Annotated in this window: 61 protein-coding genes, 2 tRNA genes and 1 riboswitch (2 of these 64 only partly in view); of the genes, 28 read left to right on the top strand and 35 right to left on the bottom strand. The window is 60.9% G+C overall.

The features are described from left to right. Together B472_RS02425 and B472_RS02420 are read left to right on the top strand one after the other, a co-directional pair. Positions 1–489, top strand: partial view of an FAD-dependent monooxygenase gene (locus B472_RS02425; RefSeq protein ID WP_019428245.1) — the 3' end only. 708 nt of this gene lie to the left of the window's left edge; only the last 489 of its 1197 coding nucleotides appear in the window; its start codon lies off the left edge, out of view; its stop codon occupies positions 487–489. After that, on the top strand, positions 486–2159 hold the full coding sequence (locus B472_RS02420) for an FAD-dependent oxidoreductase (protein ID WP_019428244.1): 1674 nt from the start codon (positions 486–488) through the stop codon (positions 2157–2159). The genes B472_RS02425 and B472_RS02420 overlap by 4 nt, the downstream gene beginning before the upstream one ends. On the opposite strand, the gene B472_RS02415 is transcribed toward B472_RS02420, so the two are convergent. Further along, complete coding sequence (locus tag B472_RS02415; RefSeq protein ID WP_019428243.1) at positions 2146–3105, bottom strand: tripartite tricarboxylate transporter substrate binding protein; 960 nt, start codon at positions 3103–3105, stop codon at positions 2146–2148. The two genes, B472_RS02420 and B472_RS02415, sit on opposite strands and share 14 nt — an antisense overlap. 30 nt (positions 3106–3135) lie before the next feature. Next, positions 3136–4086 (bottom strand): 4-hydroxythreonine-4-phosphate dehydrogenase PdxA, encoded by a 951-nt coding sequence (locus tag B472_RS02410; protein WP_019428242.1) that lies wholly within the window; start codon positions 4084–4086, stop codon positions 3136–3138. A 122-nt stretch (positions 4087–4208) separates the two neighbouring features. Here B472_RS02410 and B472_RS02405 point away from each other — a divergent pair, with 122 nt between their 5' ends. Both B472_RS02405 and B472_RS02400 read left to right on the top strand, forming a co-directional pair. Beyond that, positions 4209–4871 carry a GntR family transcriptional regulator gene (locus B472_RS02405; protein ID WP_019428241.1) on the top strand — a complete coding sequence of 221 codons (663 nt, stop codon included), beginning with the start codon at positions 4209–4211 and terminating at the stop codon, positions 4869–4871. Between the two features lie 40 nt (positions 4872–4911). Beyond that, positions 4912–6159, top strand: coding sequence for an MFS transporter (locus tag B472_RS02400; RefSeq protein ID WP_019428240.1), 1248 nt, complete (start codon positions 4912–4914; stop codon positions 6157–6159). A gap of 4 nt (positions 6160–6163) precedes the next feature. Here B472_RS02400 and B472_RS02395 read toward each other — a convergent pair whose 3' ends face one another. Beyond that, entirely contained in the window at positions 6164–7684 is a 1521-nt protein-coding gene (locus tag B472_RS02395) for a M81 family metallopeptidase (RefSeq protein WP_019428239.1), read from the bottom strand. Positions 7685–7836: 152 nt separating this feature from the next. Here B472_RS02395 and B472_RS02390 point away from each other — a divergent pair, with 152 nt between their 5' ends. Then, the gene (locus B472_RS02390; RefSeq protein ID WP_050995477.1) at positions 7837–9063 is read left to right on the top strand and encodes a C45 family peptidase; all 1227 of its coding nucleotides are present in this window, start codon (positions 7837–7839) and stop codon (positions 9061–9063) included. Here B472_RS02390 and B472_RS17065 read toward each other — a convergent pair. The 3 genes from B472_RS17065 to B472_RS02380 form a co-directional block, all read right to left on the bottom strand. After that, positions 9029–9823 (bottom strand): dienelactone hydrolase family protein, encoded by a 795-nt coding sequence (locus B472_RS17065; protein WP_157951952.1) that lies wholly within the window; start codon positions 9821–9823, stop codon positions 9029–9031. The two genes, B472_RS02390 and B472_RS17065, sit on opposite strands and share 35 nt — an antisense overlap. Positions 9824–9921: 98 nt before the next feature. Further along, the gene (locus B472_RS17060; protein ID WP_019428236.1) at positions 9922–10296 is read right to left on the bottom strand and encodes a hypothetical protein; all 375 of its coding nucleotides are present in this window, start codon (positions 10294–10296) and stop codon (positions 9922–9924) included. After that, entirely contained in the window at positions 10296–10973 is a 678-nt protein-coding gene (locus tag B472_RS02380; protein WP_019428235.1) for a transglutaminase family protein, read from the bottom strand. Before B472_RS02380 ends, B472_RS17060 begins: the two co-directional genes overlap by 1 nt. A gap of 83 nt (positions 10974–11056) precedes the next feature. Between B472_RS02380 and B472_RS02375 the strand changes: the two genes are divergently transcribed. The 5 genes from B472_RS02375 to B472_RS02355 all read left to right on the top strand — a co-directional run bounded on the left by B472_RS02375 (position 11057) and on the right by B472_RS02355 (position 14887). After that, entirely contained in the window at positions 11057–11950 is an 894-nt protein-coding gene (locus B472_RS02375; protein ID WP_019428234.1) for an MBL fold metallo-hydrolase, read from the top strand. A 20-nt stretch (positions 11951–11970) separates the two neighbouring features. Then, on the top strand, positions 11971–12786 hold the full coding sequence (locus tag B472_RS02370) for a 2-keto-4-pentenoate hydratase (RefSeq protein WP_019428233.1): 816 nt from the start codon (positions 11971–11973) through the stop codon (positions 12784–12786). A 164-nt stretch (positions 12787–12950) separates the two neighbouring features. Then, positions 12951–13382, top strand: a complete 432-nt coding sequence (locus B472_RS02365; RefSeq protein WP_019428232.1) for a LexA family transcriptional regulator — start codon at positions 12951–12953, stop codon at positions 13380–13382. 21 nt (positions 13383–13403) lie between these two features. Then, entirely contained in the window at positions 13404–14279 is an 876-nt protein-coding gene (gene cho / locus B472_RS02360) for an excinuclease Cho (RefSeq protein WP_019428231.1), read from the top strand. 32 nt (positions 14280–14311) lie between these two features. Continuing rightward, positions 14312–14887, top strand: coding sequence for a pyridoxamine 5'-phosphate oxidase family protein (locus tag B472_RS02355; RefSeq protein ID WP_019428230.1), 576 nt, complete (start codon positions 14312–14314; stop codon positions 14885–14887). A gap of 6 nt (positions 14888–14893) precedes the next feature. On the opposite strand, the gene B472_RS02350 is transcribed toward B472_RS02355, so the two are convergent. Then, positions 14894–15250, bottom strand: a complete 357-nt coding sequence (locus tag B472_RS02350) for an HNH endonuclease signature motif containing protein (RefSeq protein WP_238147359.1) — start codon at positions 15248–15250, stop codon at positions 14894–14896. Between the two features lie 95 nt (positions 15251–15345). Beyond that, entirely contained in the window at positions 15346–15873 is a 528-nt protein-coding gene (locus B472_RS02345) for a heme-binding protein (protein WP_040506096.1), read from the bottom strand. Between the two features lie 227 nt (positions 15874–16100). Here B472_RS02345 and B472_RS02340 point away from each other — a divergent pair, with 227 nt between their 5' ends. Together B472_RS02340 and B472_RS02335 are read left to right on the top strand one after the other, a co-directional pair. Beyond that, on the top strand, positions 16101–17462 hold the full coding sequence (locus B472_RS02340) for a Y-family DNA polymerase (protein WP_019428227.1): 1362 nt from the start codon (positions 16101–16103) through the stop codon (positions 17460–17462). A 58-nt stretch (positions 17463–17520) separates the two neighbouring features. After that, positions 17521–18699 (top strand): stealth family protein, encoded by a 1179-nt coding sequence (locus B472_RS02335; RefSeq protein WP_019428226.1) that lies wholly within the window; start codon positions 17521–17523, stop codon positions 18697–18699. On the opposite strand, the gene B472_RS02330 is transcribed toward B472_RS02335, so the two are convergent. From B472_RS02330 to B472_RS02315, 4 genes are all read right to left on the bottom strand, one after another. Continuing rightward, positions 18676–19491, bottom strand: a complete 816-nt coding sequence (locus B472_RS02330) for a B12-binding domain-containing protein (RefSeq protein WP_019428225.1) — start codon at positions 19489–19491, stop codon at positions 18676–18678. The genes B472_RS02335 and B472_RS02330 overlap by 24 nt on opposite strands. Positions 19492–19714: 223 nt before the next feature. Continuing rightward, a complete protein-coding gene (locus tag B472_RS02325) occupies positions 19715–20050 on the bottom strand; it encodes a TIGR03643 family protein (RefSeq protein WP_019428224.1) in 336 nt (111 codons plus the stop codon). A 24-nt stretch (positions 20051–20074) separates the two neighbouring features. Continuing rightward, positions 20075–21073, bottom strand: coding sequence for a S1C family serine protease (locus B472_RS02320; protein WP_192877837.1), 999 nt, complete (start codon positions 21071–21073; stop codon positions 20075–20077). Positions 21074–21199: 126 nt separating this feature from the next. Further along, on the bottom strand, positions 21200–21835 hold the full coding sequence (locus B472_RS02315; RefSeq protein WP_019428222.1) for a flavin reductase family protein: 636 nt from the start codon (positions 21833–21835) through the stop codon (positions 21200–21202). Positions 21836–21924: 89 nt separating this feature from the next. Here B472_RS02315 and B472_RS02310 point away from each other — a divergent pair, with 89 nt between their 5' ends. Both B472_RS02310 and B472_RS02305 read left to right on the top strand, forming a co-directional pair. Then, positions 21925–22293 carry a glutaredoxin domain-containing protein gene (locus B472_RS02310; RefSeq protein WP_019428221.1) on the top strand — a complete coding sequence of 123 codons (369 nt, stop codon included), beginning with the start codon at positions 21925–21927 and terminating at the stop codon, positions 22291–22293. Between the two features lie 5 nt (positions 22294–22298). After that, positions 22299–22658 (top strand): hypothetical protein, encoded by a 360-nt coding sequence (locus B472_RS02305; protein WP_019428220.1) that lies wholly within the window; start codon positions 22299–22301, stop codon positions 22656–22658. Here B472_RS02305 and B472_RS02300 read toward each other — a convergent pair. From B472_RS02300 to B472_RS02270, 7 genes are read right to left on the bottom strand one after another with little or no spacing between them, the layout of a single operon-like run. Further along, positions 22655–23824 carry an FAD-binding oxidoreductase gene (locus B472_RS02300; protein WP_019428219.1) on the bottom strand — a complete coding sequence of 390 codons (1170 nt, stop codon included), beginning with the start codon at positions 23822–23824 and terminating at the stop codon, positions 22655–22657. The genes B472_RS02305 and B472_RS02300 overlap by 4 nt on opposite strands. Next, on the bottom strand, positions 23821–24744 hold the full coding sequence (locus B472_RS02295; protein WP_019428218.1) for an ornithine cyclodeaminase family protein: 924 nt from the start codon (positions 24742–24744) through the stop codon (positions 23821–23823). Before B472_RS02295 ends, B472_RS02300 begins: the two co-directional genes overlap by 4 nt. A gap of 22 nt (positions 24745–24766) precedes the next feature. After that, positions 24767–25432, bottom strand: a complete 666-nt coding sequence (gene leuD, locus B472_RS02290; protein ID WP_019428217.1) for a 3-isopropylmalate dehydratase small subunit — start codon at positions 25430–25432, stop codon at positions 24767–24769. Between the two features lie 10 nt (positions 25433–25442). Then, positions 25443–26867 (bottom strand): 3-isopropylmalate dehydratase large subunit, encoded by a 1425-nt coding sequence (gene leuC, locus B472_RS02285; protein WP_019428216.1) that lies wholly within the window; start codon positions 26865–26867, stop codon positions 25443–25445. Then, the gene (gene rraA, locus B472_RS02280; RefSeq protein WP_019428215.1) at positions 26864–27457 is read right to left on the bottom strand and encodes a ribonuclease E activity regulator RraA; all 594 of its coding nucleotides are present in this window, start codon (positions 27455–27457) and stop codon (positions 26864–26866) included. Before rraA ends, leuC begins: the two co-directional genes overlap by 4 nt. A 3-nt stretch (positions 27458–27460) precedes the next feature. After that, a complete protein-coding gene (locus B472_RS02275) occupies positions 27461–28441 on the bottom strand; it encodes a tripartite tricarboxylate transporter substrate binding protein (protein WP_019428214.1) in 981 nt (326 codons plus the stop codon). Between the two features lie 20 nt (positions 28442–28461). Continuing rightward, on the bottom strand, positions 28462–29430 hold the full coding sequence (locus B472_RS02270) for a tripartite tricarboxylate transporter substrate binding protein (protein WP_019428213.1): 969 nt from the start codon (positions 29428–29430) through the stop codon (positions 28462–28464). 28 nt (positions 29431–29458) lie between these two features. Here B472_RS02270 and B472_RS02265 point away from each other — a divergent pair, with 28 nt between their 5' ends. Genes B472_RS02265 through B472_RS02255 form a run of 3 tightly spaced genes read left to right on the top strand, consistent with a single transcriptional unit; the run spans position 29459 to position 31421 of the window. Further along, the gene (locus B472_RS02265) at positions 29459–30367 is read left to right on the top strand and encodes a TauD/TfdA family dioxygenase (protein WP_238147358.1); all 909 of its coding nucleotides are present in this window, start codon (positions 29459–29461) and stop codon (positions 30365–30367) included. 40 nt (positions 30368–30407) lie between these two features. Next, on the top strand, positions 30408–30986 hold the full coding sequence (locus B472_RS02260) for a restriction endonuclease (protein ID WP_019428211.1): 579 nt from the start codon (positions 30408–30410) through the stop codon (positions 30984–30986). A gap of 12 nt (positions 30987–30998) precedes the next feature. Next, on the top strand, positions 30999–31421 hold the full coding sequence (locus B472_RS02255) for a hypothetical protein (RefSeq protein WP_019428210.1): 423 nt from the start codon (positions 30999–31001) through the stop codon (positions 31419–31421). Positions 31422–31438: 17 nt separating this feature from the next. On the opposite strand, the gene B472_RS02250 is transcribed toward B472_RS02255, so the two are convergent. The 9 genes from B472_RS02250 to B472_RS02210 all read right to left on the bottom strand — a co-directional run bounded on the left by B472_RS02250 (position 31439) and on the right by B472_RS02210 (position 38724). Beyond that, positions 31439–32407 (bottom strand): tripartite tricarboxylate transporter substrate binding protein, encoded by a 969-nt coding sequence (locus tag B472_RS02250; protein WP_019428209.1) that lies wholly within the window; start codon positions 32405–32407, stop codon positions 31439–31441. Between the two features lie 107 nt (positions 32408–32514). Then, positions 32515–33576 carry a cyclase family protein gene (locus B472_RS02245; protein WP_026039783.1) on the bottom strand — a complete coding sequence of 354 codons (1062 nt, stop codon included), beginning with the start codon at positions 33574–33576 and terminating at the stop codon, positions 32515–32517. A gap of 34 nt (positions 33577–33610) precedes the next feature. Continuing rightward, positions 33611–34513 (bottom strand): DMT family transporter, encoded by a 903-nt coding sequence (locus B472_RS02240; protein WP_019428207.1) that lies wholly within the window; start codon positions 34511–34513, stop codon positions 33611–33613. Between the two features lie 40 nt (positions 34514–34553). Beyond that, positions 34554–35321, bottom strand: a complete 768-nt coding sequence (locus tag B472_RS02235; RefSeq protein ID WP_019428206.1) for an SDR family oxidoreductase — start codon at positions 35319–35321, stop codon at positions 34554–34556. Positions 35322–35573: 252 nt separating this feature from the next. Then, positions 35574–35649: transfer RNA gene (locus tag B472_RS02230), tRNA-Asn, on the bottom strand. Between the two features lie 11 nt (positions 35650–35660). Further along, positions 35661–36611 carry a thiamine phosphate synthase gene (gene thiE, locus B472_RS02225; RefSeq protein WP_019428205.1) on the bottom strand — a complete coding sequence of 317 codons (951 nt, stop codon included), beginning with the start codon at positions 36609–36611 and terminating at the stop codon, positions 35661–35663. Continuing rightward, positions 36608–37414, bottom strand: a complete 807-nt coding sequence (locus B472_RS02220) for a thiazole synthase (protein WP_019428204.1) — start codon at positions 37412–37414, stop codon at positions 36608–36610. Before B472_RS02220 ends, thiE begins: the two co-directional genes overlap by 4 nt. Positions 37415–37433: 19 nt before the next feature. After that, positions 37434–37646, bottom strand: coding sequence for a sulfur carrier protein ThiS (gene thiS / locus B472_RS02215; protein ID WP_019428203.1), 213 nt, complete (start codon positions 37644–37646; stop codon positions 37434–37436). Beyond that, positions 37639–38724, bottom strand: coding sequence for an FAD-dependent oxidoreductase (locus tag B472_RS02210; protein ID WP_019428202.1), 1086 nt, complete (start codon positions 38722–38724; stop codon positions 37639–37641). Before B472_RS02210 ends, thiS begins: the two co-directional genes overlap by 8 nt. Positions 38725–38762: 38 nt before the next feature. Here B472_RS02210 and thiD point away from each other — a divergent pair, with 38 nt between their 5' ends. Continuing rightward, positions 38763–39629 (top strand): bifunctional hydroxymethylpyrimidine kinase/phosphomethylpyrimidine kinase, encoded by an 867-nt coding sequence (gene thiD / locus B472_RS02205; protein WP_019428201.1) that lies wholly within the window; start codon positions 38763–38765, stop codon positions 39627–39629. Positions 39630–39756: 127 nt separating this feature from the next. Next, a riboswitch (TPP riboswitch) is annotated at positions 39757–39859 on the bottom strand. 22 nt (positions 39860–39881) lie between these two features. On the opposite strand, the gene B472_RS02200 is transcribed toward thiD, so the two are convergent. From B472_RS02200 to B472_RS02170, 7 genes are all read right to left on the bottom strand, one after another. Beyond that, positions 39882–40919 carry an NAD(P)/FAD-dependent oxidoreductase gene (locus B472_RS02200; RefSeq protein ID WP_019428200.1) on the bottom strand — a complete coding sequence of 346 codons (1038 nt, stop codon included), beginning with the start codon at positions 40917–40919 and terminating at the stop codon, positions 39882–39884. Between the two features lie 8 nt (positions 40920–40927). Continuing rightward, complete coding sequence (gene fdxA / locus B472_RS02195; RefSeq protein WP_026039781.1) at positions 40928–41257, bottom strand: ferredoxin FdxA; 330 nt, start codon at positions 41255–41257, stop codon at positions 40928–40930. Between the two features lie 62 nt (positions 41258–41319). After that, complete coding sequence (locus tag B472_RS02190; protein WP_019428198.1) at positions 41320–42582, bottom strand: sulfate adenylyltransferase subunit 1; 1263 nt, start codon at positions 42580–42582, stop codon at positions 41320–41322. Continuing rightward, positions 42582–43511, bottom strand: coding sequence for a sulfate adenylyltransferase subunit CysD (cysD, locus tag B472_RS02185; RefSeq protein WP_019428197.1), 930 nt, complete (start codon positions 43509–43511; stop codon positions 42582–42584). Before cysD ends, B472_RS02190 begins: the two co-directional genes overlap by 1 nt. A gap of 20 nt (positions 43512–43531) precedes the next feature. Beyond that, positions 43532–44317 carry a phosphoadenylyl-sulfate reductase gene (locus B472_RS02180; RefSeq protein WP_026039780.1) on the bottom strand — a complete coding sequence of 262 codons (786 nt, stop codon included), beginning with the start codon at positions 44315–44317 and terminating at the stop codon, positions 43532–43534. Between the two features lie 36 nt (positions 44318–44353). Next, complete coding sequence (locus tag B472_RS02175) at positions 44354–44731, bottom strand: DUF934 domain-containing protein (protein ID WP_019428195.1); 378 nt, start codon at positions 44729–44731, stop codon at positions 44354–44356. An 85-nt stretch (positions 44732–44816) separates the two neighbouring features. Then, the gene (locus tag B472_RS02170) at positions 44817–46622 is read right to left on the bottom strand and encodes a nitrite/sulfite reductase (RefSeq protein WP_019428194.1); all 1806 of its coding nucleotides are present in this window, start codon (positions 46620–46622) and stop codon (positions 44817–44819) included. Between the two features lie 381 nt (positions 46623–47003). Here B472_RS02170 and rpsO point away from each other — a divergent pair, with 381 nt between their 5' ends. From rpsO to B472_RS02120, 10 genes are all read left to right on the top strand, one after another. Continuing rightward, on the top strand, positions 47004–47270 hold the full coding sequence (rpsO, locus tag B472_RS02165; protein ID WP_019428565.1) for a 30S ribosomal protein S15: 267 nt from the start codon (positions 47004–47006) through the stop codon (positions 47268–47270). Positions 47271–47489: 219 nt separating this feature from the next. Beyond that, the gene (gene pnp, locus B472_RS02160; protein WP_019428192.1) at positions 47490–49595 is read left to right on the top strand and encodes a polyribonucleotide nucleotidyltransferase; all 2106 of its coding nucleotides are present in this window, start codon (positions 47490–47492) and stop codon (positions 49593–49595) included. A 54-nt stretch (positions 49596–49649) separates the two neighbouring features. Beyond that, positions 49650–50660 carry an NAD(P)H-quinone oxidoreductase gene (locus B472_RS02155; protein WP_019428191.1) on the top strand — a complete coding sequence of 337 codons (1011 nt, stop codon included), beginning with the start codon at positions 49650–49652 and terminating at the stop codon, positions 50658–50660. Beyond that, on the top strand, positions 50660–51412 hold the full coding sequence (gene tpiA, locus B472_RS02150; protein ID WP_019428190.1) for a triose-phosphate isomerase: 753 nt from the start codon (positions 50660–50662) through the stop codon (positions 51410–51412). Before B472_RS02155 ends, tpiA begins: the two co-directional genes overlap by 1 nt. A gap of 39 nt (positions 51413–51451) precedes the next feature. After that, the gene (secG, locus tag B472_RS02145; RefSeq protein ID WP_019428189.1) at positions 51452–51838 is read left to right on the top strand and encodes a preprotein translocase subunit SecG; all 387 of its coding nucleotides are present in this window, start codon (positions 51452–51454) and stop codon (positions 51836–51838) included. Positions 51839–51993: 155 nt separating this feature from the next. Beyond that, a tRNA-Leu gene (locus B472_RS02140) sits at positions 51994–52078 on the top strand. Positions 52079–52144: 66 nt separating this feature from the next. Continuing rightward, complete coding sequence (locus B472_RS02135) at positions 52145–52504, top strand: NADH-quinone oxidoreductase subunit A (RefSeq protein ID WP_019428188.1); 360 nt, start codon at positions 52145–52147, stop codon at positions 52502–52504. A gap of 42 nt (positions 52505–52546) precedes the next feature. Beyond that, positions 52547–53026 carry an NADH-quinone oxidoreductase subunit B family protein gene (locus tag B472_RS02130; RefSeq protein ID WP_019428187.1) on the top strand — a complete coding sequence of 160 codons (480 nt, stop codon included), beginning with the start codon at positions 52547–52549 and terminating at the stop codon, positions 53024–53026. Between the two features lie 11 nt (positions 53027–53037). Then, positions 53038–53646, top strand: coding sequence for an NADH-quinone oxidoreductase subunit C (locus tag B472_RS02125; RefSeq protein WP_019428186.1), 609 nt, complete (start codon positions 53038–53040; stop codon positions 53644–53646). 1 nt (position 53647) lies between these two features. Then, positions 53648–54063: the 5' end (the start) of an NADH-quinone oxidoreductase subunit D gene (locus tag B472_RS02120; RefSeq protein WP_019428185.1), read on the top strand. Its footprint extends 838 nt past the window's final position; the window shows 416 of its 1254 coding nt (coding positions 1–416); the start codon lies at positions 53648–53650; the stop codon falls past the right edge of the window.

Here is a 54063-nt window from a genome sequence, read left to right as displayed (position 1 = left end):
CGCAGCGAGTCCTGGACCGAGCGCGGTACCCACGCCGAGCTGCTGCAAGACTTTGGCCACTGGCATGCCGATGTGTGCGAGTTGATGTCGGCCATCGAGCAACCTTTCAAATGGGCCTTGTTGGGCCGCGCCCCGCAAACCGGCTGGGCACAAGGCCGGGTCTGTTTGCTGGGGGATGCCGCGCACCCCACTTTGCCGTTTTTGGCGCAAGGGGCCAACATGGCTATCGAAGACGCTGCGGTCATGGCCCGCTGCCTGGCCTTAGACGCCTCGCCTGCCCAAGCTTTTGTGCGCTTTGAAAAATTGCGCTGGCAACGCACAGCCGACATCGTCAACCGTTCCCGGGACAACGCCCAGCGGTTTCACAACCCGCAACTGTCAGACCCTGACAAAGCGGTGGATTACGTCAGCAGCGAATGGGAACCCGAAAAAGTCCGTCGCCGCTATGACTGGATGTTTGAATACGACCCCTTGAAAGTCCCGCTATGAGTCTGAATGCCCCTGTGTTGGTGGTGGGCGCAGGCCCCGTGGGGATGACCATGGCCCTGTGTTTGGCGCGTCGCGGCATAGCTTGCACCTTGGTCGAGATGCGACCGGCCGATGCGCTGCCTGACGTCAAATGCAACCACATCTCGGCCCGCAGCATGGAGCTGTTTCGCGCTTTGGGCGTGTCGGCCGATTTGCGCGCGGGTGGCTTGCCGGATGATTACCCGCACGCCGTGTCTTACCGCACCAGCACGCTGGGTCAAGAAATTGCTCGCATCCACATTCCAGGGCGCAGCACCCGCCTGACGGACCACAGCGGCCCGGACGGCCATTGGCCAACGCCCGAGCCACCGCACCGCATCAACCAGCGCTACATTGAACCGATCTTGGCAGCGCATGTGGCCCAGCAGGGTTTGATCACCACTTTGTACCGGCACCAAGTGCTGGACTTTGAGCAAACTGATGATGGTGTGAATGTGCGGATTCAAAACCTGGAGACGCCTGACGCGCCGCCGCTGTCCGTGCAAGCGGCCTACCTGGTGGGTTGCGACGGAGGTCGCTCGGCAGTGCGCAAAGCCATTGGGGCCAAACTGGTGGGCGACGAGGTGGTGCAGCGCGTGCAAAGCACCTGCATTCGAGCGCCTGATTTGATGGCGCGCTTGCAAGCGCCAGCGGCTTGGGCCATGTTCACTGTCAACCCCCGGCGCAGCGGCAACATCTACGCCATTGATGGCAAAGAGGTCTGGTTGATTCACAACTACTTGCGTGACCATGAGCTCGACTTTGACGCGGTGGACCGCGATTGGGCGATCCGCACCATCTTGGGGGTGGGCGATGATTTTGAGTACGAACACATGAGCCGCGAAGACTGGATTGGCCGTCGATTGGTCAGCGACAAGTTGCGAGCAGGCCGGGTGTTTCTGGCCGGTGACGCCGCCCACCTGTGGGTGCCCTACGCCGGGTACGGCATGAATGCGGGCTTGGCCGATGCGGCCAATCTGGCTTGGCACCTGTCGGCGCAAATCGAAGGCTGGGCTGCCCCCGAGGCCTTGGACGCTTACGAACGAGAGCGCCACCCGATCACCGAACAAGTCTCACGCTTTGCCATGGACCATGCGCACGCCATGGGCCAGCGCCGCCGTGAAATTCCGCTGAATCTTGAAGACGACACGCCTGAAGGGCAGGCTGCGCGCGAGGCCTTTGGCCAAAATTTGTACGACTTGAACGTCCAGCAATATTGCTGTGCCGGCCTGAACTTTGGTTATTACTACGACCAGTCGCCTGTCATGGTGTACGACGGTGAAAAAGCGCCCGACTACAGCATGGGCAGCTTTACGGCATCGACAGTGCCGGGCTGCCGTGCGCCGCACTTTTGGCTGGGTGAGGGGCAGTCGGTCTATGACGCGTTGGGCCCGGCTTACACCCTGCTGTGTTTGCGCTCAGACCAAGGAGATGCGGTGGAGGCTTTGCAGGCAGCCGCAGAGCAATCGGGGATGCCGCTGCGTGTGCTGGATGTGTCCGGCGTGAAGGACTTGCCGACCGAATACCAACACCCATTGCTCATGGTGCGGGCGGATGCCCATACGGTGTGGCGTGGGCAGTGTTTGAATGAGGAAACGGCCACCGCCTTGGTGGCCCGTTTGTGTGGCCGCGCAGACCTCACTCCAGCTTGATGTTGGCTTTTTTGATCAAGTCGCCAAAACGCTCGAATTCCTGACGGTTCATTTGCGCAAACTGCTCGGGCGTGAGGTTGCTGGGTTCGCCGCCCAGGCCTTTGAGCTTGGTCTGAATGTCGGGCATCCGCACAATTTTGGCCAATTCACTTTGCAGCCGGGCAATCACGTCGGGGGGCGTGCCCGTGGTCACGAACATGCCGTACCACGTGCTCATTTCAAAACCGCGCACACCGGCTTCGGCCAAGGTCGGCACTTGGGGTAACTCGCTGCTGCGGGTGGCTGTGGTCAGGGCCAGGGGTTTGAATTTGCCCGCCTTGATCTGGCCCATGGCCGATGAAGTGGTGTCAAACATGATCTGCACGTTGCCGCCGATGATGTCCAGATGCGCTTGGCTGCTGCCCCGGTAGGGCACATGGATGCTCTTGACACCGGCGGCCAGGTTGAAGCCCTCGCCAGCAATGTGCTGGGTGCTGCCCACGCCAGAAGACGCGTACTTGAATTCGTTGGGCTTGGCTTTCATCAAGGCCACCAATTCGGCCACGTTGTTGGCCGGCACGGTGGTCCCCACCACGAGCACGTTGGGCACGGTCACGATCAGGCCCACGGGCGTCAGGTCTTTGATCGGGTCGTAACTGAGCTTGATCAGGTGTGGCGCAATGGCTTGTCCGGTGTTGGTAGCCACCAGCAGCGTGTGGCCGTCGGCGGGTGCTTTGGCGGTCAGGTCGGCGGCAATCGTGTTGGAGGCGCCAGGTTTGTTGTCGACCACGAACGAGCCTTTGAAGGCCTCGCCCATTTTTTCGGCCAACATGCGCGCAATGATGTCGGTGCCGCCGCCTGCGTTGGCTCCCACCATGATGCGAACAGGTTTGTTGGGGTAGTTTTGCGCCAAGCCCAGCAAGGGCGTGGCCAGCAGGGCAGCGAGCAAAATTTTCTTCAGCTTCATGTCAAGGTCTCCTCTGTGGTGGTTGCGTCGTTATGCGGTGGCGATTTGGCGGTGGGCCGTGGCCATGCGTGCGGCCAGTTCAAAGGCATTGGCCATGGCCTGCGGGTTGGCCGCGCCTTGGCCTGCAATGTCATACGCTGTGCCGTGGGCCGGCGTGGTGATGGGGCAGGGCAGGCCGCCGTGCACCGTCACGCCTTGCTCAAACCCCATGAGCTTCATGGCGATCTGGCCTTGGTCGTGGTACATGGTCACCACACCGTCATAGCCTCCAGGCACGCGAACAGCCCGCACAAACGCGGTATCGGCCGGGAAAGGGCCGTCGGCTGCAAAACCCATGTCGGCCGCCTGCTGCACGCCCGGGGCGATGATGCGAGCCTCCTCGTCGCCATAGTTGCCGTTGTCGCCGTTGTGCGGGTTCAAGCCGCAAACGGCGATGCGGGGACGGGTCACGCCGGAGGCTTGCAGAGCCTGCGAAATCATGCGGATCGCATCGGCCACTTTGTCGGGGGTGAGCAGGGACGAGACTTCTTTCAGGGGCACATGCGATGTCACACGCGCCGTCCACAGGTTTTTCAGCACATTGAGTTCGCCGCACACGCCGCGGTAGTGCATGTGTTCGGCAAACCAACGCAGTTCGTCCTCTTGCGTCATGCCGCCTTGGCGCAAGGCCGATTTGTTCAAGGGGGCAAAACAAAAGGCATCGGCTTGGCCTGCCATGACCAGATCTACCCCGGCCGCCAAGGCCTCGACCATGTAGCGGCCGTTGAGGGCGGTGGCCTGACCGCACTCAAAAGTGGGGGCTCGGTAGCCAGACCAGTCGTGCCAGCGCACATCTTGGGGTACGCTGATCGTGTCCTTTTGACCGATCAAGATGACCCGTGCTTGTTGTCTCCAAGTGGCGTTTTGCAGCATTTTCTCGACCAACTCAGGGCCGATGCCTGCCGGATCGCCGGTGAAAAGAGCCAAGGTGGGCAGAGACATGTTGGGCGCCTTTGATGAATGGACGTTGATGGGGTAAGGGGTTCGTAATCCGTAATTACGGATAATGCTAGGCAGGTGTACAGGGCCGGTCAAGCTCTGGTTTTCCCCCATACTTGGACACTATGCTTTCACAAGATTCCTCCAATTTGATTGAGCGCGTGCCGCTTCATGAAGAAGTCACCAACCGTTTGCGCGACATGATCGTGTCTTTGCGCCTGCGCCCGGGTGAGCGCATCCAAGAGCTGGAAGTGGCCCAGTTGTTGGGTGTTTCCAGAACCCCAGTGCGCGAAGCCATCAAGGTGCTGACGGCCGAGGGGCTGGTCGAACTCTTGCCATTGCGCGGGGCCATCGTGAAGGCTTTTTCGGCCAAAGACGCCCGTGACATGCTGGATGTGATCGCGCTGGTGGAGTCTTATGCCGGGGAGCGAGCCTGTCAGGCCAGTCAAGAGAAAATCGATGAAATTCTGGCCTTGCACCAGCAAATGCAGGTGTTTTTTGAAGCCCAACAAAGGCCCGAGTATTTCGCTTTGAACCAGCGCATTCACGATGCGCTGATTGCCTTGGCCGACAACGAGACCTTGAGCATGACCCATGCGACTTTGAGCAAACGCATGCGCAGCCTGCGCTACAGCGGCAACGCAACGCCCGAAAACTGGCGTGCCGCCATGGCCGAGCACGCGCAAATGATGGTGGCTTTGGCCGCCCGCGATGGCCAAGCCCTGTCCCGCATCATGGGTGAGCACATCCGCAACACCTGGCCGCGCATCAAAGACGTGGTGAACTGAAGCGACAAGTCCGCTGTCCGCTGCCTGTTAATCTGAAGACATGAGCACATCGACCGCTGCCGCTGAACATCTGATCGACTCGGCCTATGCCGCACGCCGCCTGTTGGTCACCTTGGCGCTGATGACGCTGGGTGGCTCCAGCATGTACGTGGTGGCCGTGGTGTTGCCAGCGGTTCAAGCCGAGTTTGGCGTCAGCCGCGCCGATGCGTCTTTGCCCTACACCTTGATGATGATCGGCTTTGGTGTGGGCGGCCTGTTCATGGGCCGTTGGGCCGACCGCGCGGGGGTGCATGTGCCCTTGATGTTGGGTGGTTTTGGCACGGGCTTGGGGTTCATTGCCGCCAGTTTGTCGGGCAATATTTGGTGGTTTGCGTTGGCGCATGGGGTGCTGATGGGCTTGCTGGGCAGTTCCACCACCTTTGCGCCTTTGTTGGCCGACACCTCGCTGTGGTGGAACAAGCGCCGGGGCATTGCCGTGGCGGTGTGCGCCAGTGGCAACTATGTGGCGGGTGCGATTTGGCCGCCTTTGGCACAGTACGGCATTGAAACCATGGGCTGGCGCAGCACCTATGTGGCGCTGGGTTTGTTTTGCGGCATTGGCATGGTGCTGCTCAGCTTGCTCATGCGCCAAAGGCCACCGCTCGTGCAAAGCCCGGCGGTGGGCAGCGTGCAGGCCCAGCAGGCCTCGCAGTCGCAACGCCCTTTTGGTTTGAGCCTGAACAAAGCGCAGTTCTTGTTGTGCGTGGCCGGCGTGGCTTGCTGTGTGGCCATGGCCATGCCGCAGGTGCACATCGTGGCGTATTGCACCGACTTGGGTTTTGGCGCGGCACGCGGTGCCGAAATGCTCTCGCTCATGTTGGCCTGCGGCATTGCCAGCCGTTTGATTTCGGGGGCCATTTGTGACCGCATTGGCGGCCTGCGCACGCTGGTGCTGGGCTCGGTCTTGCAAGGCGTGGCTTTGCTTTTGTTCTTGCCCTTCGATGGCTTGGTGTCACTCTACGTGATTTCGGCCATGTTCGGCCTGTTTCAGGGCGGCATCGTGCCCGCTTACGCGATCATCGTGCGCGAGTACTTTCCGGCCAAGGAGGCCGGTTCGCGGGTGGGTGCGGTCATCATGGCCACGCTGCTGGGCATGGCCTTGGGTGGCTGGATGTCGGGCAAGGTGTTTGACCTCACCGGTTCCTACCATGCGGCATTCATGAACGGGGTGCTGTGGAACGCACTCAACCTGAGCATTGCCTTGTGGTTGTTGTGGCGCGTCAAACGGGCGGCGACTCAGCCGGTTTGAACCCTCAACCTGGCGTGGCCTGGGCTCCGCCTTCGGGCGTCCAGCTGACCGATGGTTCCAGCGGGTAAATCGGGCGGCGCAGCTTTTTGAACTGCAGTTCGCTGTAGTCTGAGGTGCAAGCGCCAGCCCCAGCGCATTCCACCGTGGCGCGGGCCAAGTGGCCCAAGCCTGCACGCCAGTGCACACGGCTCTTGAGCAGCACAAACTGTTTTTGTGTCGGGTCGATGCCCAGGCACAGCAGGGCGTTCACATCAAAAGGCTCGACATGCCGTGAGATCAGCACCACCTCGACATCGCCCGTGTCGATGACCACCGTTCGTCCCATGTTTTGCCGGGCCCCCTGACTCATCGGGCCTTTGTTGCGGTATTGGCCGTTCGAGATCAGCTTGACCACGCCGCTCAACTCAATCGGTGCGCTGCGGTGCGGCATCAGCGGCATGGCCATCTTGCCGCCCACTTGCAATCGCACCTGCGCGCCAATGCCCGCTGCAATGGCTTCTTGCACCGCCTGCGGGTCAAAAATCGCAAACACCGCCACGTTGCGCAAACCTTGGCGCAGCACTTCGGCCAGCACGGCGGTGGTGTCCATGGTGCCGCCCGAAGCGGCGTTGTCGTAATGGTCCAGCAACATGACTGGAAACTCGGTCAGGGTTTTGGCGCGAGACACCGAGGCGGCCAGTGGCTCCAACCCGTAAACCCATTGCGCCCGGCTGTTCCAAGCCATCTGCATCAGTTCGTCGCGCAGGCGCTGCGCCAGCGCGGGGTCGTTGTCGGTGACCACCACGACCGACATGCCCGCGTTTTGGATGTCGGCATGCGGGAACCCTGTGAACACGCTCGCGCACAAAGCGCCTTCTTTTTCCATCTGTTGGGCGCGTGCTTGAAGGGCGCGGTTGGGCTCGTCCAGCGAGCTTTGTCGCATGATGTGCGGAATCATCGGCAAGCGGCCCCAGGCTGTGGTGGGCTTGGCCTGGCCCTGTAGCAGCTTGAGCAAGGCTGAGCCCGCCCGCACGCCGGTGCCATGCATGTCCACATGCGGATAGGTTTGGTAACCCGCCACGGTTTGCGCCAGCTCCACCATGTCGGCGTAGACGTTGGCGTGCATGTCATAGGCCACGCCGATGGGCGTTTGGGGGTCGATGGCGCGGATGCGGCGCAGCAACTCGCCTTCACCGTCTTCGTGGCTTTGGCTGACCATGGCGCCGTGCAAGTCCAACAAGATGCCGTCAAATCCACCTCGCGCCACGGCTTGCAAAATCGCTGCACTCATGGACTCGTAGGCTTCGTCGTGCACCAGTCCACTGGGCGCGGCGTGTGCGGCCAGGGCCACTTCATATTCGGCACCCGCCTTCTCTGCCAGGTCGATGAAAGCGCCTGTGGCCGTGCCTGTTCCGCGAAATGCGGCAATGGCTGCATCGCCTCGCGGCGGAACTTCACCGGGGCCGAGCGCAAAGCGCTGCAAGTCGGTGGGCACCGGCGAGAAGGTGTTGGTCTCGTGCATCATCATCGCGATCAGCAAACGCATAGGGCCTCCAGTCGATAGAGCCACCATGATGGCCTCGGTGCACGGCTGTGCACAGTCACCGACGTGCCAGTGGAGGCCTTGTTGCACGGCGAATCTGCTTGACAGGCCATGCTGCCGGTTTGAGACTGGTGGCCCCCTCCGGAGGTTTTGGCATGTTCCCTTGCATCCACACTTTGCACGCCACATCGGCCCATGAGCGAGGCCAAATTTATGGCCAAGCAGCGAAAGAACAGATCCAGCACAGCGTGGTCACCTATGCCCGTTTGTTTGCAGCTTGCGGCATCGACTGGGCCAATGCTTGCGACCGTGCCATGCGTTTTGAAGGCGTGATCGCGCAGGTCGACGCTGACTTGATGGCCGAGCTGAACGGTGTGGCCCATGGCAGTGGCCAGCGTTTGGGCAGCTTGATGGCGCTGAATTGCCGGACAGAAATTTTGCCCGCGACCTTTTTCAGCGACGAACCCCAGTTGGCCCATGCCGCCATGGCCGCCAACCGCGCCGCAGGCCTGCCCGACTGGCTGGCCGACGCGCCCTGGGATCTGGCTTTGAAAGACGGTGAATGCACCGCCATGGGTGTGACGGCAGCTGCCAGTCGCACAGGCCAAGCCTGGCTGGCGCAAAACTGGGACTGGATGGGCCGCCAGCGGCAAGCGCTGGTGGTGCTGCACACCCAAGGCCCGAGCGGCCAAAGCATCACCACCCTGACCGAAGCGGGCATGCTGGCCAAGATCGGTATCAACCAATCTGGCTTTGCGCTGGGTTTGAACATCTTGCGGTCCAAACGCGACGGCAGCCGCTTGGGTGTGCCGGTGCATGTGCTGCTGCGCCATTTGCTCGATTGCCGCTCGGTGGCGCATGCGCGTGAGCGTCTGCAGGCCCTGCAAACCGATCTGGGGCTGGGCTTTGGCGCGGCGTCGAACGTGCCGTGCGCTGATGCCCAGGGACAGACTGCTTGCTTTGAAGTCTCGCCCGCAGGCTGGGCCGAAGTCACGCCCACCCGCGGCGTGGTGGTGCACACCAACCACTTCGTGTGCGAATCGCTGTTGGCCGAACAAGCGACCATAGGACCAGTTTTGTCGAGCCACCAGCGCCTAGAGACCGCCAGCCAGCACGCGCTGAAAACGCCGATCGGTCAGGCCGAGCTGGAGCGCTTTTTGCGGGACGAATCCGATGGCTTTTTGTCCATCTGCCGCAGCCCCGACCCCAGCGTGCCGCCCGAAAGCCGCGTCGAAAGCGTGGCCGGTATCGTCATGCACACCCAGCCGCCCGCCATGTGGCTGGCCTGCGACGTGCCCAGCCGCGTGGCGTTTGAACCGGTGCCGCTGGCTGCTTCGGCCAACCCCATCAAGGAGAGACAGGATCAGGCCATCGTTGCTTGAGCAAGTCCAGCACATCCTGCCAGGCTTGCGGGCCCGTCACAGGGTTGCGACCGGCATGAACGCCCAGACCCGGATGTTGGCCATTGGGCACGCGCGGCAAATGCTGGACTTGCCCTACCGGGTTGTCAAAACCATGGTGGCTGTCCGGGTACAGCTTGAAGCTCATGCCCGCTTGCTCGGCTAAAGCCACACAGGGGGCCGCAGGGGTCCAGTCGTCTGCCGCTCCCAGCAGCATGTGCACCGGCCAACTCGGCTGATCAGCCTGACGCAGTGCATCTGTGCAGCCCGGGTAAAAGGCGATGGCGATATTTGGCGTCACACCGGGTTGAGGACTTTTTTGCCGGCTGTCCGAACTGGCCAACACGGTGCTGCCGCCATGGGACCAGCCCAATAAGGCCACGCGTTGCTGATCCGTCCAGGCTTGTTGGGCAAGCCAAGCCAATGTGGCGTGAACGTCGCTGCGCCGATGGCTTTGCCTGACTTGGCGTGACGCCATGGGTTGTTCGCACAAACTGGTCTCTTGTCGGGGTGTGAGGCTGTCGGGCCACACCACGCTGTAGCCTTGTGCCAGTAACAAATCGGTCATGCCTTGATGGCGTGCACTGAGCTGGCCTTTGCGCGCGCCAACGGTGGCATAAATGCCGCCGCACCCGTGCAAAGCGATCACCACTGGGCGTGGTGTGTCATGGGTCTTTTGTGGCGGGTGAAAAACCCAAGTCTTCAGTGCTATACCGTTGACACCCGGCACAAGCTCAGACACGGGTTGAGCATGTGCCGATGGCCCCAGTCCCAAACTCAAGAGCAGCCAAAGATGGCAGCGGCGCAAATACGCAAGTGGGCGCACAGCAGAGACCGTATTCAGGGTTGAGCCAGGTGCCGCACCGCGTCTGAAACGCGCATGCCCAGCTGCAGGCCATGCGCCAGAGCCAGCGCGTTCAAGCCGTTGACCACACCGTTGTCCAGCCCGTCTTGCGCTTCGCCAATTCGCGCCGAGGTGTGGGCGTACAACATCGCCAATACGCCCACCGTCTGCAGCTCGCGCAGCGCCACGCGACCGGCATCGTCTTTGCCGCCCCCCGCATCGTTGAAGGCCACGGCGAAAGGCTTGTGGGTTTGTGCGGTCACAAAATGCGAGGCTGACAAGCCCCCGTGTGAGCCCGACACGATCACTGCGCCTGCATGGCTGGCGTTGACCAGCGCAATCGAATCCAGCAAAAACAGTGCGCGCTGCATCACCGCGTTTCCTTGGCCACATCCTGCTCGAAGCTGGCTTCCTTCAAGGGGGCTTTTTCGGCCATCCAGCCGCTGTAGACGGTTTGGAAGTCGGCCACGATTTGCGCCAGCGGCATGTCGTCGAAGGTGCCGCGCTGGTTCACGTACTCCATATGACGGTTGCCCGATTTGTCGAACGGGTGGTAGATCGAATCGTTTCGACCATCAAATTCCAGCGGCAGCAGGCCGAATTTGTCGCACAGTTCGATGTTGAAGGCGGGCGTGGCCTTGACCCATTGGCCGTCGAGCCAGATGTCGGCGTAGCCGTGCCAGATGAACACATCGGTCTGCATGGTCTGGCGCAAGCGCTCGGTGCTCAGGTGGTTGCGCACATCGGCGTAACCCAGACGGGCATGCAGACCTGCGGCGCGGCAAGCCGCCGCCATCAAGGCCGCCTTGGGCACGCACCAGCCCGAGCCCTGCGCAATCACCGAGCTGGCGCGCATGCCTTCGGTGGACAGCTCGATGCGGTAGGGGTCGTAACGGAATTGGTCGCGCACCGCCAGGTACAGCGACACAGCGCGTTCGCGGTCGGTGGCGCCTTGCGCGTGCTGGCGCGCCAGGGCGATCACGTCGGGGTGATCGCTGTCGATCAAGGCCGTGGCGGCCAGCGTGGCAGGGGAGGGCAGGTCGGGCATGCTGTTCACTGTAGCGCGCGCGGCAGCACATGGCTGTCACGCTGGCTATAGTGCCTTGCAGGGCAACACAAGGAGACACGGGCATGGCCTCGGTTTTGAATTTCGGTGCGGTGCGGGTGCACCTGGGCGAGAAGTCCGGCAAATACCCCGACGGGAACCAGTTGATCGTGCAGGGGGCTGACATGCGCGTGGCCTTTGACACGCCCGAGGTGGCCAACCGCATCGGCCCCGAGTTGGACACGGTGGACTTGGTCATCCTGGGCCATGTGCATGAAGACCACATGGCGGGGCTGCACCGCCTGCCGCACGCCCCTGTGCAGGTGCATGAGGCCGATTTGGCCGCCGCCCAATCGTGGGACGGCCTGTGCCAGCACTACGGTTACCCCACCGACGTGCTGGAGGCCATGCACGCCATCGTGCAAAAGGATTTCCATTACCAGCCCCGGCCCGATGCCACCGGCTACAGCGATGGCGCGCTGTGGGACCTGGGCGGCGGCGTGCGGGTACGGGCGCACCACTTGCCGGGCCACACGGCGGGGCACTGCGCCCTGGTGGTTGAAAGCGAAGGGCTGGCCTTCATTGGCGACATCGACCTGAGCGGCTTTGGCCCGTACTACGGCGACGCCACCTCCAACCTGAGCGACTTTCGGCGCACCCTGAAAAAAGTCGCCGAGTTGGACGTCCGCATCTGGGCCACCTCGCACCACAAAGCGGTGATCACCGATCGGGCGCAGTTTTTGACCGATTTGGCGCGCTTTGCCGGCAAGATCGACGAGCGCAGCGCGCAACTGCTGGCTTATTTGCAGACCCCGCACAGCCTGGACGAGCTGGTGGACCGCCGCCTGCTGTACCCGCAAGGCTATGACGTGCCCTTTGTGCCTTGCGCCGAGCGCTACACCATTGGCATGCACCTGGCCGAGCTGCAGTCACAAGGGCAAATCCAGGCGCTGGACGATGGCCGCTTTTGGGCGGTTTGATTTTTAACAGGAGACCGCACATGACCCCCGAACAACTCTTGCAGCACCACGACCAAGCCCGTTTGTGGGGCCAGCCCCCTGGCGTGGTGGGTGGCCCCGACACGGCCGCCGCCTACCAAAAAGCCTTGGCCGTGCGCCAGTTGCGCCAGCAGCGCGGCGAAGTGCCCAAGGGCTACAAGATTGGCTTCACCAACCGCACGCTGTGGCAACGCTATGAGGTGTTTGGCCCCATGTGGGGCACGGTGTGGAACACAGGCCTCAGCTTTGCCGAGCCCGCTGCATCGGAGGCTGCCGAAGGCCGCATCGACTTGACCCGGACCTGCCAGCCCCGACTGGAGCCCGAAATCGTCTTCGGCATGAAGGCCACACCCCCAGCCAACGCCAGCATGCAGCAGCTGTTTGAAGCCATCGACTGGATCGCGCCGGGTTTTGAAGTCGTGCAGTCGCACTGCCTGGACTGGAAATTCACCGCCACCGACACCATGGCCGACAGCGGCTTGCACGCCCGCCTGTTGGTGGGCCAACGCCTGCCCATCCAGCAACTGGCGGCCGATGCGCAGGCCCTGCACACCCTGCTGGCACAGGCCCAAGTGACGCTGTTCAAAAACGGCCAGGCGGTGGAGCAGGGCGCCGGCACCAACGTGCTCGACAGCCCGCTCAACGCCTTGCACCACTTTTTGAAAGAACTGCGCCAATGCCCCGGCGCGGTCGATCTGCAAGCGGGCGACGTGATCACCACCGGCACCTGGACGGACGCCTGGCCGCTGCAAGCGGGCGAGCGCTGGCGCGCCGAGTTTTCTGCACCCTTGGGCAGTCTGAGCGCCCACATGTGCTGATTTCGGGCACATGGCAGGCCGAAAAAAAGCCCCGGGCTGCAAAACCCGGGGCTTGAATCAACAAAATTGTCAGGCAACTGCAGGAAGCATGACAAGCTCAGTATACTGTAAATATAAACAGTATTTTGAGTTGAAAATGCCGAAACCACAGACCCACCCTGGCCATGCACGCCCCTGACACCCCCCAAGCCCTGCCCCCCGGAAACTGGTGGCTGCAGGCCTTGCCCGCCAGCATTGCGGCAGGCTTTCCCTCGCCCGCCGAAGACCACCAGGTCGAGCGCATCGACCTGATGCAGCAGCTGGTCAAGCACCCGCAGGCCACGTTTTACATCCGCGTGCGCGGGGAAAGCATGCGCGACGCGGGCATCCTGGACGGTTCGGTGGTGTTGGTGGACCGCGCCATCACCCCGGCCGATGGGCAAATTGTGTTGGCGGTGATCGACGGCGACTTCACCTGCAAAATCCTGCGTTTGCAAGGGGAGGGCATCCGATTGCAAGCGGCCCACCCCGATTACCCGGATATCGTGCCCAAAGACGGCCAAAGCGTGGACGTCTGGGGCGTGGTGGTCGCGACCATTCACCAGCACCAAACCTGACTCGCCTCCAACACCTTTGACATGGCCACCATCTCCCCACGCCACCGCCGCGACGACTTTGAGGCCGAGCGCGTCTACGAATACCCCCAGCACCTGCGCGAAGCCATTGAAGACGCGCCCACCGGGGCGGGTGTTTACATCTTCCACGGCCAAGAAGGTGACTTGCCGCTTTACATCGGCAAAAGCATCAACATCCGTGCCCGATTGTTGTCGCACCTGCGCACGCCCGACGAGGCCCGCATGCTGCGCCAAACCCAACGCATCAGCCACATCCGCACGGCGGGCGAGATTGGCGCGCTGCTGCTGGAAGCCCAAATGATCAAGGCGCAGCACCCCTTGTTCAACCAAAAACTGCGCCGCAACCAACAATTGTGCAGCTTGCAACTGACGGGCGAAGTGCCGCAAGTCGTGTATGCCCGCGACATCGACTTTGCCAGCCAGCCCGAGCTGTATGGCCTGTACGCCAGCCGCCATGCGGCGCTGAATGCGCTGCGGGCCGTGGCCGACCAACACAAACTTTGCTACGGGCCGCTGGGCCTGGAAAAAGGGCCCCCTGGCAAAGCCTGCTTCAGGGCTGCCATCCGCCAGTGCGCGGGTGTGTGCCGGGGTGACGAAACGCCTGAGGTGCACCGCGAGCGCTTGTTCAGCAGCCTGCTGGCGCTGCGCGTGGAATGCTGGCCTTACCCGGGCGCGGTGGGATTGGTCGAGCGCGATGCCGAACTCACGCAAATCCACGTCGTGAAGCACTGGTGCTATTTGGGCAGCGCCCCCACCCCCGAGGCCGCCCGCCAACTGAGCCAGTCGGCCAGCCAAGTGGCTGCCCACTTTGACGCCGACGGCTACAAAATTTTGTGCCGCCCGGTGCTCACGCAAAGTGTGGACATTGTGTTGTTGTGAGCCCTCACCCAACGCACCCCAAGCCCATCATCATGAAAATCCACCTGCAAACGCCTGAGGACATACGCCCGCAAATCTGGAAGGAGCTGGGCCGGGCAAGTCTGGATCGGCACCACGAATGGCGCACGCCGGTGCTGGCTTCTACCGACGCAGGCGGCTTGCCCGATGCCCGCACCGTGGTGCTGCGGCAGGTGGACGCAGTGGCCGGGCAACTGACTTTTTACACCGACAGCCGCAGCCCCAAAGTGGCGCAGCTGCAGGCTCAAGGTGCAGCGATGCTGGTGTTTTGGAGTGCGCGTTTGAGTTGGCAATTGCGGGTGCGTGTGGCCTGCACGGCCATCACCTCTGGCCCAGAGGTCGAGGCGCTTTGGCAAGGGGTCAAGCAGTCGGCGGCTGCGGGTGATTATGTGTCGCCACGGCCGCCGGGTGCTGTGTTGGCGCAAGACAGTACGACCGCCAGCGCAGAAACGACCGATGCCCCTAGGCCCGCGCACAGTTTTGCCTTGCTGCGTGCGCAAGTGCTTCAGATGGACTGGTTGGAGTTGTCGCGCGCCGGGCACCGCCGGGCGCAGCTGAGTGCCAACACCTGGGAGTGGCTCACGCCCTGAATGCTTTCAGCGCCTGCTTTTGAGCCGCTGACTCTTGCGGCTTTTTTCAAAAAATGCGTCCGGTTTGGTTTGCACCCACTGGATAAAGCGGGCCATCTCTTCGGGCTGCTTCAAGGCTTCGACCGTGGCGTAGGTGCGGGCCAATTCGGTCTCGGTGAACAGCGCATGGATCTGGCGGTGGCAAATGCGGTGCAGCACCACGGTGTGCGCACCGCCGTGCGACTTGGGCACCAGGTGGTGCGCATCTTGTTGGCTGGGCGGAATGGCGCGGTTGCACAGTGGGCACAGCACGTCGTCAGCGCGCGGTGCGGGCAGGGCTTCAAGCTGGGCTTGAATCAGTTTTTTGCGGATGCGCCCTGTCACGGCTGCAAGACTGTGTTGACCATCGCCCAAGGCTACAACAGACCACCCTCGGCGCAGGCCGCACCGGGCGATTGAGCCCAGCGCCTTTCAGGACATCAGGGCAGCAGATCGATCAAGATTTCGTTGCGCCGGTTCCACGGCAAGGTGAACGGATCGTCGTAGCGGGCCACTTGGGCCGTGGGGTTGAGCTTGAGATTTTTGGTTTTGGCCCAAGCCTTCAGCCGCTCGGTTTGCTCTGCAACGCTGGCCTGCGTCGTGAAACCGTTAAAACGCACCGACGCCACCTCATGCTCGACCACGGTGCGCAGCTGAACCTGGGGGTTCAGGGGCTTGGGCAGGGTCTGCAGGCTCTCGGCAGACGGCATCACAAAGTGCACCCGCCAGCCTTCGGAATCGGGGGCGACGGTGACGGGCGCCGTCATCGAGATCTTGCGCTGAGCGCCCACCTCGGCCTGGACGTTGTCACCAAAAATATAAGACGCAATGCGCCGAAAGCCGTTGCGACTTGCGGCGTCAAAGTCGCCACTGATTTGGGTTTGCGCCACGGTGAAGGCCGCGTAGCGGCGCACCTCAAAAGGGGGCTCAGAGACCAGCACGGTGTAACGCGGTTCTTCAACGGCCATGGCGGCTCCACAAAAAAGAAACAAAACAGAAAAAAACCAAGGCATAAAAGCTCGCTTGCAAAAGGGGTCTGGTCAGACATTAAAGCAAATGGGTGGCAGGCCAGCGGTCCGCTGGCGCACGCTTGCGCGATCTGGGGGGCACATCGCGAGCACCACCCCCTTGGCCCCTGGCTTCTTTGACCTCCGTATACTGTGCATTTGTACAGTATTTGGCCATGCCCCTCCCCATGCTCGCCCTCATCGACGGCAACAACTTTTACGTGTCTTGCGAACGCGTCTTCCAGCCCTGGCTGCAAGGCCGGCCGGTGGTCGTGCTGTCCAACAACGACGGCTGCGCCATCGCCCGCAGTGACGAAGCCAAAGCCCTGGGCATCAAGATGGGCGCGCCGTACTTTCAGCTGCGCGAGCTCGAGCGCGACGCCGGACTGATCGCCCTGTCGGCCAACTTTGCACTGTACGGCGACATGAGCGACCGCATGATGAGCCTGGCCGCAGGCCTGGGCCACACGCAAGAGGTCTATTCCATCGATGAAAGCTTTGTGGACCTGAGCGGCATCCCCGGCGACTTGGTGCGCCGCGCCCGCACCATCCGCAGGCGCATTCACCAATGGATCGGCATTCCGACCTGCATCGGCATCGGCCCCACCAAGACGCTTGCAAAACTGGCCAATGCCATCGCCAAAAGCGCCGAGCGCAAGCCCGGCAGCTACCCGGCTCACCACGCGCAGATCTGCCACCTGGGGGCGTGCAACGCGCAAGAACTCCAAGCCCTGCTCCAAGCCACCGAAGTGGGCGAGGTGTGGGGCGTGGGCCCCCGCATCGGCGCACAACTGCGCGCCCAAGGCATCCACACCGCGCTCGACCTGCAACGCATGGACCCGGCCGCCGCCAAAGCCGGCTGGTCGGTCGTGCTCGAAAAAACCGTGCGCGAACTGGGTGGCACGCCTTGCATCGAATTTGAAGACGAGCCCCCAGCCAAGCAACAGATTGCCTGCACCCGCAGCTTTGGCCGCTCGGTGACCGAGCTGGCCGATTTGCAGCAGGCCGTGACCGAATTCGCCTGCCGCGCTGCTGAAAAACTGCGCAAGCAAAAGGGCCATGCGGCGCAGGTGATGGTCTACATCCGCACCAGCCCGTTCAAAAAGCAAGACGCGCAGTACAGCCGCAGCGCTTGCCTGCCGCTGCCCGTGCCCACCAGCGACAGCGCGCACATCACGCAGGCGGCAGTGGCTTTGCTGGGCAGCATTTACCAGCCGGGGTTTTTGTATGCCAAGGCGGGCGTGATGCTGATGGGTTTGCAACCGGCCACGCGCCAACAGATGACGCTCGATTTGTCGCGCCACGCAGGTGATGCCCAGCCTGCCAACCGCACACGCTTGATGCAGGCCATCGACCTGATCAACCAGCGCCACGGCCGGGGCAGCCTGAAGCTGGGCAGCGCGGGCACAGGGCAGGCGGCGCAAATTTGGCACATGAAGCAAGACTTCAAAACCCCGGCCTACACGACCGACTGGCGGGGCTTGTTGACGGTGCAAAACGACGCAGTGCGAGCGGTCGATCAGTGGCCCTCAGCCCCCGGCGGGTATTGAAAAGCCGATGGACCCCACTGGTAGACTCAGGGCTCAAAAAAATTCTGCTTCCTTTGTTTTGCCTCTGACTCCCAAGACCGCTGCACATCCGCCAGCCCACAGCGCTGATGCGCCCATCGACGTGGTGTACCTGTGGGTGGATGGCAATGACGCCATTTGGCGGGCCAAGCGCGAAGCGGCTTTGGCGCAATTGCCCCAAGACACGGGTGCGGCCATGGCGCGTTACAGCAACGTGGAAGGGCGTTATCGTGACAACCACGAGCTGCGCTACAGCTTGCGCGCCCTGGAGAAGTTTTTCCCCCAGCACGGCCATGTTTACATCGTCACCGATGCCCAAGCGCCTGATTGGCTGCGCCCCTCGGACCGTTTGACACTGGTGGACCACCGTGAGCTGATGCCCGAGGCCTCACTGCCCACCTTCGATTCGGGCCACATCGAGTCGTGGATTCACCACATCCCGGGTTTGTCGGAGCGCTACTTTTATTTCAATGACGATGTGTTTTTGGGCGCGCCCCTGAACCCCAACGATTGGTTCACCGCCGATGGGTTTTATGTGACCTGGTCAGACGAGCCCGAGGTCACGGACGAGGCCATGCGCACGGACGCCACCTCGCTTGAAAACGCTTGCCGTTTGTCGATCGAATGGCTCACGGCGCAGGCCCGGTTGGCTTTGGCCGGACAGGTCGCCGATCCCCTCAACCGCACGCAAGACCCGCTGTACCAAAGCACCTTCCGCACCTTTGCCCATTCGCCCAGGCCGATGCGCCGGTCCATCTTGCGTGAGCTGGAAGACGTTGCGCCTGAATTGTTTGCGGGTGTGCGCTCCACGGTGTTTCGCAGTTGGGACAAACCCACCATCGTCTCGGACTTTGTGCTGCGCTGGGCGCTGGCCCATGGCTTGGCCCGGCTGCGCACTTACCGGCATGGCCATGTGTCCACAGGCGATGCCGACCAAGAAGCCCAGTTGCAGGCCTTGGCGGCTGAATTTGGTGCCTTGGATTTCTTTTGCATCAACGACACCACCGACGATGCGCAACACGACGACCCGCGTTTGCGCCATGTGCAATCGGTGTTGCAAGCCATGTTGCCAAAGGCCTCGGCCTTTGAACAAGCAGCCCAGCATGACGGTGCCATGAGCACCGGAGTGGCAGAAGCGGCTGCCGCCGAAATTCAACAAGGTGCGCAAGCGCCTGCGGCGCACCAAAGTCCGGTGTCAGGCGCTCGCCGAAGGGCTTGAGCGGAAGGACGCGGCCAGCGCCACGGCCTCTTTCACATCGATGCAAATGCCATCCGCGCCCAGGCTGCGGGCATCGTGCTGTTGCACCGTGAAGATGGGGCCACCCAGCAAGACACCCGGTTCGGGGTTGCCAGAAGACGCCTTGAGCGCACGGATCAGGCCGGGCAGGGTTTTGAGCTGCGCCTCGGTGGCGCAAGAAATGCCGATCACATCAAACCACTCGTTGTTGACCGCGTGCACCAGTTCTTTTTCGCTCAGCGAGATCTCGATGACCACGTCCCAGCCCGCTTTGCGGAAAAAATCGGACACGATGGTCATGCCCAGAAAATGCTGTGAGCCCGGAGCCGAGGCCAGCATGATGCGCTGCACATCGCCACCCAGTTGCGGGCCGTTTTGGTATTCAAAACCCAAGCGGTGCGTGATCTCGTGCATGCGCACCAAGCCGCAGGTGACCTCGGTGAAATCGCACAGGTCTTGCTCCCACATCCAACCCAGTTGACGGGCGGCGGGGGCAATCAGTTCCAGAAAAATCCGGTCGGTGGTCACGCCCTGGTGCAGCAGTTCGTCGATGAATTGGGTGGTCTCGCTGGCGGAGCTCGATTTGCTCAATGCGACAAAGGTGGCCAGTTGTTTGGGCGATATGCCCGGGCCTGTGGAGGGTGCGTTGGCATCGGGCAGGGCGACCCGGTGCGCCTGCACCAGGCGCGGGATGATTTGCGTCTCGATGACTTCGGTCAAAGAACGTTTGCATTCGTCTTGACCATGGGATGAGTCTGCGTTGTGCTGTTGCATGGCGCGAGGAGTCAAACTTTGTCCAAGGGACGACATGAGGGTCAGCAAGGCGCTTGCATGTGCCTTCAACGGGTTGAAAGAAAGGCCCGGTAGATTGAGGTACATCAAGGTGTCCAAAAGTAAGTTTTGACCTTAACGGTTTCAATCCCCCTGTGCAAGTCAAAATGACCTGACATTTCTAGGGGTTATCACCTGTAAATCAAGGTGTACAGCAGACTTGATTTTATTTGAGACTGAGCCGCGTTGCAGGGCTCTCACGCAGCGGAAATTCGTCGGTGTTGTCTGCCAAGGCCGGTGATGGTGCTGTTTGCGTGCGCGCAGTTTGTTGTGCTTGCTTGACAGCGTGTTTGCTGCTTCTGCCGCGCACCCGTTGGCGCCACACTTGGAACGAACGCGCTTTCAGGTTTTGCCGCATCAGGGCGATCACTTGCGCTTCGCCCAAACCATAGTTCAGCGCAATCGCTTCAAACGAGGTGCTGTCGTCCCAAGCCATGGCCACGATCTGTGAGGTGTCGGCAGCGTCGAGCCCCTCGGGCAGGGCGTTGGGGGCGGTTTTCATGGCGCAGGGGCGTTCAGAGGGGCTTCAAATGCCACTGGGGCGCCTGAAGGAGCGGTTGCGGTCGCCGGTGACGATTTCAATTTGTCGAATCTGGCCTTGACGGCGGATGCTCAGTGTCAGGGGGCTGCCTGCAGGCCCTAGGGCCGACAAACGGCGGTAAAAGTCGGCCAAGCTGACCAAGCTTTGGCCTTGCAGGGCCAGCAAGGTGTCGCCAACCATGACGCCGCTTTGGGCCGCCGGGCTGTCGGGCGAGACACGCAGCACGCCCAAGCCGCCGCTGGGCAAGGCTTGGCTGCTGATGCCCAGCCACGAGGGCGCAGGGCCTGGACGCTTGCCGGTGCGCAGCAGGTCGGGCAGGGGGTCTTTGAGCAGGTTCACCGGCACATACAGGTTGCCTGGCAGGGGCAGCTGATCGCCGAAGACGTCTTGCACCAGCAAAGAGCCGATGCCGATCAGTTGCCCGCGCTGGTCAAACAGCCCGGCGCCACTCCAATTGTTCACGGCGGGCAAGGTCATCAAGGGGGCTTCCAGCAGGTATTCCCAAGAAGCCGCATAGGGTTGGCGCGAGACCAGCTCCAGCGCCGTCAGCTCCGACTCTCTTTGGCCGAGTGTCCAAAGTTTTCCGGGGGTGGGCAAGGTGTCCGAGTCGCCCAAAGGGACCGCCTCGAGTCGCAGTGGCACCAAGGCCCGAATCAGCCCCAAACCGCTGGCGTTGTCTACCGCGCGCACTTGCCCGGGAATCCTGCGGCCTTGGTGGTCGATCAGGTCCACGCTTTCGGCTTCCAGCAGCAGGTAGCCGATGGTCAATACCGTGTCCGGGGCGATGACCACGCCCGACCCTTGTCGTTGTTGACCCAAGGTGCGTGTCGTGTTGGCTTGTTCGTCACTGCGGGTTTGCACGCCCACGACCGATTGCATGATGCGTTGGACGGCAGATTCATTCAGGGTCTGTTCAGGCTGCGCCCAAGCCAAAGGCCAAGCCAACAAGCCTGCACACAACACCATCAGCAGTGGGTGGTTCATGGTCATTCCCCGTCAAAACGGTCAACAAGAGTCACAGACAGCGGCTGTCGGTGGTGGCACACCGATGTTGGCCACAATGAATTGTGTTCCGAGGCGACTTAACCCCATGCCCGGGGAGCCTACTGCTTATTTGGGCAAATCGCGCGCACCGCTGGCGGGTCGGTACATCTTGAACAGTTGCTCTGGACCGACGCTGAAATAATCGGCCGGACCACCGCCGCGCAGGATGTGCCCCGCGTTGGCCGTGTCATAAACGCCGTCCTTGAGCAAACGCTGTGCGATGTGAACACCCACCACTTCGCCGAACACCATCCAGGTGTCGATGTTTTGGCCTTGCAGGTCTTTCAGTTGCAAGATTTGTGTACACCGGCATTCAAAACTGACCGGGCTTTGCGCCACGCGTGGCACGCCCACGATGCGCGAGGGCTCTGGCGTCAAACCCGCCAGATCGAACTCGCTCACCTCAGGGGGCACGGCTTCGCAGGTTTGGTTCATCACCTCAGCCAATTCGCGGGTGACCAGATTCCAGACAAATTCGCCCGTGGCTTCGATGTTGTTCAGTGAGTCTTTACGCCCGATGCTAGAAAAACCAATCACCGGCGGCACGTAGTTGAAGGCGTTGAAAAAACTGTAGGGCGCCAAGTTCAAAACACCGGCGGTGCTGCGGCTGGATACCCAGCCAATGGGCCGTGGGCCCACGATGGCGTTGAAGGGGTCGTGTTTGAGGCCATGGCCTGCGTGGGGTTCGTAAAAGTGCTGCATGCCTTGACTGTAATCGGCGATGGGCGGCCATGGCAGTCATGCACCGGACAACCCATGCAGACTATGATCGCGTCCTCTTGAGGACTTCCATGACACGACCCCTTCTCGCCGATTCGGCCATCCACCCGGCCATTCGTCAACGCATTGCCGAACACCACTTGGCCGTGATCCAGCAGGTGCAATCCGCCATGACCCAGCACGCCGTGGTGGTGGTCGGTTTGTCGGGTAACCCTTTTGTGGGCAAGGCCCGCAAGGCACTGGCCGCGGCTGACGTGGCGCACGAGTACATTGAATTTGGCAGCTATTTCTCGCAATGGCGCTTGCGCAATGCCCTGAAGATGTGGACCGGTTGGCCCACGTTCCCCATGGTCTTTGTGCGCGGCACTTTGGTCGGTGGGGCCGATGACCTGCGTCGCCTGATCGACAGCGGCGAACTCCAGACCTTGCTCAAAGCCTGAGCGACATGGCCGCGCTGGCAAAACCCGAGTTGTGGCGCACCGAGGTGGGCGATGCGGTGGCTGTGCTCACGGTGCCCGGCGCACTCCAACGCGTGCGCATGTTTGACATCGATGTGAGCCTGTGGGTGCGGGTGCCAGAAGACAACGCCGAGGCTTGGCACGAATTGACGCTGGAGATCGACGGCAAGCAGCGATGGCGGCGCCGCATCGCCAGCAGCTGCCCCGGCCAGACCGATGGACTCGATTACCACTGCCGCTTGGTGCTCGAAGCCGGTCCGGCCCTGCGCATCCGCGCTGTGGCGGGCACCCGGGGTTCGGTGGTACAGCGTTTGCAGATAGAAGCCCGCGAAGACTTTCAGGGTTAGCCAATGACTTGCAGTTCAAGCAGCGGCTTGTTCTGCACCAAGCGCTCAAAGCCCAAGGCTTGCACATCAATCGTCTTGGATTTTCCATGCAGCATCCACTCGGCCAGCGCCAAACCGGCCCCCGCTGCATGCTGCATGCCGTGGCCTGAAAACCCGTTGATGAAATACAGGTTGCGCAAGTCTGGGTGCGGGCCGATCACGGCGTTGTGATCGAAGGTGTTCATCTCGTAATAACCCGCCCAAGCCCGCTCGACGCGCAAAGCCGCCAGCGCCGGGATGCGGTGTGCCAGCGACGCCCATTGTTCATCGCTCCATTCGGCCCAGTTGGGCTCCAGCGGCAGCTTGGGTTCGGTGTGTAAAGGCTCTGCACCGGTGATCAAAAAACGGCCCTCAGGCCGCAGCCACCAGCCGCTTGGGTCGATCAGTAAAGGGCATTGCGGCAGTGGCTCGGGGCAGGACAGCACAAACACGGTGCGCCGCGCCGCTTCCACAGGCAGGTGCACCCCGGCCATGGCCGCGACCTCACCGGCCCAGGGGCCCGCCGCATTGACCACTTGGCCGCAGTGCAAGCGCTCGCCGCTGGCCAGCTGCACTGCGCTCACTTGCGTGTCGGTGTGGTCCAAGCCCACCACCTGATCGTGCACGCGTTGCACGCCTTGCGCCATGGCTTTTTTCAAGAACGCCTGGTGCAGGGCGGGGCCATCGAACCAGCCTTCGCCGCTCAGGCCCAGACTGCCCAGAGCGACATCGTCGACGTTCAGCCAAGGAAAGCGCTGGCGCAGGGCTTCTGGCCCGAGCAGCGCGACATCGGCCCCGGCTTGCTGGTGAATGTGGTGGGCGGTTTGCATGTCGGCCACTTGCTCGGCTTGGGCCAAATACAAATAACCGGGCTCTTGCAAGCCCAGCGCCACGGGGTGGTCGGGCAGGCTCAGGTGCTGATCGGCCTCGCGTAAAAAACCGATGCCGTATTGGCTCAGGTGGATGTTGACCGGGCAGGTGAACTGTTGGCGAATCGAGCTGGCCGACAACGATGAAGAAGCTTTTTCGTAGCGCGTGTCCGACTCGACCAGCGTGACGCGCAGATCGGGCTGCAAGTGCGTCAACCAATAGGCCGTGGCCGCACCCATCACGCCGCTGCCCACGATCACCACATCGGCGCGTCTCATGGTTGGAAGCCTTCGGCCAAAGCCGCACGGTACACCAGCCGTGCCGCCACGGTGTCTTCAACCGCTTGGCCCAGTGACTTGAAAATCATGGTGGTGCCTGCGGGAGGCGGTGCAACGCGGCCGCACAAAATCTCGCCGATCTCAGCGGCCACCTTTGCGCCTGAGAGCATCACATCCCCCGATTCTTTTTCAGCGGCTTCACGTTGATCGGCCACCACCCAGTTGGCCATGGCCGCATCGTCCAGCTCGCGCCAAGTGGGGCGGGGTGCACCCACGGCGGCCACAAAGGCCCCGGGCTTGAGCCAAGCGCCTTGCAGCACCGGCTCGCTGGCATTGGTCACGGTGCACACGATGTCGGCCCCACGCACCGCTTGTTCTGCACTGGCGTAAGCCACACCATCGATGTCGCGTGCGCACAACTGGGCGTTGGCCGCGTTGGGGCTCCACACCCGAATCTCGGACACCTCGCGGACGGCGCGCAACATTTGTGCATGGCTGCGGGCCAGCACGCCGCTGCCCAGCATGGCCACCACCTGCGGGGTGTGTGGCACCAGCGCGTCAACCGCGACAGCAGATGCAGCCGCCGTGCGCATCGCGGTGATGGTGTTGCCTTCCATCACGGCCAGTGTCTGGCCCGTGGCCGGATCCATCAACACGATGGTGCTGAGCAAGGTGGGCAAACCCTTTTGCGCGTTGCCCGGCACCAAGGTGATGAGCTTGGTGCTCAGGGCATCGCCCAGTTGTGCGGGTTTGAGAAACAGCAAGCCTTCGGCCGAGGCATCACCCATGGGCATGACCATGCGCAGTGGTTGCACCACCTGCCCCAGCGTCAAAGCCACCAAGGCTTCGCGCACACCCTGGAGCAAATCCGGAACGCTCAGCAGTTCTTGTACGCGTGTTTCGTCAAAGTAATGGACCATGGGGCATCTCCAAGAGGCGCTTTCAGCGGGTGGTGTGATTTTGCCGTGGCGCAGCCCATGGGTAAGCCGCGTGGTACCGAGTTTCAAATTCTCGGATGTCTTGGGCATGGGTCAGGCTCATGCCCACGGCGTCCAAGCCATGCAAGAGCATCTCTTTGTGCAGAGGGTCGAGTTCAAAACGCAAACGCTGTCCGTCCCCTGAGGTGTACAAGCATTGTGTCGGCAAGTCCAGTTGCATGTGGCAAAGCAGGGGGTCTTGGGCCAGGCGCATCAAACGCGCCACATCGGCTTCGGGCAGGACCAGGGCCAGCACACCGTTGCGCAGGCAGTTGTCGCTGAAAATGCCGCCAAAGCTGGCCCCGATCACGCAGCGAATGCCCAACTGTTGCATGCCCCATACCGCATGTTCGCGGCTGGAGCCGCAGCCAAAATTGGGCCCGGTGATCAAAAATTGGGCCTCCGTCCAAGGTGTTTGGTTCAGCACAAATTCGGCGCGTATTTGGCCCGCTGCGTTGAAACGCATGTCGTGCAAAAAACCCTGGGACAGACCTTTCCGGTCAATGCCCTTGAGAAATTGCTTGGGCATGATTTGGTCGGTGTCGACATGCGGCAAGCTGAGGGCGGCCGCAGGACCAGACAGTGTGGTGAGGGGGCTCAGGGCGCTGGAGGCAGGCAGGTGAGAAGTCATGCGTGGTGCTTCAGTGGCAAGGCAGGGTGCGCAAGTCGCTCAGCACACCGTTCACGGCGGCGGCGGCCACCATCGCGGGGCTCATCAAATGGGTGCGTGCCCCCGCGCCTTGCCGGCCTTCAAAATTGCGGTTGGTGCTGGAGGCACATCGGTCGCCCGGGTTCAGGTGGTCTTCGTTCATGGCCACGCACATCGAGCAGCCCGACTGTCGCCATTCAAAACCGGCTTCTTGAAAGATATGGGCCAGGCCCTCGGCCTCGGCCTGGGCACGCACCTGGGATGAGCCCGGCACCACCATGGCGCGCACGCCGGGTGCCACGCGGCGGCCTTTCACATAGCGAGCGGCATCGCGCAAATCGTCGATGCGGCTGTTGGTGCACGAGCCAATGAAGGCATGGCTGATGGGCAAACCCTGCAGTGCTTGGCCAGGTTTCAAATCCATGTAGGCCAAAGCGCGCTGCATGCCTTGGCGCTTTTGCGCATCGCTTTCATTGGCCGGGTCAGGCACCACTCCGTCAATGGGCACGCCTTGGTCCGGGCTGGTGCCCCAGGTCACGCGCGGCGCGATGAGGCGGGCGTCCAAGCTGACTTCGCGGTCAAACACGGCCGCATCGTCGCTCTTGAGATTTCGCCATTGCGCCACGGCGGCATCCCACAGGGCATCTTGTGGCACACGCGGGCGGCCGTGCAGGTAGTCAAAAAGGGTGTCGTCTGGTGCCACGATGGCCCCACGCGCTGCGGCCTCCACGCTCATGTTGCACAGCGTCAACCGGCCCTCCACACCCATGGCCCGGATTGCTTCACCGGTGTACTCGATGACGTGGCCCGCAGCACCATCGGCGCCGATCTGCGCGATCAGGCTCAGCACCACGTCCTTGGCCGAGATGCCCGACGGCATCGTGCCGTGCACCGTGACGCGCAGGTTTTTCTGGGGTCGGTACACCAAAGTCTGGGTGGCCAGCAGGTGTTCGATCTCGCTGCTGCCAATGCCAAAGCCCAAAGCCCCCATGGCCCCGTGGGTGGTGGTGTGGCTGTCGCCTGCGGCCATGACCATGCCGGGCAAAACCCAGCCTTGTTCGCTGGCCACCACATGCTCGATGCCTTGGCGCGTGTCCAGCATGTCAAACAACTCCATGCCGTGGCGTGCACAGTTGTCGGCCAAGGTGTGCACTTGCCGGGCGCGGTCGGCATCGTGCAAGACCATGGTGCGTGCGTTACGCACAGGCGTTGTGGCGTTGACGTGGTCGACCACAGCCAGGGTGCAGCCGGGCCGCCACACCGGGCGACCTTGCGCATGCAGTGCTGCAAAAGCTTGTGGGCTGGTGTATTCGTTGAGCACCTGCCTGTCGACATAAAGCAGGATTTGCCCAGTGTCACCCAGTGGCCGCACCGTGTGCGCATCGACGATGCGCTGGTACAGGGTGCGTCCTGTCATGCCGGCGATGTCGGTGGCGATTTGTTGACAGAAGCTGGTGTGGGTGCGGGTGTCCCCGCTGCGTAAGCGGCCGTGGCGGCCACCACGTCAGCAACCTCGATGTCTGCGGCCGTCAAGCCGGTCGGCAACACGACCACGCCATCCGCATCGGCCACCAGGTGGTCGCCCACAGTGAAAGTCACGCCACCGAAATGCAAGGGCACATCGCGCTCACCTGCACCCGTGCGGCTGCCTCGCTTGGGCACCGTGCCCAGGGCTTTCACACCGATGGCGATGGCGTTCAGCTCGTTGGCATCGCGCACCACACCGTGGATGACCAAGCCCGCCCAACCGTTGCGTGAGGCGAGCTCGGCCATCACGTCGCCAAACAAGGCGCGCGAGATGGAGCCTCCGCCGTCGATCACCAGCACTTGACCGTGTCCGGGTTGGCTCACGGTGTCGCGCATCAGACCAATGTCTTCAAAGCATCGCAAGGTGCGCATCGGTCCGGTAAAGGCGCGGCGCAAACCGTAACTTTGGAACAGCACGGCACAGGCCTGCACGTCCTCGCGGGCGTCGCACAGGTCGGTGGTTTTCGGGGTGGCTGACATGGCTCAGTCCATGCGCACGTTGGCTTCGCGCACCAACTTGGCCCAAGAGGCGCTGTCCTCGGGGATGAAAGCCGCGAACGATTCGGGTGTGCCGCCGATGATTTCGCCGCCCTGAGAGGCGATTTTTTCGGCCACATCCGGCAGTCGCAAGATGGCGGCAATTTCCGTGTTCAGGCGGCGGGTGATGTCGGCAGGCAGTTTGGCCGGGCCCAACACCGCAAACCATTGCAGCATCTCAGCGTTGGCCACGCCCGCTTCGGCCATGGTGGGCACGTTGGGCATCAGGGGCGAGCGTTTTTCACTGGTGATGGCCAAGACCCGCAGCTTGCCCGCTTGGTAGTGCGGCATCACGTTGGGCGGGCTTTCAAAGTTCAGGTTGACTTGGCCCGACAGCAAATCGACGATGGCTTGCCCGCTGCCTTTGTAGGGGATGTGGTTCATCTGCGTCTGGGTGGCCAACATGAAGCGGGCTGCTGCCAGGTGCTGCGCACTGCCGCTGCCCGATGAGGCAAAACTCAGGCCCATGGGCTTTTGTTTGGCCAAGGCGATGAAGCCTTTGACGTCGTTGGCGGGCACACCGGGGTTCACCGTGAGCAGCAAAGGGGTGGAGGCGACGCGGATGATGGGGGTGAAGTCTTTCACCACGTCATAAGGCAGCTTGGGGTAAAGCGCAGGCGCCACCGAATTGGAGTTGCTGTGGCCCAGCAACAAGGTGTAGCCATCGGGCCGGGCTTTGGCCACGATGTCGGCCCCTACGGTGCCGGCCGCACCGGCTTTGTTGTCCACCACCACGGGCTGACCCAAGCGGTCTTGCAGCTTTTGGCCAATGGTGCGGGCCAGCACGTCGGTGAAACCACCGGGCGCAAAACCCACCACGATGCGGATGGGTTTATCAGGCCAGGTTTGCGCCATGGCGCCGGCGCTGAGTGAGAGGCCAAGCGCCAGCGCCAATGCGGTGCGGCGAGAAAAAGATGCGTGTGTCATGGTGTGGTCCTTGTGGGGTGTCAGTCAATCTGGGCGCCGGACTCTTTCACCACCACGGCCCATTTGGCCAGGTCACGCTTGAGCATGTTGGCAAACTCAGCGGGTTGGGTGATCAACACATCGGCCCCTTGCGCGTTGAAGCGCTCGATCACGTCTTTGTTTTTCAGGATCTCTTGCACATCTTGGTTGATGCGCCGCACCACCGCAGCAGGGGTTTTGGCGGGGGCAAACAGCCCGAACCACGGCGATACATCAAACTCTTTGTAGCCCGATTCAGCGATGCTGGGAATTTGGGGGAAGTTGCCCGAACGCACCGCGCTGGTCACGGCCACCGGGCGCAGTGTGCCGGCCTTGATGGCGCCCGAGACCGAGGGCAGGCTGGTGAAGACCATGTTGATTTGACCGCCCATCAGGTCTTGCATGGCGGGGGCTGCGCCCCGATAGGGGATGTGCTCGAGTTTGGTTTTGGCGGCTGCATTGAACATGACCCCCAGCAAGTGGTTGACCGAACCGTTGCCCGCCGAGCCAAAGGTCAAAGGCGCGCGGGTGCCTTGCTCGACCAAGTCCTTGATGCTTTTGACCGGCGAGTCGGGCCGGACCACCAAGACAAAAGGCAAGGTGGCCAAAGTGGCCACCGGCTCGAAATCTTTCTCAGGGTCAAAGGGCAATTTTTTGTACAAGGCGGCGTTGATGGCGTGCGAGCCCGCATAGCTCATCAACAAGGTGTGGCCGTCTGCAGCGGCCAAGGCCACATGCTCCATGCCCACGTTGCCACCTGCACCCGCACGGTTTTCGACCACCACCGACTGGCCCCACTTTTCGCTGAGTCTTTGCGCCATGATGCGCGCCAGCGCATCGGATGCGCCGCCCGGCGTTTGCGGCACCACGATGCGCACAGGGCGTGACAAGAATTCTTGGGCCAGAACAGCGCCCTGCGTCAGACAAAGACCCAAAGACAGGGCCCAAATTTTTAAACCACGTGTGATCATTTCCGCTCCAATGAAAAAGTACCTCAGAATGACACAAGGCACGGGCCCGGCTTGTCTCAAGGCGGACAAGTTGCAGGGCTGGCCAGCCCAGGTGCTGTGCCACAATGAAAACATGATGATTCGCCGAATTGCAGGTGCCCTGGGCGCCGAGCTGCACGGGGTCGATTTGACCCAAACTTTGAGGGGTGAGCAGCAACGCGAGATTCGCGATGCCTTGTTGCAAAACCAGGTCATTTTTTTCCGCGACCAGGACCTTTCCCCCCAACAATTCATGGCGTTCGCGCAAACGCTGGGGCAACCGATCGAATACCCCTTTGTCAAAGGTTTGGAGGGCTTTCCTTGTGTCATCGAGGTCAAAAAACTCGAACACGAAAAAGTGAACTTTGGGGGCATCTGGCACTCCGACACCACTTATTTGCCGCAACCCCCCATGGGCTCGATGCTCTTGGCCAAAGAGGTTCCACCGTACGGCGGAGACACCTTGTTTGCCAACCAGTATTTGGCCTGGGAGGCCCTTTCTGACACGATGCAAAGGCTGCTCGATGGGTTGGTGGGCATCAGCAGCTCTGCCAAAGCCGACGTCTCCAAAACCCGCGAGGACCGCATCAAATCGGATGGCAAAGACAGTGCCCCCCAAGCGCATTTGGCGCACCACCCGCTGGTGCGCACGCACCCCGAAACCGGCCGCAAGGCGCTGTATGTCAATGTGGCGCACACCGCAGGCATCGTGGGCATGACCGACGCTGAGAGCGCGCCTTTGCTGAACTTTTTGTTTCAGCACCAGGTCAAGCCCGAGTTCACCTGCCGATTCGTCTGGCAGCCCCATTCGCTGGCGGTGTGGGACAACCGCTGCACGCAGCACAACCCCGTCAACGATTACCATGGTTTTCGGCGGGTCATGCACCGCATCACACTGGCGGGTGACACGCCTTGCTGAGCGAAAATAGCGCCTGCTTTTTTCAGGTTCAGGAGTCGGTGTGAAATTCAAAATGTCAGAGAAGTCCCTGTTCGCGGTGTTGTTGCGCTCACCGTGGTGGATCAGCTTTGTGTTGGTGGCGGTGATTGCTTTGGCGGCAGGGGCCTTGTTGCCCAAAGAATATGCCGGCGTGGGCATGCTGGGCGGTTTTCCATTCTTCGTGATTGGCTGCATGGCCATGTGGCGACAGCGCAACTTGCCCAGTGCCGCAGAACTTGAAAAAGGCTTGAGCATGCTCTCGAGCATGGGTTGGCGTGACTTTTCTGCCTTGCTCGAGACCGCGTTCACCCGCCAGGGCTACACCGTCAAGCATCTGAATGGCGCTGCCGACATGCAATTGGAGAAAAAAGGTGTTCTCACGGTGGTCAGCGCCAAACGCTGGAAGGCAGCCGCTTTGGGGGTGGAGTCATTGCGTGAATTGGTGGCCGCCCGAGACGCACTTGAAGCCAGAAACTGTGTGTGCATCACCTTGGGGCAAGTCAGTGCCAAAGCCAACGAATATGCCGAACAGAATCGCATCACGCTCATTTCGGATGCAGACTTGGTCATGCTGACAGCTGAAACCATCAAAATTTTGTGAGGCTTTGGCACCATGACCACTGAAAACCAGGTGCTGGACGCCCAAGCCTTGCGCGAATTGGCTCAGCGGCGCAGCCCCAAAGCTTGCCAATGTTCGCTGGGGGCGTGTGAGGGCTGGGAAAGCGTGAGCGGGGACCGCTGGCCAGAAGGCGCTGTGCAAAAGTTGGGCAGTTTGCGCGCGACATTGGACGCCGATGGCGCCCCCTTGCCCGAACCCAGTTTTGCAGAATTTCACCCCACTGGCACGCGCTACGAGTCACCCGAGGCGCCGATTGCACCCCTGTTTTTTCCATACAACCGTTGTGATGTTTTTGCGTGTGGCCAGTGCGACCGGGTGCTGCTCCAGTACACCGAGTTTGGCGGCTATTACGTTGACCACCGCGTTCGTGCGTTGAAGCCCGAACGGGTGGTCGATGCGCCACTGCTGGATGCTTGATGCTGGCTTGATGGCGGTCAGTCTGGCTTGATGCCGTTTTCACGCACAACTTTGGCCCAAGTGTCGATTTGGCCATCGATGAAGGTCTTGGCGCGTTCCACACTGCCCCCTGCAATGCTGATGCCTTGTGCCTCCAGGCGCTTGGAAACCTCAGGGTTGCTCAGTGTCTTGTTCAATTCTTCGTTCATGCGCTTGATGATGTCGGGTGGTGTTTTGGCCGAGGCCAACATGGCCCACCAGGCCGGTGCTTCAAAACCCGGAAAGCCCGCTTCGGCAATGGTGGGCACATCGGGGAATTCCGCGACACGTTTGGACGAGGTCACCGCCAGGGGGCGCAGGCGTTTGCTGTCGATGTGTGGCTTGTTCAAAAACACGGTGCCGATGGTCAGTGGAATGTGACCGGCAATGGCGTCGTTCATCAAAGGACCGCCGCCTTTGAAAGGCACGTGGTTGAATTCCAGGCCACCGTTTTTGGTCATCAAGGTCATGGCCAAATGGCCCAGGCTGCCGTTGCCAATCGAGCCGTAAGCCACGTTCTTTTTGGCCTTAGAGGCTGAAATCACATCGGCAAAGCTTTTGTATTCGCTGGCCGCATGGGTCGTGACCATCATGGCCGATGTACCCACCAGCACCAAGGGGACCAAGTCCCGCTTGCTGTCGTAGGGCATGTTGGGCATCAAACTTTGGTTCACGCCATGGGTGTCAAAAACCACCGCAAAGGTGTAGCCATCAGCGGGTGCGCTGAGCACGCCCGCGGTGCCAATCACGCCCGAAGCGCCGCCCCTGTTCTCGACCACCACACTTTGCCCCAGTTGCTGCGACAAGGGGCCGGACAAAATGCGCGCCACTTGGTCGACCGAGCCGCCTGGCGGGAAAACAGCGACCAATTTGATCGGTTGTTTGGTGGGCCAGGCTTGCGCCCAGGACATCAGCGGCATGCAAGTCACCAAAGCAGCACAAGCTGCACGGGTCATCCAGGATTTCATGGTTTGAGCTCTTAGAGATAACAAAAATACGAGTATGGCCTCATCCAAGCGATCATGGTTCTAGCGCAAACCCTGAACGAACGCCTGGCCAGACACTGCTGAGCGGCTCAGACCGTGGCAATCGGTGTGGCTGGCGAGCCGATCGCTCCAGGCAAGCGCAGGGGCGGGGCGGTGAGCAAAAAACGAGAGCGTTTTTGGCTGCGCAACCACTCGGCCAGCGGGGTCAGGTGCCAGATCTCGCCCAAGTGCACACCCAGCTTGAACAGGCAATGTTCGTGCAAGGGCAGCGCGGCGCAACTGCCCGGACGGGGTGAGGCGGGTAAGCCCTCGACGGCGTAGTTGTCGGCGATCAGCGCCACCAGACCCGAGTCGGTGATCCACTGGAGCAAGCGTTCATCGCGGCCCTCCAGCACCGCGCAGGCGTTTTCGACCTGGTGCGGATCGGGCTGCTTGTTCATCTCCAGCAGCATTTGCGCAAAACCCGTGTGCAGGCACACCATGTCACCCGACTCGACCACGACCCCATCTTTGCGCATGATGTCCATCAGCATGTCGTAGCCCACCCGCACCCTTTGGCGCCCGAAGTGCGCGTGCAGGTCGATCATCACGGCGCGGCCCTGCACGCAGCGTTCGGACATTTTTTCGATGCCCAGCGCTTTGGCCGAGGACGTGGATTCGCGGGCGATTTCGGGAAAACCAAAAATGCCGGCGCCGTCGCCGCCGCTGGGGCCCATCACGTCAGTCCCGGCCCGAAAGCCGTTGTAGTAGACCGCCTCGGGCACGCCGTCGCCATTGGCATCGAACATGGAGCCCACATGCGCCAAGCTGTCCCATTGGGTGCTGTACTGCAAGTGCATGATCACCAGATCGTCACAAATCACGTCGGTGCAGCTGGGGTCATCGCACCAGAGTTGGTAATTCATGTTGGGCTTGCCCTCGCGCAGGGTGGGGCGCAGCACAGGCGGTTGGCGCCTGGGGTTGAGCACATTGCCTCCCGGAAAATCCAGCGGCAGGCTGAGGTTGAAGGTCTGCCCTGTGTGCACCTCGCGCATGCCTTGCAGCACTTTATCGGGCGTCAACAGGTTCATGCGGCCGCATTGGTCGTCCGGGCCGAAGTCGCCCCAATTCGAGCCCGGAGGGCGTTGTTTCCAGCGTGGGGATGAAGACATGAGTGACTCCTGATGTGCTGAAACCCTGGATGGGTCAGTCGGTTAAAGGGAGGGGCGCGGGTCTTTGAAACTCGCGCCACAGCAAATACAAACCGCTGGCCACCACCACCAAAGTGCCCAGCACCACGGCTAAATCAGGCACCTGGCCAAAGACCAGCCACCCCAGCACGCTCATGTAAATGATCTGCTGGTATAAAAACGGCCCCAGCACTGCCGCCGAGGCATAGCGGTGGGCCACCGCCACAAAATAGTGGCCAATGCCGCCACACAAACCGGCCAGAGCCATCACGCACCGTTCCAGCAGGGTGGCTGGGTTTTGCCACTGCCACAAGGCGATCGGCGTCATCACCAAGGTGGCCACCACTGCCGAAGTCAACTGGGTTGTGGCTGGGTTTTCGCTGCTGGCCAGGTAGCGGGTCATCATGTTGAACAGCGCGTACAAGACGGCATTGAGTGCCGACAGCAAAATGGCCGGGTGAAAGCCGCTGCTGCCCGGGCGAATGATGACCAACACGCCGACAAAACCCATCGCAATCGCCAGCCAGCGCTTGGCATCCAGCCGCTCGCCCAGCCACCAGGCCGAGAGCAGCGCAATCAAGATAGGCACTGAAAACTGCATGGCCCCGGTTTCTGCCAATTGCAAATACTGCAAGGCCCAAAAGTTGAGGCCTGTCATGCTCGCCAGCATCAGGCCCCGCAGCAATTGCAGGCGGGGGTGGCGCCAGCGCCACAAATCGCCCTTGAGGGAGGGCGCAAAGACCGCGATGGAGACCAGTGCGTGCGTCAAGAATCGCATCCACACCACCTGCATCACGGGCAGTGTCATCACTGCCCATTTGGCAGACGCGTCCAGCACCGCAAACATCAGCGTGGTCACGGTGACCAGCGCAATGCCGATGCGACGGTTGCGGGCGCTGTCGCTGAACAGTTGGCTCATGGGGCCATGAAGAGGTGGGTCTCGGTGCGAGTGACCCAGCTCATGGTTGGGCTGGGGTTTCCAGGCCACCGGTGTAGAAGCGGTTGAAGGTGGGCGAGATGATCAACTCATTGATGCAGGTGCGAGCCGGCATTTGGGCCAAAAACAAGATGGCTTGGCCCATGTCTTCGGCTTGCACCATGCGCTCGCGCTGCTGGGCCGATGGTGGCACGGGTCTTTTGTCCAGAATCGGCGTGGCCACTTCGCCCGGCAAGAGTGAGGTGGCGCGGATACCGTAGAGGCACTCTTCCATGTTGATGGACTCGGTCAGTGCCAACACCGCGCGTTTGGTGGCGTTGTAAGCGGGGCCTGTGAGTTTGGAGGCATACAAACCAGCCCAGGATGACACGTTGATGATCAAGCCACCTTGCTGCTGCCGCATGGTGGGCAAGACCGCGTGCACGCAATAGAAAAGCCCCGACAGGTTGATGGCCACCACGTCGTCCCATGCTTCGGGGGTGACCACATCGAAGTTGCGCTGTGTGGCGTTGGTGCCCGCACTGGTGATCAGCATGTCGATGCGGCCGTGTCTTGCCACGATGTCTTGGGCGGTGGCTTTCACAGCGTGTTTGTCGGCCACATCCAGCAGCACCGCCTCTGCGCTGCCCAGGTTTTGAAGTTGGGCCAGTGCCATGGCGTTGGTGGCCGCGGTGCGCCCCGAAATCACCACATGAGCCCCCGCCTTGACCAGCTCAATCGCCCCAGCCAGTCCGATGCCGCTGCCGCCGCCAGTGATCCAGGCCACTTGGCCTTTGAGTGAAGTTGTCATCTGCTGTCCTGCAAAAATTGAAGCCTTGGCTCTGGATCAGCCCAGAAAGCCACAGGTCTATTGAAGCAGCACCCGTGCTTGGCACCCTGATGCAGAGGTGACAGCAATGGTGTTGTTTGAAAGGGGTCAGGTCAGGAAGAGGCGTGTTGGGTCACGCCAAAGGGTACGGCCTCATTCAAGCCAAAGCAGGTCACAGGCTGCCAAGAAAAAAGGGCTGTGTTTGCACACAGCCCTTTGATTTCGTTTGTTTTCTGGCTCCTCAACCTGGGCTCGAACCAGGGACCTACGGATTAACAGTCCGGCGCTCTACCGACTGAGCTATTGAGGAACAGCTTTCGATTATAAGGTTGTTTTTGGCCTGTTTTGAGAGGGGTGCGGAGTTTTTTGCAAATTTTCAATCAGGTGTTGCAAGGCTTTGGCAGCTTGTTCGGGCTGGCTGGCGCCGGTGATGGCACGAACCACGGCAATAGAGCCCACACCGCTTTGCATCACGGCGGGCATGCGCGCTTCGTCGATGCCGCCAATCGCCACCAGAGGGTGGTGCTGCATCAGCTGTGCATAGGCGTTCAAGCGTGACAGACCTTGGGGTGCAGTTTGCATGCGCTTGAGCGTGGTCGGAAAAATAGCACCCAGCGCCATGTAACTGGGGCAAGCGGCATCGGCACGCAGCATTTCTGCGTAACCGTGTGTACTCAGGCCCAGTCGCAAACCAGCCAAGCGAATTTGCTCTAAGGGGGCTTCGTCCATGTCCTCTTGGCCCAAATGTACGCCGTAAGCACCTTCCTCGATGGCGATTTGCCAGTGGTCGTTGATGAACAGCAAGCTGTTGGTGCCGCGCACGGCTTGAACCGCGAGCCTCACTTGTTGGCGAATGGCATCAGGGTCTTCGGATTTGAAGCGCAACTGCAGCGTCTGAACCCCGGCTTGGGCCATGCGGCCCACCCACTGTGCATCTGGCAAAACCGCGTACAAGCCCAAACTGCGCGGGCAAGGCGCAAAGGTCTGGTCTCTGGGGCGGGTGCTCAGGCCAAAGTCTTGAGGATCGCTTGGCCAATCGGCGGCAGAAAAATGGCCGTTTCGCTGGGTTTGCCTGCGCCATGCCTGCGCCACACACTGGGCGTCATGTTCTAAAAAGCCGAGTTGTCGGCACCCTTGCAAGACGCCCGCGTGCTCCACATCCCAGCCGGCCTCTTGGTCTTGGGTGCTCAGGTCGTCGCTGCGGGGCTCGCCCGCCAGCATGCCCGCGTGAGTTTGGGCCAAGGTCAGTGCAATGTCGTTGGCGGTGTTCATGTTTGGTGCCAAAAAGGGGTGCCCAGCACCGGTGTGCTGGGTTGGGCATTGTCTTGCGCTTGCATGGCACCCGCCAAAAACGCGGAGCGGCCCGCCGCTACCGCATGGGCAAAGGCCTGCGCCATGCGCACCGGGTCTTGCGCCAAGGCCACGGCCGTGTTGAGCAGCACCCCGTCGTACCCCCACTCCATGACTTGGCAGGCGTGCGAGGGCAAACCCAAGCCCGCGTCCACGATCATGGGCACATTGAGGCGTTCGCGCAGGGTGCGCAGCGCGTGCGGGTTGATGGGGCCTTTGCCGGTGCCGATGGGGGCCGCCCAAGGCATCACGGCTTGGCAGCCCACGTCGACCAAGCGTTGGCACAAGACCAGGTCGTCGGTGGTGTAAGGCAGGACCTTGAAACCGGACTGGATGAGCGCCGCAGCTGCAGCGGGCAAGTTCAGGGTGTCGGGCTGCAGGGTGTAGTCGTCTCCAATCAATTCGAGTTTGATCCAGTCGGTCTCAAAGACTTCGCGGGCCATCTCCGCCGTGGTGATGGCCTCTTGCACGCTGTGGCAACCGGCAGTGTTGGGCAAGACGGGCACCTTGGCTTGGCGCAACAGGTTCCAAAAACTTTGCGAGGCCTCGCCACCACTGCCCGTTTGCCGACGCAAGGAAGCGGTCAACATGGCTGGGGCAGAGCGCTCAATGGCTTCGATCAAAACGCTGGGCGAGGGGTAGCGTGAGGTCCCCAGCATCAGGCGGCTGTCAAAGCGTTCGCCGTAAAGCACGAGGGGGTCTGGGGTCAGCGAAGGGGTGTTCATGGGGAAGTTCGTGGGGGTCTTAGCCGCCAGTGATGGGCGAGATCAGTTCAATGTGGTCGCCATTTTGCAGCAGGTGCACAGGGTATTGGGCCCGAGGGACGAATTGCAAATTGACCGCAGCGGCAAAGGGTGGAGAAATTTCAACCTGCGCAATGGCGTCTGCCAAGCTGGCCCCTTGCGACAGCTCATAAATGGCATGGTTGATGCGCACTTGGATGGTGGGTTCAGGCATGTTGGAATTTCAAGTTGAACTGTGTGGCCAGATTCGTGGATTGGTGTTGTACCCATTCCATCACCACATCCAGCAGGGCGGGGGAGATCAAAAAACCATGGCGGTACAGGCCGTTGATCTGCAAGGCCCGTTCGCCCAAGCAACGGATGGCGGGCAGATTGTCGATCAGAGTGGGGCGGGCTTGGGTGCTGGCCTCCAAAATGCGCGCCTCGGCAAATCCGCTGTGCACCGTGTAGGCGGCGCTCAGCAGCTCCAAGGTGGAGCGGACACTCACGGCAGACAGGTCTTCCGTCTCGATTTCGGTCGCACCGATCACAAACACGTGGTTTTCTTTCGGTGCGATGTAGATGGGGTAACGGGGATGGATCAGCCGCGTAGGTCGCTGCAGGTCCACATCGGGTGCATAAAGCCGCAGCACCTCGCCCCTGACGCCACGCAGTTGTGTCCAGTTTTGGCGTGCGCCCAGACCTCGGCAGTCAAAGACCCAGTCGGGTTGGCCGCTTTGGCCGGGTTGAAAATCGTCGGGCGATGCCGGGCTGTTCCACCGCACCTCCACACCCAGTTTCGCCATGCCTTTGAGCAAAGACGCCAGCAACTCGCGGTTGTCGAGTTGGCCTTCACCGGGCAAATACAAAGCTTGGTTGAAGCGTTGCTCCATACCGGGTTCCAAGCTTTTCAAGGCCTGTGCATCCAGCCTTTGGGTGGTGGGCAATTCGGGGCATTCGTCTTGGGTGCGCAGCAACAGGCCTTCAAAGCGTTTGGCCTCGGCCGCATCTTGTCGGTGCCACAGCACCAAAGTGCCGTTTTGCTGAAAGAAAACGGGCTCAGGTAGGGCTGCGATCAACTCAGGCCAACGCGTCAGGCCGTGGTGACCCATGCGCACCACTGGCAATTCGGTGATGGCCGATTCGGCCAAAGGCGCCAGCATGGCGGCGGCCACGCGTGCGGCCGAGCCTTGGCCGTCTTCGCCTTGCGCTTCGTGCACTTGCACGCGGTGACCGATTTGGGCCAAGGCGTGGGCCAACATGCGGCCCATCAGGCCTGCGCCCAAAACCACACTGGAAAGGGGCTTGTTCATGTCAAGGTATCCAGTTTGGATCGCCGATAATTTGCGGTATGAACGATCACCCATACCGCTACGCACGCGTGCTCACCATTGCTGGATCGGACAGCGGCGGGGGGGCAGGCATTCAGGCCGACTTGAAAACATTTGCCGCTTTGGGCTGCTACGGCATGAGCGCGATCACCGCACTCACGGCGCAAAACACGGTGGGCGTGCAGGGCATCCATGCGGTGCCCGCGTCTTTTTTGAAGGCACAAATCCAGTCGGTGATGGACGACATGGGCGTGGATGCCCTGAAGATTGGCATGTTGCATGAGCCGGCCATTGTGTCGGTGGTGGCTTGGGCCATTGACCACTACAACATTCGCCATGTTGTGCTGGACCCGGTGATGGTGGCCACCAGTGGTGACCGATTGATCGCCCAAGAAACGGTGCAAGTTTTGGTGCGTGAATTGTTTCCGCGCGTCACGGTGGTCACCCCAAATTTGGACGAGGCACAGCTGCTGCTTGGGCACCCCATTGCAGATGCCCAGGCCCTGAGCGCAGCAGCGCAAGGCCTCTTGGCTCTGGGCGCCAAAGCGGTGCTGCTCAAGGGGGGGCATTTGGTGGGCGATGAGGTGGTGGATCTGTTGGTGCAGAACGAGGGGGCCACACGCCGCTTGGCGTCGTCCCGCATCCCCAGCCGCAATGTGCATGGCACCGGCTGCACACTGTCGTCGGCCATCGCGGCCCATTTGGCGCTGGGCCAAAATTTGGAAGCGTCGGTGACTTTGGCGCGTGACTTCATTTTGAATGCCATTGCCCAAGGCGCAGAGGTCGGCACGGGTCAAGGGCATGGGCCATTGAACCACGGCTTTGCGCCCTTGCCACTGCACCGTTTGCTTGCTGCGGGATCGGCGCAAACCAAGCGCTTGGCATAAAGCCATCCGTTTCGGTGGGACCGAAGTGGGCTCATCACGGGGAATCAAAACGTTCGCCAAAGTCGGGTGCCAAGTTTGGCGCAAGAAAACCGCTGTGTCAGAGGCTTGGGTCCATGTGCCAAGACCAGTCCTTTGGAGCGGGCTTCCCTGCGCGAGGATTACCTCAATCAGGTTCAAAGGGACTTTCTCAGTCGAAGGCTTTGAAGCCTCCAACACCCCCAGCGGTCTTTGCGTTTGCAAAGAAAACCAATTTTAAGTCAGGCCCAAGCGTTGGTGCAGCAAAGTGGATGTGGTGGTGTAGTGCAGCAAGGTCTTTTCTTGGGGCCGCAACAACGAGACCGCGCCGAACGCTGCCAAGGTGGCTTCGTGAAAACCGCACAGGATGAGCTTCTTTTTGCCGGGGTAGGTGTTGATGTCGCCGACCGCAAAAATACCGGGCTCAGACGTCCCAAAGTTTTCGGTGTTGACCAGCAATTGCTTACGTTCCATGGCAAGGCCCCATTGCGCAACGGGACCTAATTTGGGCGAAAGGCCCAGGCAGGTTTGCAGCACGTCCAGGGTCAACCATTCGGATTCGCCTTGCGGGTTGAGCAACTCCAGGGCATGGAGTCGGCCCGCCTCGGCCCGAAGGCCGGTGGGCTGACCCGCCACGAAGCGCATGCGGCCCTCTCGGCAGGCCAGGCGCATGCGGTTGATCAAATCGGGTTCAGCACTGAATTGGTCACGGCGGTGCAGCAGGGTGACGCTGGCGGCGGCTTGCGGGCCTGTGCTGGCGTCCAAGCAAGTCTGCAAGGCGGCATCGCCATCGCCGGCCACCACCAGGTGTTGGCCGGCCCAATGCTTGGGCACAGGGTGTTCAGCAAAGACTTGCGTGCCTTCGAAAGGGACCAGATCTTCGAGGGCCATGCGGCGCGGTAAAAAAGCGCCCACGCCAGCTGCAATGAACAAGGTATGGGTCAGGAAGCGTTGTCCCGCATCGGTCATCACGGCCAAGCGCTGGTCGGCTTGGCGTTCAATGAGGGTGATGTGTTCGCCCAAGTGCAGCGTGGGCTTGAAGGGCGAGACCTGTTGTTGCAAGCGATCGACCAATTCTTGGCCGGTGCACAGGGGAATGCCCGGGATGTCGTAAATGGGTTTGTTGGCATAAAGCTCGGCGCATTGCCCGCCCACATGGGGCAGAGCGTCGACCACGTGACAGTGGATGCCTTGAAGGCCCAGTTGGAAGACCTGGAAAAGGCCCACCGGGCCCGCGCCGATCACCAGGGCCTGTGTTTCGATCGGCGAACGCATGGGCCGGGTCAGCGGATCAACTCGGACAGCTTGCCGGTCTTGTCTTTCCAGTCGTCGGCGTTGGGCATCGGGGTTTTGCGCTTGGTGATGCTCTTCCAGCCCGGCAACAAGGCCAACTCGGCGTTGAGCTGGGTCATGTGCTGTTGGTCGGCGGGCAGGTCTTCTTCGGCAAAAATGGCGTTGACCGGGCATTCTGGGATGCACACGGCGCAATCGATGCACTCATCGGGGTCGATGGTCAAGAAGTTGGGGCCTTCGCGAAAGCAATCCACAGGGCAAACGTCCACACAGTCGGTGTACTTGCACTGGATACAGGATTCGGAAACAACGTGGGTCATGGTGGGCTCAGCAGTGATTTGGCGCTGCCCGTGCGGCGCCATGGAGAACATTTTAAAGGAGATCAGCGCACCAGCGCTGCCCCCGAGGTCTTGTGCGTGGCGGTGTCCACCAACACCAGCGCCCCCAGGGTGCGCGAGCGGGCAAAAGGCACGGTGGCCAGAGGTTCCTGCAGGGCCAAGGTGACGTGGCCGATGGCGTTGGGGGCTAACTCGGTGGCTTCTTCCTCGGCCAGCGTGTTCACGTTTAGGCGGTGCTCCACGCGCTGCACCCGGGCCTTGACCCATCGGTGACCATGGAGTGCCCAGTAAACGCGGCCAGCCACCAAGGGCTCATCGTCCATCCATGCCACCGTGGTGCTGAGCTGGCGCTGGCTTTCGGTGACACCTTCGGCGGCCATGAGCCAGTCACCCCGCGAGACATCCACCTCCCTGTCCAGCACGATGCCGGCGCTGCTGCCAGCGGCTTGGCTTTGGGGCTGGCGGGTGGCAGACAGCACCTGTGAAACCGTGGCCGTTTGGCCGCTGGGGAACACCCGGACGGTTTGGCCCGGTCCGATGCTGCCCGTGGCCACGCGTCCCCAGAACACACGGCGACCTTGGGTGGTGTCCCCGGAATCGTGAAATTTCTCCACCAACTGCACCGGAAAGCTGAAGGCCACATCGGTCTCGGCAGGTGTGACCGGCAGGTCTTCGAGGATGCTGAGCAGGCTGGGGCCGGAGTAGCCGCACCAGTCGGTTTGGTCATTGTTTTCCGTGGTCACCACGTTCCAGCCTTTGAGGGCCGACACGGGGACCATGGCGGTGACCGTGATGCCTGCTGCTTTGGCAAAGAGGTTCAAGGCATTCGAGATGTTGTTGTAGGCCAAGACGGGGTCGGCCACGGCGTCGAGTTTGTTGATGGCGAACACGATGGACGGCACGCGCAGCAGGTTCACCAGCAGTGAGTGGCGGCGCGTTTGCGGCAGCAGTTGCAAGTTGGGCTTGGCCCAGTCGAGTTTGATGGCGTCCACCAGCACCACGGCGGCGTCGGCGTTTGAAGCGGCGGTGACCATGTTGCGTGTGTATTGCTCGTGGCCTGGCGCGTCACCGATGATGAATTTGCGTGCTTCGGTGTTGAAGTAGCGGTAGGCCACATCGATGGTGATGCCTTGCTCGCGCTCGGCGCTCAGGCCATCGGTCAGCAGGGCCAAGTCTGTTTCGCCAGAACGCTGCACCCCGGCCAAGTGGTCTTGCAGCACGGCTTTGGTGTCGACCAGCAGGCGGCCAATCAGCGTGCTCTTGCCATCGTCGACGGAACCGCAGGTGATGAATTTCAGTGCGTTCATTAAAAGTACCCGTCTTTCTTGCGTTTTTCCATGGAGGCCTCGGACGTCTTGTCGTCCATGCGTGTGGCGCCGCGTTCGCTCACATCGGCGGCCAGCGTCTCGACCACGATCTGCTCGGGCGTCGAGGCCGTGCTTTCCACCGGGCAGGTGCAGGTGATGTCTCCCACGGTGCGAAAGCGCACGTCGCGGATTTCGACGGTCTCGCCGTCTTTGGGCGGGGTCAGCGCGGTCACGGGTACCCACAGGCCCCGACGGTCCACCACTTCGCGCTTGTGGGTGTAGTAAATCGCGGGGAGGGCGATTTTCTCGCGGGCGATGTACTGCCACACGTCCAACTCGGTCCAGTTGCTGATCGGGAAAACGCGGAAGTGCTCGCCCGGCTGCAGCCTGTGGTTGAACAGGGTCCACAACTCAGGACGCTGGGCCTTGGGTTGCCACTGACCAAAACTGTCGCGGTGCGAAAAGATGCGCTCTTTCGCCCGTGCCTTTTCTTCGTCACGGCGGGCACCGCCAATGAGGGCGTCAAAGCCGAACTCCTCAATCGCTTCGAGCAGCGTGACCGATTGGTGCACGTTGCGGCTCTCACCGGGGTGGGCCAGGCGGACGGTACCCCGCTTCATCGAGTCTTCGACGCTGCGCACGATGAGCTCTGCACCCAGTTCTTTGGCGCGTGCGTCACGGAAATCGGTCACTTCCTGGAAGTTGTGCCCGGTGTCGATCATCAGCAGCGGGTAGGGAATGCGCCCAGCGCCAAAAGCTTTTTCGGCGCACCTGAGCATGACCAGCGAATCCTTGCCACCGGAAAACAACAAGGTGGGGCGCTCAAAGGCGGCAGCGACTTCACGCAGGATGAAGATGGTTTCTTCTTCCAGCGCATCGAGGTGGCTGTTGCTCAGGGTGCGCAACTCGGTTTGTGTCATGGCGTTCATGTGTTTCTCTCTTGTCTCAATCAGGACTTGGCGTGCAAGCCGCACTCCTTGGCCGCATCGCTCTCCCACCACCAGCGGCCTGCACGAAATTCCTCACCCAAGCTGATGGCGCGGGTGCAGGGTGCGCAGCCGATGCTGGGAAAGAACTGGTCGTGCAGGGGGTTGTAGTCCACTTGGTTTTCGGCGATGTAGTGCCACACATCGCCCCAAGTCCATCGGGCCAGCGGGTTGAACTTGGTCAACCCCACCGAAGCAGATGCCTTGCCGTTGGCGGCGCTGTCGGTGACTTCGCTGTCGTCTTGCATGGGCACCTCGGCGCGGGCATTCGATTGCTCCTGGCGCAGACCGGTAATCCAGGCGCGATGGCCCGCCAATGCACGGGTCAGCGGTTCCATCTTGCGAACGCTGCAGCACGCTTTGCGCAGCTCAATGCTGTGGTACATGGCGTCTTGCCCTTTGTCGCGCACGAACTGCATGACCGAAGCGTGCGCGGGTCTGAAAACCTGGATGGGCGTTTGCGAATGGGCCTGTGTGCGTTCTAGCAGCGCCAGGGTTTCGGTGTGCAGTGCGCCGGTTTCCAGCACAAACACCGGAATGTCCAATTGCAGGCGGTTGATGAGGTGGGTGATCACCACATCTTCGGCGCCCAGGCTGGAGGCTTGGCTGACCGGGGCGAACGCTGTGGCGGCGCGGCGGAGCAGGTTTTCGGTCTCAGTCAGCTTGGCGGCAAAGTCCGGGCTGGCTTTGGCATGCAAGTCCGTGGCATTGGCCGCTGGGTTGCGAGGGGAGAAATGGCTGGAGGTCATGGTTTTTTTGTAGGGGTCCACCCCGTGTGAGAAGCTTCAGGCAACTTTCGCAAACTGGGGTTGGGTGCTGACAGCAGAGCCTTGGTAAAAACCAGCAAAGCGTTCGAACTGGCGTTGCGCCGCCGAGGCATCGACGCCTTCGCGCAGCACGGCCACATCAAAACCGGTGCGCTGCATTTGCACCAATTGGTCGATCAGCACGTCGCCTGTCGCGCGCAGTTCGCCTGCAAAGCCCAAACGCCGGCGCAGCAAAAAGGCTTGGCTGTAGGCGCGTCCGTCGGTGAACTTGGGGAACTGCAGGTCGATGCGCGTCACGCCAACCAAGTTGAGGGTGTGGGGATCCACGTCGTTGGCCAGCGTGATGACCGTGGGGGATTCAACGGCTTGGTGTTCTTGGGCAGAAATGATGTTCATGGTCGGTCTTTTGTTTTGTAGGAACCCACCCTGTGGGCGATGTTTTCACTAAATCGCCCACCGGGTGGGCGCCTACAGGTGGGCTTCAGACAGTGGTTTGCGCGGCAGGGTGGCGTGCCGAATTGGCCGCCGCCTTGAATGGGTCTTGGCCCACGCGGCGCAGGGTTTCGATGAAGTACTCGTGGCGGTCTTGCGTTGGCTGCCGAAGCGCTTTGTAGGTGTCCAACACCGCTTCGATCGCGTCGGGCACCTCCACCGACGAAAACGCGGGGCCGACCACTTTGCCAGGACCCGTCGGCCCCGACAGCGCTTTGCCGTCCGAACCGCCCAGCGTGACCTGGTACCACTCTTTGCCGTCTTTGTCGACGCCCAAAATGCCGATGTGGCCCGAGTGGTGGTGGCCACACGAGTTGATGCAGCCGCTGATGTGAAAGTCGATGGGGCCCAGGTCGTTCAGCTCGTCCAAGTCTTGGTACCGCTCGGTGATGGCCGCTGCCAAGGGCAGTGAACGGGCATTGGCCAAGGCGCAGTAGTCGCCACCAGGGCAGGCAATCATGTCGGTTAAAAGGCCAATGTTGGGCTGGGCCAGACCCAGGGCCTTGGCTTCGAGCCAGAGCGCGTGCAGCTGGTCTAGGCGTACCCAAGGCAGGACCAGGTTTTGACCGTGCGTCACGCGGGCTTCGCCTGCAGAAAACTTGGACACCAAGGCGGCTGCAGCATCCAGCTGATCGGCGGTGGCGTCGCCCGGCGCTTGGCCTGGACGTTTGAAAGACAGGGTCACGGCACGCAAAGCGGGGTTTTGGTGTGGTTTGACGTTTTGCGCCATCCAGCGGGCAAAGGCTGGCGTCTTGGCGGCTTCGATGGCGACATCGGCCTCGGACTTGGTGGCCCATTCGGCGTTTCTGGATGACAGGGTCAAGTCAGGCGGGGCAAAGCAGGCGGCTACACGATCGAACTCGGCTTGCGGGATGGTGTGCAGGCCGCCGTCTTTCACCAGAATGTCCTGGTATTCAGCCTCGACTTCGTCAAAGTAACGCTGGCCTTCGGCTTTGACCAAAATTTTGATGCGTGCTTTGTAAATGTTGTCGCGGCGGCCCCAGCGGTTGTAGACGCGGATAACCGCCTCTAGGTAATTCATGATCTGGTTCCAGGGCAGGAACGTGCGAATGACCGAGCCCACCATGGGGGTGCGGCCCATGCCACCGCCCACTTGCACCTTGAAACCCACTTCGCCCGCTGCGTTTTTGACCATTTGCAGGCCCACGTCGTGCCAGCCAATGGCCGCGCGGTCTTCCGCAGCACCCGTGATGGCAATTTTGAATTTGCGGGGCAAAAAAGCGAACTCGGGGTGCAGCGTGCTCCACTGGCGGATCAGCTCTGCGTAGGGGCGCGGATCGACCACTTCGTCCACCGCCACACCGGCCAGCTCGTCGGTGGTGGTGTTGCGGATGCAATTGCCGCTGGTCTGGATGCCGTGCAGGTTCACCGTGGCCAAAAGGTCCATCACATCGGCTGATTTGTCCAGCGGAATCCAGTTGAACTGCACGTTCTGGCGGGTGGTGAAGTGGCCGCAGTTGGTGGTCAGTTTTGGGGCGGGTCCCGCAATGTTGTCTTGCGTGGCCTGGGCCAGAGACAACAGGGCGGGATCGGGCGTGTCGTACTCGCGGGCGATTTGTGCCAGCACTTTGAGTTGTGGGCCCGAGATCTCGCCGTAAGGCACTGCCACGCGCAGCATGGGGGCATAACGTTGCACGTACCAACCGTTTTGCAGGCGCAGGGGTTTGAATTCATCGGCACTCAGTTGTCCTGCTTGAAAGCGTTCGAGCTGATCGCGGTGCTGCGCCGCCCGGGCGCGCACGAACTGTTTGTCAAATTCGGTGTACTGGTACATGGGTCGTTGTTTTGGAGGATCGGTTGGGACAAGCTGTGTCAGCGGGTCAAGCCAAGGCTTTCATGCTGTTCTCTTAACGATGAGCACTGTTGAATGTAGGCTTCGCTTATGCCAAAACAAACGACTTTTTAGTTTTGCATATATTCTTTTGTTGAATAAGGGTCGTTGACGCGCTTCCGACGCCTGGGCTCAGGGCATGATTTGGGGCTGTCTCCGCCTTGGAGAGGGCTGACGGTGCTCGCAAGATGGGTGGTTTCGGGCTATACTCGACCTGTTTTGCGACTTGCAGAACGCACGCTATCCGCTTTTCCGGCAGTTGGCGCAAGTCATTTACCCGCTCCAATCCTTCACTGGATGCCAGCGAAACAACAAGGAAACACCATGATTGCATCTTCAATCAAGGCCGAGGTCGTCAAGGCCAACGCACGCGCTGCCAATGACACTGGGTCCCCAGAAGTCCAGGTGGCTTTGCTGACAGCCCGCATCAATGAGCTGACGCCCCACTTCAAAACACACGCCAAAGACCATCACGGTCGCCGCGGCTTGCTGCGCATGGTGAGCCGTCGCCGCAAACTGCTCGACTACCTCAAGTCCCGTGATGCTGACCGTTACGTTGCGCTGATTGCCAAACTTGGCCTGCGCAAGTAATCGTCTGTCCAGATGAAAAGCGCCTGAGTTAGTTCACTAGCTCAGGCGCTTTATTCTTTTTTTCTGTCGGAATTTGTCTCAAAGAACCCGCGCTGTGTCATTCCACAAGGCTTTCATGCAAATGTTGGCAAGGTTTTGTGGAATGGCATCGAGTTCAGAGCGTCAACTTTCGGGCCCACGGCGCAGCCTCATGCGCTTTTGTATTCAGGAGTTCTGAACATGTCTATTTTTAACAAAGTCACCAAGTCTTTCCAGTGGGGCCAGCACACGGTCAAGATGGAAACCGGCGAAGTCGCCCGCCAAGCCGGCGGTGCCGTGCTGCTCGACATGGAGGGCACGGTGGTGCTTGCCACCGTCGTGGGTTCCAAAATCGCCAAAGCGGGTCAAGATTTCTTCCCGTTGACGGTCGATTACATCGAGAAAACTTATGCTGCAGGCAAGATCCCCGGCAGTTTTTTCAAGCGTGAAGCCAAGCCCAGCGAGCACGAAACCCTGACCAGCCGTTTGATCGACCGTCCGATCCGTCCTTTGTTCCCTGAAGGTTTCTACAACGACGTGCACGTGGTCATCCACACCGTGTCTTTGAACCCTGAAGTCGATGCCGACATCGCGGCGATGATCGCCGTGTCTGCCGCCTTGTCCATTTCGGGCATCCCTTTCAACGGCCCCATCGGTGCTGCACGCGTGGGTTACATCAACGGCGAATACGTCCTGAACCCCGGTCAAACCCAGCGCAAAGACAGCGTGATGGATTTGGTGGTGGCCGGTACCGAAGCGGCTGTGCTGATGGTCGAATCTGAAGCCCTGCAACTGTCCGAAGAAATCATGTTGGGTGGCGTGGTGTATGGCCACGAGCAATCGGCCATTGCCATCAACGCCATCCACGAGTTGGTGCGCGAAGCCGGCAAGCCGGTGTGGGACTGGCAAGCGCCTGCCCGCGATACGGCTTTCGAAACCAAGCTGGCTTCACTCGCTGAAGACAAGCTGCGCGCTGCTTACCAAATCCGCAACAAGCAAGCCCGCACGCACGCTTGCCGCGAAGCCTACGCTTCGGTCAAAGTGGCTTTGGCCGAAGAGGGTGTGGCCTTTGATGGCGTCAAGCTCGATGGCCTGATGTTCGAAATCGAAGCGCGCATCGTGCGCAGCCAGATTTTGGCGGGTGAGCCCCGTATCGACGGTCGCGACACACGCACGGTGCGCCCCATCGAAATTCGCAACAGCGTGCTGCCCCGCACACACGGTTCGGCCCTGTTCACACGTGGCGAAACCCAAGCTTTGGTGATCACCACTTTGGGCACCGAGCGTGACGCTCAGCGCATCGACGCATTGGCTGGCGAGTTCGAAGACCGCTTCATGTTCCACTACAACATGCCTCCCTTTGCCACCGGCGAAGTGGGCCGCATGGGCAGCACCAAGCGCCGCGAAATCGGCCACGGCCGTTTGGCCAAGCGTGCTTTGGCCGCTGTGTTGCCGAGCAAAGAAGAGTTCCCCTACACCGTGCGTGTGGTGTCCGAGATCACCGAGTCGAACGGCTCTTCGTCCATGGCTTCGGTCTGCGGCGGCTGCTTGTCGATGATGGATGCGGGTGTGCCGATGAAAGCCCATGTGGCCGGCATCGCCATGGGCCTGATCAAGGAAGACAACCGCTTTGCGGTGTTGACCGACATCTTGGGTGACGAAGACCACCTGGGCGACATGGACTTCAAAGTGGCCGGTACCACCCACGGTATCACCGCCTTGCAGATGGACATCAAGATCCAGGGCATCACCAAAGAAATCATGCAAGTCGCTTTGGCCCAAGCCAAAGAAGCCCGCATGCACATCTTGGGCAAGATGCAAGAGGCGATGAGCGAAGCCAACACCGAAGTGTCGGATTTCGCACCCAAGCTCTTCACCATGAAGATCAACCCCGAGAAAATCCGTGACGTGATCGGCAAAGGCGGCGCCACCATCCGCGCGTTGACCGAAGAGACCGGTTGCCAGATCAACATCTCCGAAGACGGCACGATCACGATCGCTGCCACCGATGGCGAGAAGGCAGAGATCGCCAAAAAGCGCATCGAGCAGATCACCGCCGAAGTCGAAATCGGCAAGGTCTACGAAGGCCCCGTGACCAAAATCTTGGACTTCGGTGCTTTGATCAACTTGCTGCCCGGCAAAGACGGTTTGTTGCACATCAGCCAGATCGCTCACGAGCGCGTCGAAAAAGTGACCGACTACCTGAGCGAAGGCCAGATCGTCAAGGTCAAGGTCATGGAAACCGACGAAAAAGGCCGCATCAAGTTGTCGATGAAGGCTTTGTTGGACCGTCCTGCTCAGGCTTAAATGACGCTTGGTTTTCGGGCGGTCGATGGCTGCCCGAAACCGCGTTGATTCACCATGAACGTCATTGAAATCCAAAGCTTCGGCGCCCCAGCGGTGCTGGTGCCCGGCTCCCGGCCAGATCCTGTGGCCGGGGCAGGGGAGCTGCTCATTCGCGTCTCGGCCAGTGGCATCAACCGCCCCGATGTGCTGCAACGCACCGGCAACTACCCGGTGCCACCGGGTGCTTCGGACATTCCGGGCCTGGAAGTCGCGGGTGTGGTGGTGTCGGGTGATGCAGCAGCCATGGCCTCTGCAGGTTTTTCGGTGGGTGACCGCGTGTGCGCCCTGGTGGCGGGTGGTGGTTATGCGCAGCTGTGCGTGGCCCCGGTGGCCCAGTGTTTGCCCGTGCCCAAGGGCCTGACCGACACCGAAGCCGCATCGCTGCCCGAGACTTTCTTCACCGTGTGGAGCAATGTGTTTGACCGCGGTCGATTGCAAGCGGGTGAAACCCTGTTGATTCAGGGCGGCACCAGCGGGATTGGCGTCACGGCCATCCAAATGGCCAAGGCAGCCGGTGCGGTGGTGATCGTGACGGCGGGCTCAGACGCCAAATGCCAAGCCTGCTTGGCCTTGGGTGCAGACCACGCCATCAACTACAAAACCACCGACTTTGTAGCCGAGGCCAAGCGCCTGACCGGCGGCGCTGGTGTGAACGTGATTCTCGACATGGTTGCGGGCGACTATGTGGCCCGAGAAGTCGAGGCTTTGGCAGAGGATGGCCGCTTGGTCATCATTGCGGTGCAAGGCGGCGTCAAAGCCGACTTCAATGCCGGCATGGTGCTGCGTCGCCGCCTGACCATCACGGGCTCTACTTTGCGGCCGCGTCCCGTGGCGTTCAAGGCAGACATTGCCCAGTCCTTGCGCAAAACGGTTTGGCCTTGGATCGAGTCTGGCCGGATCAAACCGGTCATTCACAGCGTGTTTGGCGCCATGGATGCGGCGGGCGATCTGCCATCGGGCGCAGCTCAAGCCCACGCCCTGATGGAGAGCAACCAGCACGTCGGTAAATTGGTGGTGACCTGGTGATGAGCAAGCCTCCCCAATTGTTGGTCGGCAACTGGAAGATGCATGGCGATTTGTCGGCCAATGCAGCTTTTGTCGCTGAGCTGACGGCTGAGGTGTCTGGTCTTGCATGCCGCGCGGCCTTGTGTGTACCGGCTGTTTACCTGGCTCAAATGCAAGTTTTGTTGTCTGGTTCTCGCATCGATTTGGGTGCCCAAGATCTTTCGGCACACGAGGCAGGCGCCTACACGGGTGAGGTCTCTGCCCAGATGCTGCGAGACTTTTCGGTGCGTTACTGCATTGTGGGTCATTCTGAGCGCCGTCTCTTTCACGCCGAATCAGATGCCACAGTGGCCGTCAAAGCCCAACGTGCATTGGCTGTGGGCATCACCCCCATTGTGTGTGTCGGCGAGAGTTTGGCCGAACGCGAAGCCGGTCAGACCGAGGCGGTGGTCAAGCGTCAACTGGCGGCAGTGATCCAAGCCAACGGCCACTGCATCAGTGAAATTGTGGTGGCTTATGAACCTGTTTGGGCGATTGGTACGGGCCTCACAGCTTCACCGGAGCAGGCCCAAGAGGTCCACGCGGTTTTGCGGTCTCAATTGAAGGCCGCCTCTTCGCACGCAGACCGCGTCTCTGTTTTGTATGGTGGCAGCATGACAGCCCATAATGCGGCCGAATTGTTGGCCCAGCCTGATGTCGATGGTGGCCTGATTGGCGGTGCTTCGCTCAAGGCCCAAGATTTTTTATCCCTGCTGAAGGCCGCCTCGCGCTGAGCTTTCACACCCTGTTTCTAGATTTTTCGGAGAACTCTGATGAGCGTGATGTTGACTTTGATTTTGGTGGTTCAGATGTTGTCGGCTCTGGCCATGATTGGTCTGATCCTGATCCAGCATGGCAAAGGTGCTGACATGGGTGCTGCTTTTGGCAGCAGCGGTTCAGGCAGTTTGTTTGGTGCGACGGGCGGTGCCAACTTCATGTCCCGGACCACGGCAGTTTTGGCTTTTGTATTTTTTGCCTGCACTTTGTCCTTGGCCTATTTTGGCAATTTGACGCCTTCCTCATCGGGCAGCGTCTTGGAAGGTGCCACAGTCAACTCGCCTGCTGCGCCGGTTGACGCCAGCCCTGCTGCGCAGATCCCTGGCAACACGCCTGTGCCCGCTGTTGACAAAAGCGTACCGCCTGCCATTCCGGTGAAGTAATCCAAATTTGTCAGTTGCCATTCAGCTTGGCGGCTATGCACATTTTTGCAGGACTATCGAAGGAAATGAGCGGAATTTCAGAGTAAAATCAGAGTCTGTTCGGTGAGCAACACGCACTCCAGGTGCACCTCATGCAAACCGATCTTGTGTATCCAGCCGTCGTGGTGAAATTGGTAGACACGCTATCTTGAGGGGGTAGTGGCGAAAGCTGTGCGAGTTCGAGTCTCGCCGACGGCACCAGACAAACAGAAGCGCTCGGGCTCAAGGCCTGGGTGACTCATTCGGTCACTAACCGGCAGTCTCGAAATGAACCTCGAACAGTACCTTCCGATTCTCTTGTTCATTTTGGTCGGCATCGCTGTCGGCATCATTCCCCAGGTTTTGGGCTACATTCTTGGCCCCAACCGGCCTGACGCGGAAAAAAATTCCCCTTATGAGTGCGGATTCGAGGCTTTTGAAGACGCTCGAATGAAATTCGACGTCCGCTATTACCTCGTCGCCATTCTTTTCATCTTGTTCGATCTCGAAATCGCTTTCCTTTTTCCTTGGGCTTTGGCGCTCAAAGAGGTGGGTATGGCGGGTTTCATTGGGGCGGTTGTCTTTTTAAACATTCTGGTTGTAGGTTTTGTCTACGAGTGGAAAAAAGGCGCCCTCGATTGGGAATGACCGTTGTTAGTGCACAGCAAACAGCCTGTTTGAGGATTCAAAATGATTGAAGGCGTGATGAAGGAAGGCTTTGTCACCACGAGTTACGACTCGGTGGTGAACTGGGCCAAAACCGGTTCGCTTTGGCCCATGACCTTTGGTTTGGCCTGCTGCGCGGTGGAGATGATGCATGCGGCCGCCGCCCGTTATGACTTGGGTCGTTTTGGTGCCGAGGTTTTCCGCGCCAGCCCCCGTCAGGCCGACTTGATGATCGTGGCCGGTACGCTGTGCAACAAAATGGCCCCCGCTTTGCGCAAGGTCTATGACCAGATGTCCGAGCCGCGTTGGGTCATCTCCATGGGTTCTTGTGCGAACGGTGGTGGCTATTACCACTACAGCTACTCGGTGGTACGAGGCTGTGACCGAATTGTGCCGGTCGATGTTTATGTGCCGGGTTGCCCGCCGACCGCCGAAGCCTTGATCTACGGCATCATGCAGTTGCAACAAAAAATTCGGCGCACGCACACCATTGCGCGCGCCTGAGGGGAATGACGATGACTTCTTTCGCCATTCGCCCCGAAGACTTGCACGACACTCTGACCACCCTTTTGGGCGATCGGGCCCACACCATCAGCGTGGCTTTGGGTGAGGTGACGGTGCATGTGGGTCCGGCCCAGTATCTGGATGTGATGACTTGCTTGCGTGATGCGCCGGGTTGCCAGTTTGAGCAACTCATTGATTTGGCCGGTGTTGATTACTCGGCGTATCGCGAAGTGGGCACCGATGGTCCCCGCTTTGGTGTCACAGTCCACCTGTTGTCGGTCAGCCTCAACCAGCGCGTGCGTGTCAAGGTGCTGTGCCCCGATGACGATTTGCCTTTGGTCGATTCGGTCAATGCCCTGTGGAATTCGGCCAATTGGTACGAGCGCGAAGCGTTTGACCTGTATGGCATCGTGTTCGAGGGTCACAACGACCTCAGACGCATCTTGACCGACTACGGCTTCATTGGCCATCCGTTCCGCAAAGACTTCCCGCTGTCAGGCCACGTCGAGATGCGTTATGACGCCGAACGCCAGCGCGTGATTTACGAACCCGTGAGCATTGAGCCGCGTGAAATCACGCCGCGCATCATTCGCGAAGACAACTACGGAGGCCTGAACTGACATGGCCGAAATCAAGAATTACACCCTGAACTTCGGTCCCCAGCACCCGGCCGCGCACGGTGTGCTGCGACTGGTGTTGGAGTTGGATGGCGAGGTCGTGCAACGCGCAGACCCGCACATCGGTCTGTTGCACCGTGCCACTGAAAAGTTGGCCGAGAGCAAAACCTATATCCAGTCACTGCCCTACATGGACCGTTTGGACTACGTGTCCATGATGTGCAACGAGCACGCTTACTGCTTGGCCATCGAAAAGATGCTGGGCCTTGAAGTGCCCAAGCGCGCGCAGTACATCCGCGTGATGTTCTCGGAAATCACCCGTGTGCTCAATCACCTGATGTGGCTCGGCTCGCACGGCAACGATTGCGGCAGTTCCACGGTCTTGATTTACACCTTCCGCGAACGTGAAGACCTGTTCGA

The sequence above is a fragment of the Limnohabitans sp. Rim28 genome (assembly GCF_000293865.2).
GTDB lineage: Bacteria > Pseudomonadota > Gammaproteobacteria > Burkholderiales > Burkholderiaceae_C > Limnohabitans_A.
The sequence above is the reverse complement of the archived record's forward strand: the minus strand, read 5'-3'. Positions and strand labels throughout refer to the sequence as shown.

Coding starts and splice junctions, on each gene's coding strand:
- B472_RS02250 (WP_019428209.1), bottom strand. CDS start 32,407: ATGAAATCCTGGATGACCCGTGCAGCTTGTGCTGCTTTGGTGACTTGC.
- B472_RS02310 (WP_019428221.1), top strand. CDS start 21,925: ATGACACGACCCCTTCTCGCCGATTCGGCCATCCACCCGGCCATTCGT.
- B472_RS02325 (WP_019428224.1), bottom strand. CDS start 20,050: ATGAAAACCGCCCCCAACGCCCTGCCCGAGGGGCTCGACGCTGCCGAC.
- B472_RS02240 (WP_019428207.1), bottom strand. CDS start 34,513: ATGAGCCAACTGTTCAGCGACAGCGCCCGCAACCGTCGCATCGGCATT.
- thiE (WP_019428205.1), bottom strand. CDS start 36,611: ATGAACACCGCCAACGACATTGCACTGACCTTGGCCCAAACTCACGCG.
- B472_RS02390 (WP_050995477.1), top strand. CDS start 7,837: ATGTTCCCTTGCATCCACACTTTGCACGCCACATCGGCCCATGAGCGA.
- B472_RS02275 (WP_019428214.1), bottom strand. CDS start 28,441: ATGACACACGCATCTTTTTCTCGCCGCACCGCATTGGCGCTGGCGCTT.
- B472_RS02190 (WP_019428198.1), bottom strand. CDS start 42,582: ATGAACGCACTGAAATTCATCACCTGCGGTTCCGTCGACGATGGCAAG.
- rpsO (WP_019428565.1), top strand. CDS start 47,004: ATGATTGCATCTTCAATCAAGGCCGAGGTCGTCAAGGCCAACGCACGC.
- secG (WP_019428189.1), top strand. CDS start 51,452: ATGAGCGTGATGTTGACTTTGATTTTGGTGGTTCAGATGTTGTCGGCT.
- rraA (WP_019428215.1), bottom strand. CDS start 27,457: ATGTCAGCCACCCCGAAAACCACCGACCTGTGCGACGCCCGCGAGGAC.
- B472_RS02370 (WP_019428233.1), top strand. CDS start 11,971: ATGACCCCCGAACAACTCTTGCAGCACCACGACCAAGCCCGTTTGTGG.
- B472_RS02355 (WP_019428230.1), top strand. CDS start 14,312: ATGAAAATCCACCTGCAAACGCCTGAGGACATACGCCCGCAAATCTGG.
- B472_RS02135 (WP_019428188.1), top strand. CDS start 52,145: ATGAACCTCGAACAGTACCTTCCGATTCTCTTGTTCATTTTGGTCGGC.
- leuD (WP_019428217.1), bottom strand. CDS start 25,432: ATGACTTCTCACCTGCCTGCCTCCAGCGCCCTGAGCCCCCTCACCACA.
- B472_RS02410 (WP_019428242.1), bottom strand. CDS start 4,086: ATGTCTCTGCCCACCTTGGCTCTTTTCACCGGCGATCCGGCAGGCATC.
- tpiA (WP_019428190.1), top strand. CDS start 50,660: ATGAGCAAGCCTCCCCAATTGTTGGTCGGCAACTGGAAGATGCATGGC.
- leuC (WP_019428216.1), bottom strand. CDS start 26,867: ATGACAGGACGCACCCTGTACCAGCGCATCGTCGATGCGCACACGGTG.
- cysD (WP_019428197.1), bottom strand. CDS start 43,511: ATGAACGCCATGACACAAACCGAGTTGCGCACCCTGAGCAACAGCCAC.
- B472_RS02130 (WP_019428187.1), top strand. CDS start 52,547: ATGATTGAAGGCGTGATGAAGGAAGGCTTTGTCACCACGAGTTACGAC.
- B472_RS02210 (WP_019428202.1), bottom strand. CDS start 38,724: ATGAACAAGCCCCTTTCCAGTGTGGTTTTGGGCGCAGGCCTGATGGGC.
- B472_RS02180 (WP_026039780.1), bottom strand. CDS start 44,317: ATGACCTCCAGCCATTTCTCCCCTCGCAACCCAGCGGCCAATGCCACG.
- B472_RS02415 (WP_019428243.1), bottom strand. CDS start 3,105: ATGAAGCTGAAGAAAATTTTGCTCGCTGCCCTGCTGGCCACGCCCTTG.
- B472_RS02375 (WP_019428234.1), top strand. CDS start 11,057: ATGGCCTCGGTTTTGAATTTCGGTGCGGTGCGGGTGCACCTGGGCGAG.
- B472_RS02340 (WP_019428227.1), top strand. CDS start 16,101: ATGCTCGCCCTCATCGACGGCAACAACTTTTACGTGTCTTGCGAACGC.
- B472_RS02200 (WP_019428200.1), bottom strand. CDS start 40,919: ATGCGTTCGCCGATCGAAACACAGGCCCTGGTGATCGGCGCGGGCCCG.
- fdxA (WP_026039781.1), bottom strand. CDS start 41,257: ATGACCCACGTTGTTTCCGAATCCTGTATCCAGTGCAAGTACACCGAC.
- B472_RS02365 (WP_019428232.1), top strand. CDS start 12,951: ATGCACGCCCCTGACACCCCCCAAGCCCTGCCCCCCGGAAACTGGTGG.
- B472_RS02345 (WP_040506096.1), bottom strand. CDS start 15,873: ATGGCCGTTGAAGAACCGCGTTACACCGTGCTGGTCTCTGAGCCCCCT.
- B472_RS02300 (WP_019428219.1), bottom strand. CDS start 23,824: ATGAGACGCGCCGATGTGGTGATCGTGGGCAGCGGCGTGATGGGTGCG.
- pnp (WP_019428192.1), top strand. CDS start 47,490: ATGTCTATTTTTAACAAAGTCACCAAGTCTTTCCAGTGGGGCCAGCAC.
- B472_RS02400 (WP_019428240.1), top strand. CDS start 4,912: ATGAGCACATCGACCGCTGCCGCTGAACATCTGATCGACTCGGCCTAT.
- B472_RS02125 (WP_019428186.1), top strand. CDS start 53,038: ATGACTTCTTTCGCCATTCGCCCCGAAGACTTGCACGACACTCTGACC.
- B472_RS02380 (WP_019428235.1), bottom strand. CDS start 10,973: ATGCCCGACCTGCCCTCCCCTGCCACGCTGGCCGCCACGGCCTTGATC.
- B472_RS02170 (WP_019428194.1), bottom strand. CDS start 46,622: ATGTACCAGTACACCGAATTTGACAAACAGTTCGTGCGCGCCCGGGCG.
- B472_RS02405 (WP_019428241.1), top strand. CDS start 4,209: ATGCTTTCACAAGATTCCTCCAATTTGATTGAGCGCGTGCCGCTTCAT.
- B472_RS02155 (WP_019428191.1), top strand. CDS start 49,650: ATGAACGTCATTGAAATCCAAAGCTTCGGCGCCCCAGCGGTGCTGGTG.
- B472_RS02245 (WP_026039783.1), bottom strand. CDS start 33,576: ATGTCTTCATCCCCACGCTGGAAACAACGCCCTCCGGGCTCGAATTGG.
- B472_RS02220 (WP_019428204.1), bottom strand. CDS start 37,414: ATGAACACCCCTTCGCTGACCCCAGACCCCCTCGTGCTTTACGGCGAA.
- B472_RS02175 (WP_019428195.1), bottom strand. CDS start 44,731: ATGAACATCATTTCTGCCCAAGAACACCAAGCCGTTGAATCCCCCACG.
- thiS (WP_019428203.1), bottom strand. CDS start 37,646: ATGCCTGAACCCACCATCCAAGTGCGCATCAACCATGCCATTTATGAG.
- B472_RS02305 (WP_019428220.1), top strand. CDS start 22,299: ATGGCCGCGCTGGCAAAACCCGAGTTGTGGCGCACCGAGGTGGGCGAT.
- B472_RS02265 (WP_238147358.1), top strand. CDS start 29,459: ATGACACAAGGCACGGGCCCGGCTTGTCTCAAGGCGGACAAGTTGCAG.
- B472_RS02255 (WP_019428210.1), top strand. CDS start 30,999: ATGACCACTGAAAACCAGGTGCTGGACGCCCAAGCCTTGCGCGAATTG.
- B472_RS02395 (WP_019428239.1), bottom strand. CDS start 7,684: ATGCGTTTGCTGATCGCGATGATGATGCACGAGACCAACACCTTCTCG.
- B472_RS02315 (WP_019428222.1), bottom strand. CDS start 21,835: ATGCAGCACTTTTACGAACCCCACGCAGGCCATGGCCTCAAACACGAC.
- cho (WP_019428231.1), top strand. CDS start 13,404: ATGGCCACCATCTCCCCACGCCACCGCCGCGACGACTTTGAGGCCGAG.
- thiD (WP_019428201.1), top strand. CDS start 38,763: ATGAACGATCACCCATACCGCTACGCACGCGTGCTCACCATTGCTGGA.
- B472_RS02270 (WP_019428213.1), bottom strand. CDS start 29,430: ATGATCACACGTGGTTTAAAAATTTGGGCCCTGTCTTTGGGTCTTTGT.
- B472_RS02420 (WP_019428244.1), top strand. CDS start 486: ATGAGTCTGAATGCCCCTGTGTTGGTGGTGGGCGCAGGCCCCGTGGGG.
- B472_RS02235 (WP_019428206.1), bottom strand. CDS start 35,321: ATGACAACTTCACTCAAAGGCCAAGTGGCCTGGATCACTGGCGGCGGC.
- B472_RS02320 (WP_192877837.1), bottom strand. CDS start 21,073: ATGAACCACCCACTGCTGATGGTGTTGTGTGCAGGCTTGTTGGCTTGG.
- B472_RS17060 (WP_019428236.1), bottom strand. CDS start 10,296: ATGCAGCGCGCACTGTTTTTGCTGGATTCGATTGCGCTGGTCAACGCC.
- B472_RS02330 (WP_019428225.1), bottom strand. CDS start 19,491: ATGCAACAGCACAACGCAGACTCATCCCATGGTCAAGACGAATGCAAA.
- B472_RS02295 (WP_019428218.1), bottom strand. CDS start 24,744: ATGGTCCATTACTTTGACGAAACACGCGTACAAGAACTGCTGAGCGTT.